The 57,671-nt window shown below is 43.5% G+C and carries 59 protein-coding genes, 2 tRNA genes and 1 other RNA gene (2 of these 62 running past the window's edge); 32 read left to right on the top strand and 30 right to left on the bottom strand.

Annotated elements, in window-relative coordinates; genetic code table 11:
• Together rplM and rpsI are read left to right on the top strand one after the other, a co-directional pair.
• Positions 1-315 carry the 3' portion of a 50S ribosomal protein L13 gene (gene rplM / locus BLQ60_RS09440; protein WP_092619377.1) on the top strand. The gene continues 114 nt to the left of window position 1, outside the view, so 315 of the gene's 429 nt are visible here — the last part of the coding sequence; its start codon lies beyond the left edge, outside the window; it ends in the stop codon at positions 313-315.
• 12 nt (positions 316-327) lie between these two features.
• Positions 328-714: a 30S ribosomal protein S9 gene (gene rpsI / locus BLQ60_RS09435; RefSeq protein ID WP_092619374.1), complete on the top strand. Its 387-nt coding sequence runs from the start codon at positions 328-330 to the stop codon at positions 712-714.
• Between the two features lie 349 nt (positions 715-1,063).
• On the opposite strand, the gene BLQ60_RS09430 is transcribed toward rpsI, so the two are convergent.
• The gene (locus BLQ60_RS09430) at positions 1,064-1,867 is read right to left on the bottom strand and encodes an alpha/beta fold hydrolase (protein WP_092619583.1); all 804 of its coding nucleotides are present in this window, start codon (positions 1,865-1,867) and stop codon (positions 1,064-1,066) included.
• Between the two features lie 160 nt (positions 1,868-2,027).
• Positions 2,028-3,077: a signal peptide peptidase SppA gene (gene sppA / locus BLQ60_RS09425; RefSeq protein ID WP_092619371.1), complete on the bottom strand. Its 1,050-nt coding sequence runs from the start codon at positions 3,075-3,077 to the stop codon at positions 2,028-2,030.
• A 162-nt stretch (positions 3,078-3,239) separates the two neighbouring features.
• Between sppA and BLQ60_RS09420 the strand changes: the two genes are divergently transcribed.
• Positions 3,240-4,259: a lysophospholipid acyltransferase family protein gene (locus BLQ60_RS09420; protein ID WP_092619368.1), complete on the top strand. Its 1,020-nt coding sequence runs from the start codon at positions 3,240-3,242 to the stop codon at positions 4,257-4,259.
• On the opposite strand, the gene BLQ60_RS09415 is transcribed toward BLQ60_RS09420, so the two are convergent.
• The 3 genes from BLQ60_RS09415 to BLQ60_RS09405 form a co-directional block, all read right to left on the bottom strand.
• Positions 4,251-6,839, bottom strand: a complete 2,589-nt coding sequence (locus BLQ60_RS09415; protein ID WP_092619365.1) for a DNA internalization-related competence protein ComEC/Rec2 — start codon at positions 6,837-6,839, stop codon at positions 4,251-4,253. The two genes, BLQ60_RS09420 and BLQ60_RS09415, sit on opposite strands and share 9 nt — an antisense overlap.
• Positions 6,840-7,187: 348 nt before the next feature.
• The gene (gene lolD, locus BLQ60_RS09410) at positions 7,188-7,880 is read right to left on the bottom strand and encodes a lipoprotein-releasing ABC transporter ATP-binding protein LolD (RefSeq protein ID WP_092619580.1); all 693 of its coding nucleotides are present in this window, start codon (positions 7,878-7,880) and stop codon (positions 7,188-7,190) included.
• 31 nt (positions 7,881-7,911) lie between these two features.
• A complete protein-coding gene (locus BLQ60_RS09405; protein ID WP_092619362.1) occupies positions 7,912-9,147 on the bottom strand; it encodes a lipoprotein-releasing ABC transporter permease subunit in 1,236 nt (411 codons plus the stop codon).
• Positions 9,148-9,171: 24 nt separating this feature from the next.
• On the opposite strand from BLQ60_RS09405, the gene BLQ60_RS09400 reads away from it, so the two are divergent.
• Positions 9,172-9,735 carry a PilZ domain-containing protein gene (locus BLQ60_RS09400; protein WP_092619358.1) on the top strand — a complete coding sequence of 188 codons (564 nt, stop codon included), beginning with the start codon at positions 9,172-9,174 and terminating at the stop codon, positions 9,733-9,735.
• 31 nt (positions 9,736-9,766) lie between these two features.
• On the opposite strand, the gene BLQ60_RS09395 is transcribed toward BLQ60_RS09400, so the two are convergent.
• Both BLQ60_RS09395 and BLQ60_RS09390 read right to left on the bottom strand, forming a co-directional pair.
• Complete coding sequence (locus BLQ60_RS09395) at positions 9,767-10,669, bottom strand: DMT family transporter (protein WP_092619355.1); 903 nt, start codon at positions 10,667-10,669, stop codon at positions 9,767-9,769.
• A gap of 56 nt (positions 10,670-10,725) precedes the next feature.
• Complete coding sequence (locus tag BLQ60_RS09390; RefSeq protein ID WP_092619352.1) at positions 10,726-11,205, bottom strand: YaiI/YqxD family protein; 480 nt, start codon at positions 11,203-11,205, stop codon at positions 10,726-10,728.
• 139 nt (positions 11,206-11,344) lie between these two features.
• On the opposite strand from BLQ60_RS09390, the gene BLQ60_RS14150 reads away from it, so the two are divergent.
• Positions 11,345-11,914, top strand: coding sequence for a VOC family protein (locus BLQ60_RS14150; protein ID WP_092619349.1), 570 nt, complete (start codon positions 11,345-11,347; stop codon positions 11,912-11,914).
• A 193-nt stretch (positions 11,915-12,107) separates the two neighbouring features.
• The gene (locus BLQ60_RS09380; protein WP_092619346.1) at positions 12,108-13,049 is read left to right on the top strand and encodes a hypothetical protein; all 942 of its coding nucleotides are present in this window, start codon (positions 12,108-12,110) and stop codon (positions 13,047-13,049) included.
• Between the two features lie 245 nt (positions 13,050-13,294).
• On the opposite strand, the gene serC is transcribed toward BLQ60_RS09380, so the two are convergent.
• The gene (gene serC, locus BLQ60_RS09375) at positions 13,295-14,374 is read right to left on the bottom strand and encodes a 3-phosphoserine/phosphohydroxythreonine transaminase (RefSeq protein WP_092619343.1); all 1,080 of its coding nucleotides are present in this window, start codon (positions 14,372-14,374) and stop codon (positions 13,295-13,297) included.
• A gap of 547 nt (positions 14,375-14,921) precedes the next feature.
• Between serC and BLQ60_RS09370 the strand changes: the two genes are divergently transcribed.
• Entirely contained in the window at positions 14,922-15,227 is a 306-nt protein-coding gene (locus BLQ60_RS09370) for a hypothetical protein (protein WP_092619340.1), read from the top strand.
• Between the two features lie 199 nt (positions 15,228-15,426).
• Here BLQ60_RS09370 and BLQ60_RS09365 read toward each other — a convergent pair.
• From BLQ60_RS09365 to coaD, 4 genes are all read right to left on the bottom strand, one after another.
• Positions 15,427-15,503, bottom strand: a tRNA-Met gene (locus BLQ60_RS09365).
• Between the two features lie 75 nt (positions 15,504-15,578).
• Positions 15,579-15,973, bottom strand: an RNA gene (gene rnpB / locus BLQ60_RS09360) — RNase P RNA component class A.
• 135 nt (positions 15,974-16,108) lie between these two features.
• Positions 16,109-16,366 carry a YfhL family 4Fe-4S dicluster ferredoxin gene (locus BLQ60_RS09355; protein WP_092619337.1) on the bottom strand — a complete coding sequence of 86 codons (258 nt, stop codon included), beginning with the start codon at positions 16,364-16,366 and terminating at the stop codon, positions 16,109-16,111.
• Between the two features lie 66 nt (positions 16,367-16,432).
• The gene (gene coaD / locus BLQ60_RS09350) at positions 16,433-16,924 is read right to left on the bottom strand and encodes a pantetheine-phosphate adenylyltransferase (RefSeq protein WP_092619334.1); all 492 of its coding nucleotides are present in this window, start codon (positions 16,922-16,924) and stop codon (positions 16,433-16,435) included.
• 139 nt (positions 16,925-17,063) lie between these two features.
• Here coaD and smpB point away from each other — a divergent pair, with 139 nt between their 5' ends.
• Positions 17,064-17,540, top strand: a complete 477-nt coding sequence (smpB, locus tag BLQ60_RS09345; protein ID WP_092619331.1) for an SsrA-binding protein SmpB — start codon at positions 17,064-17,066, stop codon at positions 17,538-17,540.
• A gap of 117 nt (positions 17,541-17,657) precedes the next feature.
• Here smpB and BLQ60_RS09340 read toward each other — a convergent pair whose 3' ends face one another.
• From BLQ60_RS09340 to queA, 3 genes are all read right to left on the bottom strand, one after another.
• On the bottom strand, positions 17,658-18,224 hold the full coding sequence (locus tag BLQ60_RS09340; RefSeq protein WP_092619328.1) for a LemA family protein: 567 nt from the start codon (positions 18,222-18,224) through the stop codon (positions 17,658-17,660).
• A gap of 141 nt (positions 18,225-18,365) precedes the next feature.
• On the bottom strand, positions 18,366-19,358 hold the full coding sequence (locus BLQ60_RS09335; RefSeq protein WP_092619325.1) for a hypothetical protein: 993 nt from the start codon (positions 19,356-19,358) through the stop codon (positions 18,366-18,368).
• A 145-nt stretch (positions 19,359-19,503) separates the two neighbouring features.
• Positions 19,504-20,553: a tRNA preQ1(34) S-adenosylmethionine ribosyltransferase-isomerase QueA gene (gene queA, locus BLQ60_RS09330; RefSeq protein WP_092619322.1), complete on the bottom strand. Its 1,050-nt coding sequence runs from the start codon at positions 20,551-20,553 to the stop codon at positions 19,504-19,506.
• Positions 20,554-20,744: 191 nt separating this feature from the next.
• Here queA and BLQ60_RS09325 point away from each other — a divergent pair.
• Positions 20,745-20,831, top strand: a tRNA-Leu gene (locus BLQ60_RS09325).
• Between the two features lie 168 nt (positions 20,832-20,999).
• Here BLQ60_RS09325 and BLQ60_RS09320 read toward each other — a convergent pair.
• The gene (locus BLQ60_RS09320) at positions 21,000-21,830 is read right to left on the bottom strand and encodes a YwqG family protein (RefSeq protein ID WP_092619319.1); all 831 of its coding nucleotides are present in this window, start codon (positions 21,828-21,830) and stop codon (positions 21,000-21,002) included.
• A gap of 155 nt (positions 21,831-21,985) precedes the next feature.
• On the opposite strand from BLQ60_RS09320, the gene thyA reads away from it, so the two are divergent.
• From thyA to BLQ60_RS09295, 5 genes are all read left to right on the top strand, one after another.
• The gene (gene thyA, locus BLQ60_RS09315) at positions 21,986-22,828 is read left to right on the top strand and encodes a thymidylate synthase (RefSeq protein ID WP_092619316.1); all 843 of its coding nucleotides are present in this window, start codon (positions 21,986-21,988) and stop codon (positions 22,826-22,828) included.
• A 109-nt stretch (positions 22,829-22,937) separates the two neighbouring features.
• Positions 22,938-23,462 carry a dihydrofolate reductase gene (locus tag BLQ60_RS09310; RefSeq protein ID WP_092619313.1) on the top strand — a complete coding sequence of 175 codons (525 nt, stop codon included), beginning with the start codon at positions 22,938-22,940 and terminating at the stop codon, positions 23,460-23,462.
• 36 nt (positions 23,463-23,498) lie between these two features.
• The gene (locus BLQ60_RS09305; protein WP_092619310.1) at positions 23,499-24,563 is read left to right on the top strand and encodes an Lnb N-terminal periplasmic domain-containing protein; all 1,065 of its coding nucleotides are present in this window, start codon (positions 23,499-23,501) and stop codon (positions 24,561-24,563) included.
• 98 nt (positions 24,564-24,661) lie between these two features.
• Complete coding sequence (gene msrA, locus BLQ60_RS09300; protein ID WP_092619307.1) at positions 24,662-25,183, top strand: peptide-methionine (S)-S-oxide reductase MsrA; 522 nt, start codon at positions 24,662-24,664, stop codon at positions 25,181-25,183.
• Positions 25,184-25,227: 44 nt separating this feature from the next.
• Positions 25,228-26,019 (top strand): nitroreductase family protein, encoded by a 792-nt coding sequence (locus BLQ60_RS09295; RefSeq protein WP_092619304.1) that lies wholly within the window; start codon positions 25,228-25,230, stop codon positions 26,017-26,019.
• Positions 26,020-26,074: 55 nt separating this feature from the next.
• On the opposite strand, the gene BLQ60_RS09290 is transcribed toward BLQ60_RS09295, so the two are convergent.
• The 5 genes from BLQ60_RS09290 to BLQ60_RS09270 all read right to left on the bottom strand — a co-directional run bounded on the left by BLQ60_RS09290 (position 26,075) and on the right by BLQ60_RS09270 (position 29,829).
• Positions 26,075-26,479 (bottom strand): ExbD/TolR family protein, encoded by a 405-nt coding sequence (locus BLQ60_RS09290; RefSeq protein WP_092619301.1) that lies wholly within the window; start codon positions 26,477-26,479, stop codon positions 26,075-26,077.
• Positions 26,479-27,102, bottom strand: coding sequence for a MotA/TolQ/ExbB proton channel family protein (locus BLQ60_RS09285; protein WP_092619298.1), 624 nt, complete (start codon positions 27,100-27,102; stop codon positions 26,479-26,481). Before BLQ60_RS09285 ends, BLQ60_RS09290 begins: the two co-directional genes overlap by 1 nt.
• Positions 27,103-27,149: 47 nt before the next feature.
• Positions 27,150-27,920 carry an energy transducer TonB gene (locus tag BLQ60_RS09280; RefSeq protein WP_092619294.1) on the bottom strand — a complete coding sequence of 257 codons (771 nt, stop codon included), beginning with the start codon at positions 27,918-27,920 and terminating at the stop codon, positions 27,150-27,152.
• A gap of 227 nt (positions 27,921-28,147) precedes the next feature.
• Positions 28,148-29,014: a formyltetrahydrofolate deformylase gene (gene purU, locus BLQ60_RS09275; protein WP_092619291.1), complete on the bottom strand. Its 867-nt coding sequence runs from the start codon at positions 29,012-29,014 to the stop codon at positions 28,148-28,150.
• Between the two features lie 80 nt (positions 29,015-29,094).
• Complete coding sequence (locus BLQ60_RS09270; RefSeq protein ID WP_092619288.1) at positions 29,095-29,829, bottom strand: TetR/AcrR family transcriptional regulator; 735 nt, start codon at positions 29,827-29,829, stop codon at positions 29,095-29,097.
• A gap of 312 nt (positions 29,830-30,141) precedes the next feature.
• On the opposite strand from BLQ60_RS09270, the gene BLQ60_RS09265 reads away from it, so the two are divergent.
• The 4 genes from BLQ60_RS09265 to BLQ60_RS09250 all read left to right on the top strand — a co-directional run bounded on the left by BLQ60_RS09265 (position 30,142) and on the right by BLQ60_RS09250 (position 34,094).
• The gene (locus BLQ60_RS09265) at positions 30,142-31,590 is read left to right on the top strand and encodes a coniferyl aldehyde dehydrogenase (RefSeq protein WP_092619285.1); all 1,449 of its coding nucleotides are present in this window, start codon (positions 30,142-30,144) and stop codon (positions 31,588-31,590) included.
• 233 nt (positions 31,591-31,823) lie between these two features.
• Positions 31,824-32,060: a 50S ribosomal protein L28 gene (gene rpmB / locus BLQ60_RS09260; RefSeq protein ID WP_092619282.1), complete on the top strand. Its 237-nt coding sequence runs from the start codon at positions 31,824-31,826 to the stop codon at positions 32,058-32,060.
• A 12-nt stretch (positions 32,061-32,072) separates the two neighbouring features.
• Positions 32,073-32,228 (top strand): 50S ribosomal protein L33, encoded by a 156-nt coding sequence (gene rpmG / locus BLQ60_RS09255; protein WP_003654787.1) that lies wholly within the window; start codon positions 32,073-32,075, stop codon positions 32,226-32,228.
• A 156-nt stretch (positions 32,229-32,384) separates the two neighbouring features.
• Positions 32,385-34,094 carry a cation:proton antiporter gene (locus BLQ60_RS09250; RefSeq protein WP_092619279.1) on the top strand — a complete coding sequence of 570 codons (1,710 nt, stop codon included), beginning with the start codon at positions 32,385-32,387 and terminating at the stop codon, positions 34,092-34,094.
• Positions 34,095-34,179: 85 nt separating this feature from the next.
• Here the strand turns inward: BLQ60_RS09250 and bioD are convergent, their stop codons facing one another.
• The 3 genes from bioD to bioA form a co-directional block, all read right to left on the bottom strand.
• Positions 34,180-34,821, bottom strand: coding sequence for a dethiobiotin synthase (bioD, locus tag BLQ60_RS09245; protein ID WP_213030472.1), 642 nt, complete (start codon positions 34,819-34,821; stop codon positions 34,180-34,182).
• Positions 34,822-34,833: 12 nt separating this feature from the next.
• Positions 34,834-36,012 carry an 8-amino-7-oxononanoate synthase gene (locus tag BLQ60_RS09240; RefSeq protein ID WP_092619273.1) on the bottom strand — a complete coding sequence of 393 codons (1,179 nt, stop codon included), beginning with the start codon at positions 36,010-36,012 and terminating at the stop codon, positions 34,834-34,836.
• A 264-nt stretch (positions 36,013-36,276) separates the two neighbouring features.
• Complete coding sequence (bioA, locus tag BLQ60_RS09230) at positions 36,277-37,560, bottom strand: adenosylmethionine--8-amino-7-oxononanoate transaminase (protein ID WP_092619267.1); 1,284 nt, start codon at positions 37,558-37,560, stop codon at positions 36,277-36,279.
• A gap of 293 nt (positions 37,561-37,853) precedes the next feature.
• On the opposite strand from bioA, the gene ybgC reads away from it, so the two are divergent.
• From ybgC to pal, 6 genes are all read left to right on the top strand, one after another.
• Entirely contained in the window at positions 37,854-38,327 is a 474-nt protein-coding gene (gene ybgC / locus BLQ60_RS09225; RefSeq protein ID WP_092619264.1) for a tol-pal system-associated acyl-CoA thioesterase, read from the top strand.
• 32 nt (positions 38,328-38,359) lie between these two features.
• Positions 38,360-39,079, top strand: coding sequence for a protein TolQ (gene tolQ, locus BLQ60_RS09220; protein WP_092619261.1), 720 nt, complete (start codon positions 38,360-38,362; stop codon positions 39,077-39,079).
• 32 nt (positions 39,080-39,111) lie between these two features.
• Entirely contained in the window at positions 39,112-39,555 is a 444-nt protein-coding gene (gene tolR / locus BLQ60_RS09215; RefSeq protein ID WP_092619258.1) for a protein TolR, read from the top strand.
• Positions 39,556-39,614: 59 nt separating this feature from the next.
• Positions 39,615-40,868, top strand: a complete 1,254-nt coding sequence (gene tolA / locus BLQ60_RS09210; RefSeq protein ID WP_092619255.1) for a cell envelope integrity protein TolA — start codon at positions 39,615-39,617, stop codon at positions 40,866-40,868.
• Positions 40,869-41,088: 220 nt separating this feature from the next.
• Positions 41,089-42,402, top strand: coding sequence for a Tol-Pal system beta propeller repeat protein TolB (gene tolB / locus BLQ60_RS09205; protein WP_092619252.1), 1,314 nt, complete (start codon positions 41,089-41,091; stop codon positions 42,400-42,402).
• Between the two features lie 182 nt (positions 42,403-42,584).
• Positions 42,585-43,154 carry a peptidoglycan-associated lipoprotein Pal gene (gene pal, locus BLQ60_RS09200; protein ID WP_092619249.1) on the top strand — a complete coding sequence of 190 codons (570 nt, stop codon included), beginning with the start codon at positions 42,585-42,587 and terminating at the stop codon, positions 43,152-43,154.
• 202 nt (positions 43,155-43,356) lie between these two features.
• On the opposite strand, the gene BLQ60_RS09195 is transcribed toward pal, so the two are convergent.
• Entirely contained in the window at positions 43,357-43,554 is a 198-nt protein-coding gene (locus tag BLQ60_RS09195) for an NF038105 family protein (protein WP_092619246.1), read from the bottom strand.
• Positions 43,555-43,814: 260 nt separating this feature from the next.
• On the opposite strand from BLQ60_RS09195, the gene BLQ60_RS09190 reads away from it, so the two are divergent.
• The 5 genes from BLQ60_RS09190 (at position 43,815) to BLQ60_RS09170 (ending at position 47,302) form a co-directional block, all read left to right on the top strand.
• Positions 43,815-44,792 carry a class 1 fructose-bisphosphatase gene (locus BLQ60_RS09190; RefSeq protein WP_092619243.1) on the top strand — a complete coding sequence of 326 codons (978 nt, stop codon included), beginning with the start codon at positions 43,815-43,817 and terminating at the stop codon, positions 44,790-44,792.
• A gap of 177 nt (positions 44,793-44,969) precedes the next feature.
• Positions 44,970-45,779 carry a TrmH family RNA methyltransferase gene (locus BLQ60_RS09185; RefSeq protein ID WP_092619240.1) on the top strand — a complete coding sequence of 270 codons (810 nt, stop codon included), beginning with the start codon at positions 44,970-44,972 and terminating at the stop codon, positions 45,777-45,779.
• A gap of 171 nt (positions 45,780-45,950) precedes the next feature.
• Positions 45,951-46,571, top strand: a complete 621-nt coding sequence (locus tag BLQ60_RS09180; RefSeq protein ID WP_171259088.1) for an RNA polymerase sigma factor — start codon at positions 45,951-45,953, stop codon at positions 46,569-46,571.
• A gap of 10 nt (positions 46,572-46,581) precedes the next feature.
• A complete protein-coding gene (locus BLQ60_RS09175) occupies positions 46,582-46,917 on the top strand; it encodes a hypothetical protein (RefSeq protein WP_092619234.1) in 336 nt (111 codons plus the stop codon).
• Positions 46,907-47,302, top strand: a complete 396-nt coding sequence (locus tag BLQ60_RS09170) for a hypothetical protein (protein ID WP_092619231.1) — start codon at positions 46,907-46,909, stop codon at positions 47,300-47,302. The genes BLQ60_RS09175 and BLQ60_RS09170 overlap by 11 nt, the downstream gene beginning before the upstream one ends.
• A 58-nt stretch (positions 47,303-47,360) precedes the next feature.
• Here BLQ60_RS09170 and BLQ60_RS09165 read toward each other — a convergent pair whose 3' ends face one another.
• The 5 genes from BLQ60_RS09165 to BLQ60_RS09145 all read right to left on the bottom strand — a co-directional run bounded on the left by BLQ60_RS09165 (position 47,361) and on the right by BLQ60_RS09145 (position 54,816).
• Entirely contained in the window at positions 47,361-49,844 is a 2,484-nt protein-coding gene (locus tag BLQ60_RS09165) for a CSLREA domain-containing protein (protein WP_092619228.1), read from the bottom strand.
• 21 nt (positions 49,845-49,865) lie between these two features.
• On the bottom strand, positions 49,866-51,755 hold the full coding sequence (gene rbtA / locus BLQ60_RS09160) for a rhombotarget A (RefSeq protein ID WP_092619225.1): 1,890 nt from the start codon (positions 51,753-51,755) through the stop codon (positions 49,866-49,868).
• A 118-nt stretch (positions 51,756-51,873) separates the two neighbouring features.
• Positions 51,874-52,581 (bottom strand): DnaA ATPase domain-containing protein, encoded by a 708-nt coding sequence (locus BLQ60_RS09155; RefSeq protein WP_092619222.1) that lies wholly within the window; start codon positions 52,579-52,581, stop codon positions 51,874-51,876.
• A gap of 471 nt (positions 52,582-53,052) precedes the next feature.
• Complete coding sequence (locus tag BLQ60_RS09150; RefSeq protein WP_092619577.1) at positions 53,053-53,511, bottom strand: DIP1984 family protein; 459 nt, start codon at positions 53,509-53,511, stop codon at positions 53,053-53,055.
• 66 nt (positions 53,512-53,577) lie between these two features.
• Positions 53,578-54,816 (bottom strand): AI-2E family transporter, encoded by a 1,239-nt coding sequence (locus tag BLQ60_RS09145; protein ID WP_092619219.1) that lies wholly within the window; start codon positions 54,814-54,816, stop codon positions 53,578-53,580.
• A 141-nt stretch (positions 54,817-54,957) separates the two neighbouring features.
• Here BLQ60_RS09145 and purM point away from each other — a divergent pair, with 141 nt between their 5' ends.
• From purM to BLQ60_RS09130, 3 genes are all read left to right on the top strand, one after another.
• Complete coding sequence (gene purM / locus BLQ60_RS09140) at positions 54,958-56,040, top strand: phosphoribosylformylglycinamidine cyclo-ligase (RefSeq protein ID WP_092619216.1); 1,083 nt, start codon at positions 54,958-54,960, stop codon at positions 56,038-56,040.
• Positions 56,041-56,081: 41 nt separating this feature from the next.
• On the top strand, positions 56,082-56,729 hold the full coding sequence (purN, locus tag BLQ60_RS09135; RefSeq protein ID WP_092619213.1) for a phosphoribosylglycinamide formyltransferase: 648 nt from the start codon (positions 56,082-56,084) through the stop codon (positions 56,727-56,729).
• Positions 56,730-57,038: 309 nt separating this feature from the next.
• Positions 57,039-57,671 carry the start of an OmpP1/FadL family transporter gene (locus tag BLQ60_RS09130; RefSeq protein WP_092619209.1) on the top strand. 684 nt of this gene lie beyond the right edge of the window, so only the first 633 of its 1,317 coding nucleotides appear in the window; its start codon is at positions 57,039-57,041; its stop codon lies off the right edge, out of view.

The following is a 57,671-nucleotide window of genomic DNA, read 5'->3' as shown; positions in this document are numbered from 1 at the left end:
AAGCATAAAACTACGTTTACACCGCACGTTGACACAGGTGACTACATCGTTGTGATCAATGCGGAACAAGTTCAGGTTACTGGTAACAAGTCACTTGACAAAAAATACTATCGCCACACTGAATTCCCAGGCGGTTTGAAAGAAACTAACTTTGAAAAATTAGTTGCACACAAACCTGAAGAAATCTTCCAACGTGCTGTTAAAGGTATGTTGCCAAAAGGTCCTCTTGGTTATGCAATGATCAAGAAAATGAAAGTGTATGCTGGTAGCGAGCACCCTCATACTGCTCAACAGCCACAAGTTTTGGATATCTAAGGGATAAAAGACATGGCACAAAATTATGGTACAGGTCGCCGTAAGACCGCAACTGCACGTGTTTTCTTATCAGCTGGTACTGGTAAACTCGTGATCAACAACCGTTCAATCGAAGAATACTTCGGTCGTGAAACTGCACGTATGGTTGTTCGTCAACCGCTTGAGTTGCTTGAAGCAACTGGCAAATACGATCTTTACATCACTGTGAAAGGTGGTGGTATCGGCGGTCAAGCTGGTGCTATCCGTCACGGTATCACTCGTGCATTGATTGCATCTGACGAAACTTTGAAGCCTGCGCTTCGTCAAGCTGGTTTCGTTACTCGTGACTCACGTGAAGTTGAACGTAAGAAACTTGGTTTACGTAAAGCACGTAAACGTCCTCAATTCTCTAAGCGTTAATTTTTTCAGAGCTACGGCTCTTTACAAATTACGGTTTACAGAATCGAAAAAAACCTCGGAATTTCCGAGGTTTTTTATGCTTAGGCTTTCCTCACTACCTGAGCACTGAGTCGTAGATCGACGCAAGGCATTGCATATACCTAGTGCAATAGCAAAAGTGAGAGGGGTTCGTACGCAATCTTGGTTGGCGTAGCCAAGCAGAATTGCCAAAAAAGTTGATTAAGCGCTCAATGTAGCAGTCACGCTTTTATCAAAGTTGAGATTGACGCATATCAATGGATTACAGTACAAAAAAAAGAACCTCCTTTTAATGGAAACTCAATTTTAAAAAATCAAAAGATAAGATGAGTTACAGCAAATCTTTACGGATCAAAGATTTGACTTTTTCAACCGTATCTAGCGGATGCTCCAGTGGGAACATATGTCCACCGTCAACCACATGGAATGGAATGCCGAGTTTACGCTTTGCCACATGCGGAAATTTACGTTTGTAAAATTGACTGTCTCGCCCAACCACCAAATCCACAGGCACTTTCGGCTTCGGTTGAGGCAACCACCATAGCGATGGATTTTTGCGAAAAATTTCTACTTCGGCTGCCTTCGGAATGGTTAAAGTCACACCGCCACGCACGGTATCTTCAGTCAAACCGTGCTGAATATAAGCATCGAAACATGTGCGATCAAAGTGTTTAAAAAAGCCTTTTTGCGACAGTTGTGCCGCCGCTTGTTCACGACTTTCCCAATGATCACGGCGAAACTTAGATAGACCCGCAGGGGTAATTTTATCTACCATCTTCGGGCTAAACAATTTCGATAGATGAAAAACCAAAGACGCTGTCCCCATAATAAACGGTGGATCAAGCATGATCACTTGATGGATCAAATCTGGACGCTTATTGGAGACCATATAACTCAGCACCGAACCGAGCGAATGCCCTAGTGCAATCACTTCACGCCCATTGGCTTGTGACTCAATGCTGTCGGTAATCTGTTGTACCAAATAATCCCAATGGTTGGTGATCGGATAGCGAGGATTCGCACCCACGGGGGTGGTGTAAATAATGTCATATTCATCAGACAGCGCTTCAAAGAGCTTTTGATAGGTTTCTGATGGAATGCCATTGGCATGGGCAAAATGAATCAGTGGTTTCATAAGTGGAATTCTTAGCTGTTTGTCTTTTTTATCTTCTTCCCCTTGGGGCAAATCCACAAGAGGAAGAACTGAGCAGTTTTACAATTGCAATCCATGATTTTACATGCGCAAGATCGCTGTATTGTGCGCTTGCTTCACAACATTATTGCAATTTCGCTGGTTACTGTAATTTTGCCTGTGATTGCGCTTCGATCTGTTGATTGATCGACTGACCAATACCATTGCCAATCGACGTGCCAACCGTACCAAGCAATGACTCAAGCGGGCTACGCTTCACGGTATAATCGACTTTTTTATCGACTTTCAATTCACGTGCTAAGGTCGTTAAATTGCCCGCTTTATCAGCTAAACCAATTTTGATCGCCTGATCACCCGTCCAGAATAATCCTGAAAATAAATCAGGAGTTTCGGTTTTCAAACGCTTACCCCGCCCTTCTTTCACCGCATTGATAAAGTGTCCATGCACATTATCGAGTAAGGCTTGCACGTGGGCTTTTTCCGCTGGGTCTACAGGCTTGGTCCAGCTCAGCACAGACTTATGATCACCCGAAGTCATGGTGCGATCTTCAACACCTAACTTTTTCGCCAGTTCGGTCACGCCATAATTCGGCATAATCACGCCGATTGAGCCGACAATACTCGATGGATTGACATAGATTTCATCAGCCGCAGAAGCAATGTAGTAAGCGCCCGATGCACCCATATCGCCAATGATGGCATAGACTTTTTTATCTTGATGCTGTGTTTTTTGATAACGAATTTCTTGCCAGATTTCGTCAGACTGTACAGGCGACCCACCGGGTGAGTTGATATTCAGCACGACTGCTTTGGCATTTTCCGCTTCAAAAGCACGCTTTAAGGCTTTGTTGGTGTCTTTACTATTCACACTTTTGGCATCACCCGCAATCATGCCCTGAATATCGACCACCGCAAGATGTTCGTCCGAGACATTGGGTACAGCATCAACCTGAGTCGATGTGCTACAGCCACGTCCCAATACCACCAAAACAAACATCAAATACAAGAAAGTTAATAACTTAAAGAAAATCCCCCAGCGCCGTGCACGACGTTGTTCCTCGACCGAGGCAAGCACCGCCTTTTCGAGTATTTTCCATTCTTGACCTTGAATTTGACCTTGAATTTGACCTCGATTGAGATCGGTTTGGTTCGCTTGTTGTTCTGAAGAGGGTTTAGGTGGCCAATCAGACATCTTATTTTCCTAAATCAATTTTTCCTGCACATCATACAGTTTATCTTAAAGACTGCCTATCTGTGCTTAAAAATCTTCTAAATTCGACACTTTTCAGCGTATAATTTAAATTGGTCGCATTTCCCATTGCGATTTTTATTTTTGTAGATTATTTATAGTGTTATGCAAAATAAATCGACTGCACATCCTTGGCTACTGTTTTTTTTCCAGATTATTCCGTTACGCTGGCAGCAAAGTCTGGCGGGCGCTGTTGCGGGACTACTTGCTCAAATTGGACAAGCCGAAACCAATCGTACCATCAAACGCAATATTGACATTGCTTTTGCCGACCTCAATGCGCAACAACGGCATCAGATCGCCAAACAAGCAACTCAAAATGAATTACGGGCGTATTTTGAATTTTTTCATATTTGGGGCAATTCCAAACAAAAAAATCTGGCATTAATCCATCAAGTACATGGCTTGGAACATTTGAAATCAGCATTGGCGAAGCAAAAAGGTGCGGTGCTGATCGTACCGCACTTTGGCACGTGGGAGGTGATGAATGCATGGCTATGTCAGCATTCCGATCTGACCATCATGTATATGCCGATCAAAAACCCAACCATGGATCGGATCGTGCTGGATGCCAGACAACGTGAGGGTGCAAATCTGGTACAGACCGATGAAACTGGGGTAAAGCAGATTTTTAAGGCGCTCAAAAATGGCGGGACGACGGTGATTTTGCCCGACCATACCCCAAAAAATGGTGGCGAGTTGGTGTCTTGGTTCGACATCCCCGTGGAAAGTAGCCAACTCAGCGCCAAGATGATTCAAAAGACTGGCGCTGGCGCATTGTTGCTATATACCTTACGCAATGATCAGGGCGGTTTTGATTTGTATATTGAGCCGATTTCTGAGCAGATTTATGATCGTCAGCAAAATGGCACTGCAATCATTCATCAGCATATTGAACAACTGATTCGGCGTCATCCAAGCCATTATCATTGGAGTTACAAACGCTTTAAAGCCAGCGCTGAAAGTAAGAAGGTATACAGCTTGCCCCATGCAGAAAGTATTGCTTTGGTGCGTTCAATTCAGGCCAAAACGCAGCAAGACAAAATACTGCACCAAGCGCAAAAAGAGCAGCCACCACAAGACAACACCTTACCAACCCAAGCGGATCACAGCAAATCAATCTAATCCTGCACGTTGCAAAACAAGTCCATTATTAGGTTGCAACCATTTGCGTTCGGCACGGCGATATTGCCATGTCCACGGCGCATCACGTTGTGTCTGCTCGATATGTATTCCGCCCATCTGTGCCGTATCGATTACGGGAATATGTAACGCGGCTAAACGTGCCATGGTTTCAGGTGTCGGGTGTCCATAGCGGTTGTCAATCCCGACAGAAATCACAGCGAGCTTAGGTTGAAGCTGTTTTAAAAAATCATAGGCTGAACTGTGCCGACTGCCGTGATGCCCAAGTACCAACACATCGACCTGTAATTCTGGATAATCACGAAGCAGTTGATATTCAGTCAGCCAACCCGCATCACCCATCATCAATATTTTGAAGGTTTGCGTCGCATTTTTCGTGGTCAACAATACCACGCAGGATGATTCATTTGCGCTTTCGATCGGATCATGCTGCATCGGTGACAATACATCAAACAAGATCCCATCCCATTGCCACGACTGTCCACGCTCACACCTCACAAAAGGTACATTGGGAAAATCAGTAATGTCATCATCTTGTACATTACTGCGTAGTTGCTGCACCGCAATCTCACGCACCACCGCAGCCGTGCCACCACTATGATCCAAATCCAGATGCGAAAGCAAAATTTCATCCAGCTCCCGCACACCCAAATCCCGCAAATACGGCACAATGACACGATCACCCATAGTCGGCTGATCGGCTTGCCACGCGCCCATGCCTGTATCCAGCAAGAGATGGTGATTTTCAGTGTGGATCGCAATGGCTTGCCCCTGCCCCACATCCAAAATATCGACATTTAAATACGAATTCATACTTTGCTGAAAAAACAGCGGAATGAGAAAGAACAGCGCCCAATAGCGTGCAATCAAGCCTTTGGGGAGCATTAAAATCGCCACAGCCACACTAATACACAGCAGACTTAGCCCCGTTAAAAAATTTGGCAAATATAGCGCTGTTGCTACAGGCTCAACCAGTTTGATCACATACTGAAAAATCGACAATAAAACTTCACACATTGCCCAAAGTAGTCCAGCCAATGATTCACCAATCAACGGCACCACTTGCCAAAAAAATGCAGCCAAAATATTCAGTGGCACAATGATCAAACTAAGAAAGGGAATCGCAACTAAATTGACAAATGGTGAAATGAGCGAAACCGCTTGAAACTGCCACAGCACAATCGGCAGCAATGCAACAAATACACGCCACTGCGTCTGCCACAACACTGCACATGCATATTTGAAATGTTCTACCCACGTATCTTCAGGATGTGACTCATGCTGTTGCACTTGGCGATAGATCAAGAGCAGAATCCCCGATGCGACAAAGGATAACCAAAATGCAGCCGACAAAATCGCAAAGCAATCCAAGATTAATACCATCACTGCTGCCAGCAACAACATACTCAAACTAGAAATCTGCCAGCGTTGCCACAGACAAATGCTGGCAATACAGGCAATCAGCCATGTGCGTAACGCAGGTATTTCAAACCCCGTAAATACTACATAAAAGCTGACCAAACTCAGAAAAATCGGGATATAAAAAAGTTGCCGTGGAATCTGTAAATACAGCTGTTCTAAGCGCCCAACTCGCATCAGCAGATGGATTATTTTCATCACAGTCCATGTCAACATCGCCGCTAAAAGCAATACATGAGGTCCTGAGATTGCTAACAAATGGCTGATACCCAACACCTGAAAACGCTGTGTGGTCGCCTGATCAATACCACTACGATCCCCTGTCAATAATCCCAAAAGCAAGCCTTGTTCTTGGCTATGCCGTGCTATGTCGGAATCATCAGTATTACTAGACTGGCTTTGAGTTTGGTTTTGATCTTGGCTTTGGTGTAATAACCGTTGCCGAAATTCAAGTCGTAACTTTTCAATCTGCAAACGCCAGTCATTGAGCCATCCCCGCTGATCAACCACGAAGCGATACCACCCCATCGCCTGCACATCGGAAGCACTGATTGGTTGGCTATAAAGTACCGTGGCTGTGCCTTGAATGCCTTGCTGAAGCAACCATTTTTCTTGATCAAATCCACCATGATTGACATAACCATGTGGTGGCTTGATGTCCAATGTCATTTGATAAAACTGCCCCAGCGCCATCTGATCAGTACTCATGCCGATCACCTCACCTTGGGCATCATAGATGCGTTTTGGATAGAGTAGTATTTTCAGGCTTCGGTTTTGTTCAGGGATAAGGAGCTGTGCAGGCTGTCGCCAATTTTCCAACTTACCATCGCTCAGCTGTGAAATATAAACAATCCCTTCAACGGTTTGGCGCTCGATCACATCATCTGCCAATCGCATGCTCAGCCGTTGATCGGCATAACTCATTGCCAAAAACATAGTACAGCTGAGACAGACGAATTGAGCTAGTCGTTGCAACGAGCGCCACTGTATCGTTCGATCAAACCGCCAAAGTAAAATAAGCAACACACAACAAATAATGCACGGTAGCGACCACCACAGCGAATAATATCGCTCAAGCCAACCCATCGGAATGCCGAGCGTGGCTATCCCTGCGATCCACGCCAAACAAATCAGACGAAACATCGCAATGCCTTAACAATTTGTGTCTGAACAATTTGTATCTTAGCGACTTGTGCTTTCGCTTGTGCCAGACATATCCGAGTCTTAATAATGCATTGAAGTTTAATCGTTGTTTTTCCCATGCCTAGAACCATGTTTAGAGTCATGTTTAGAATTGTGATCATCCCTTGGTCATTCCAATCATTCTGATTTTTAATACTTTGTATTTTGTTTAACAGTACTGAATGCTGAAACTATTGTCGAGCACTATTTCCACAGTTCTAGCCATCTTGAGTCGGAAGTTCACGCAATAAAAAACTGACCTATTTACATAGATCAGTTTTGACAGATTTCATTCAAGATAGAGGGTGATTATGCTGTAAACCACGCCCCATCTCGCATATGCAAAATCCGATCTGCGGACTGTGCCAACGCTTCATCATGAGTAACGATCAACATCGCCATCTGACGCTCTGCTTGCAAATCTTTAAGCAGACTAAAAATGCCTTTGGCGGTATGTCGATCAAGATTTCCCGTCGGCTCATCGGCAAGGATCAGATCAGGATCGGTCACCAAAGCACGTGCCAGTGCCACACGTTGACGCTCGCCACCTGATAATTCGCCCGGCTTATGATCCATACGATGACTCAGACCAACTTGATCCAAGAGTTTTTCTGCTTTCTTCTTCACTTCAGGAAAAGTGGTGCCTTGACGCAGCATTAACGGCATAGCCACATTTTCTAAGGCATTAAACTCAGGCAATAGATGATGGAACTGATAGACAAATCCCAAGTACAGATTACGCTGATGCCCACGCTCTGCTTCTTTTAAGGTATCGAAACGCTGACCTTTGAGAAAGACCTCACCTTGGGTCGGGGTATCCAAGCCACCAAGCACATGCAGTAGCGTACTTTTACCTGAACCACTGGCACCAATTACAGAAACAAACTCACCCGCCTGCACACTTAAATCCAAGCCACGCAACACATCGACTTGGTTACGTCCATCATGAAAACTGCGATGGACATTTCTTGCTTCAAGCACAATATTGCTTTGGCTATTCATCACTTGACGCTTTTCACTAGTCATATTTTCATTATTCATAGCGCAGTGCCTCCGCAGGTTGAATCTTGGCAGCACGTAGCGCAGGATAAATCGTGGCAAGGAAGCTGAGTAATAATGATAAGAAGACAATGAGCGCCACATCACGCCATAACAATTCTGACGGCAAATAATTGATAAAATACGCCGCAAATAGATTTAAGCCAAACGTGGTATTTACCCAGCCTAAGATTGAGCTAATCGATGTCGCAACGATCACGCCGAGGATCGCCCCGCTGATAGTACCGATCACCCCAATCACCGTACCTTGCACCATAAAAATTTTGGTAATGGTTGCAGGTGAAGCGCCGAGTGTACGCAAGATGGCAATATCAGCTTTTTTATCGGTAACCACCATCACCAATGACGAAACAATATTAAACGCCGCCACCAATACGATCAGGAATAAGAGCAAACTCACCATCGCCTTTTCCATCTGAATCGCACTGAACAGATTGCCGTGGGTATAGGTCCAATCCGAACCGTAAAAATACGGTGGCAACTCTTTTAAGGCTTGATCCACCACTTCAGGTGCAGCGAAGATGTCATCGAGCTTCATCCGCACACTTTGCGCCCCTTCAGGTAAGCGAAGCAAGGTTGCCGCATCATTGAGCTCAATATAGCCCATCATGCCATCCACTTCTGCGCCAACACTAAAAATCCCCACCAAAGTAAAGCGCTTAAAACGTGGTACCACACCCGCTGGCGATGGCGTGGCTTCAGGCAAGATCAAGGTAATCTTATCACCGACCTGTAATCCTAGTGCATCAGTCATGGTTTTACCCAAAACAATGCCGTAATCACCGTGCTTTAGATTATTTAAAGTCCCTTGCACCATGTAGTTTTGGATAATCGATACTTTCGGTTCATATTTCGGATCAATACCATTGATCAAAATACCCGACACTTGTCCTTGTGAAGTCAGCATACCCTGCAATTGTGTATATGGCGCAGCACCTTGAACATGATCAATTTTTTCCATCGCAGGCAATATGTTTTGCCAGTCAGTGATGATATGATTAGATGAAATGGTTGCTTGGGGCACCATACCAAGGACACGATTTTTCAGCTCACGATCAAAACCATTCATGACTGATAAAACTGTGATGAGTACAGCAACACCAAGCATTAGACCAATCATGGATACTAATGCGATAAACGATATAAAATGATTACTGCGACGCGCTCGCGTATAGCGTAAGCCTATATAAAAAGCGATCGGTTTATACATACGATCAAATCCGAGGAAGTAAAAATGGTTCAAACTCAGCAGACAGCTACTCACGGCGAACGCCGTCAAAATTCACGAGCTGATGCATTATTGAGATTTAATTATCAGGAAATCAGTAAGGAACAAGCACAACTCGACCCGTACAACCCAGACTTTATGATACCACGATATTTTCTGTTACTTTCAGAACTTGCACAAATCGATAGCGTTCTGGGTTGGGAAATTGACGCAATTAAAACAGAACAGCCTGGATTAGGACACATTTTGGGTTTGCTCAATCAAAAGCTGGACTTGATCAACACTACCGCTTATGACTCACTGCAAAACATGTTGCCGAGTCCGAAGAAAGTCAACATTTCAGAAAGTGGTTTGTCTTTTTTCACCAAAGATGCGCTACGCAATGATAGCTATATTCACCTGACCTTTGCCGATACGGAAAACCATTTCCAAGTCGCTGCAACGGCGCATGTGGTGTATAGCATTGTTGGTGATGATGGTATGAGTCGAATCGGGGCGCACTTCATTAGCATTCATCCGAAAGACCGTGAAAAGCTGGCAGATTCTGTGGAACAGTTAAACGAGCATTAAACGGTTCACAACCACACCCTATCCAGCGCATTCAACGTATGCGCTCACGGAGCATACGTTGAATATCATGATAAAAATACAGCAATAAACCCATAAAAATCACAATGATGCCGAAATAGACCTGCATCGACAAATATTCTTGATTGAGCACTGCACCCAAGATCAATGCAATAATTGGTGTCATCACCGTGGTCAATGACAGCGTGGTCGCCGAGATATTCTGAATCAATTTAAAATAGCAAAACATCGCCACGATAGACGCAACAACTGCCGTATATAACAACGCAGAAATCGACTTGAGCGATGGCATCACTGTTGGCATTTGTTCCCAAATAAAGGGAATAAAACCAATCGCAATGATGGTGGAAAAAATAATCGACCCCGAAGCCTGTGCAAATGGCGTGACTGGCGCATTAATCTGTTTGACGAAATACATGGAAAAACAATAAATCGTCACACTGGTCAGCACCAAGAAAATCCCAATCACATTGAAGTGCATGCTCTCCTGCGCAAGCAAACACATACTACTCAGCCCAGCAAGTGCCACACACATGCCAAGCCACTGCAACGCTCGAAGCCGTACCGAAAACCAAATCGCCCCGATCAAGCCCGTAATCACAGGTGCCATACCAAACACCAAAGCGATAATGCTCGATGAAATATGCGCTGTCGCCAGATAGGTAAAGGTCTGCGATACAATCAGACTCATACTTCCTGCAAGATAGCTCAGACAGGTCTGTCGTGTGAATGGTAATGGAATTTTCATCAACCAGACTAAAACCAGTGCTAAGGGTAAAGCCAGAAAAAAACGCAATACCATCGCCCACATCGGTGCAATAGTATCGACACTCCAGACGATGGCAAGTGGTGTCGATGCCCAAATGAAAATCAAGGTGATGTAGGTAATCACCGCATTTTGTTTGGAAATATTCATGCTTTACTCAAAATTTTAAACACGCTCAAATTTTTCCCTAAATCAGAGATCAGTCGTTATATTTTGGTCACTCGAATCTGTTTCCGAATAGTCTGCTCTAGTGCATTGGCAAACTCACGTTTGTCCCGCTCATTCATCGCCGCAGGCCCACCCGTCTGCACCCCTGCACCACGCAGGCTATCCATATAATCGCGCAAGTGCAATCGTGCCTTAATATTATTGACGGTAAAAATCTCACCACGTGGATGAATCGCCACACCACCTTTTTCGATGACTTGTGCCGCCAGCGGTATATCTTGTGTGACCACAATATCATGCGTTTGCATCCGCTCGACAATGGTTTGATCCGCCACATCTGCACCTGCTAACACTTGGAGAGTCTTGATACGGGTGGATCGTGGGACATTTAAGGCTTGATTCGCCACAAAGGTCACCTCAAGGGCAAAACGATCCGAGGCACGGTAGATAATATCTTTAAGCACATTGGGAATGGCATCGGCATCGATCCAAAGGTGAAAATTCGCTGGCGTTGTCATGTTATCTATTTCAACCACAAAACTAAAAAATGAAACATAAGGAATGAAACATAAAAAATCAAAAATCCAAGTGCAGTTTAACCGAGCTTCACACAGAATGATTGAAGAAATCTACATAAAATCACTAAAGGTGCAGTTTATGAAAAAATCTTTCACCACAATCGACACTGCCAGAGATCAATTCGGCGAATATCCACGTGGTATCAATCATATCGGGATCACCGTACCGAATATTGACCATGCCACAGATTTTTTTAAACGTGCGCTGGGTGCTAAATGGTGCTATGACGGTCTAACTTTAGATGATGAACCAAGACAAGGACAAATCATTGAATTACAACTCGGACTTCCAAAGGGCAGTAAAATCATTCGCCAACGCATGTTAAGACTAGGCAATGGTCCAGGTTTAGAGCTCTTTGAAATTGAAGCACCGACTCAAGCAAGCCCCTTAAAACTTTCTGATTTTGGGATTAATCATATGTCTGTGTATTGCGATGACATTGAAGGTAGCCTAACACGCATTATCAATGCTGGCGGCAAAGCACTCGACCAATTACATGATAATTCACGCCATGAAGACAGCGAAGGCAGTTCAAGCATTTATACCTTATCACCATGGGGTATGCTCATTGAACTACAATCCATTCCGAATGGATATTATTATGATGAACACAGTGAGGCTACAGCATGGATACCGCAAAGATTATAATGCTTTACGAGTGGATAAACAGAAAATACTGTTGATTTATATAATTATTTTACACAAATCCGTGACAAGAAATCTCAGCTAAACACTATCGTATTCGTTAACAGGGTGAATTTACTTTACCGTCAAGCACTTGAAAATGATCATTTATGCCTTATAACTATATAAAAATTCAACCCATAAAAGTCGAGCCCCAATGAGCAACCCGCAAAATAACATCCAACACCCTGAAATCATCTCTGTAAGCTGTGAGAACTTTGGTGGTCATGCCGAACATTGGCGCATCCTCAGTCAACAGCCTGAAAATGAAGTCAGTGGTTGGATGCAACAAGCGCTCGATACTGCAAGCTCACCGATGGGACTCTGCGCTACTGAAGATGATTTGCCCAAAGACGTGTGGCTTCTTCAAGGGCCACAACAGCCGATTCATCTACAACAAATTATCGCTGTAGAAAACAATCATCCAAAACACTTTATCACCGCATTTCCATCGCTTGAAAGCCCATATAAAGTCAATGCCAAAGTTGGACGTATTCTCGCTTGCCCAAATAATCATGAAGCGGTGCTACGTTTAGAGCTTGACGATAGCAGTGTGATCTATGCTTATGATGCATTTTATGTGGTCAATCAAGAGCAATACGATGCCAACACCAGCTATCAAGCCGAACTTTCTGCTTGGGGCTATGGACTCGAAGCCGTACCCAACAAAGAAACCATGCTCATCGAAGACCCTGCAGCGATTCGTCATCATCGTGCATTAAATGATATTTTGGCAGATCACAACGGTGAAACCCCTGATAATCTGCAAGATCTGCTCGCTGCATGGCAACCATCAAGTCCTGAAGATGAAATGCCTGTGACCCTCGATATTTCAAAAATGGTCGCTTATCTTTACGGCGAAACAATGGGTCAAGAAGATGAAGCATGGTTCCAAGGCGATATTGTAGGTAAAAGCCAAGGACAGTTTTTCGACAAGTCCATCACGCTTTATGATGTGGCGATCATGCGTGAAGAAAAAGCCAAACCTGTCATTTTGCGCTTAGCAGTCGCAAAAACTCAGCAAGAATTTGAAATTGGTGAATATATTCGTGGAAATATATGGATTCAAGCCAAGATTTATGTTAAAACTAGCACCTAAGTCTAATTATTATGCAATTTAAGGCATAACAATGAAAAGTGATGTCCAACAGCCTCAGCGAATGGAAGCCATCTCTTTATCTAGTTTAAAAATTGACAAGTTCGCCTGTTTGTTTTTTTTCTTGGGTATCGTGCTTAGTGCTTGGTTCTTACACAGCTTTATTCTCTAAATGAAAAATCGGCTTAATTTACATTAAACCGATTTTTTTGTATCTGAAAGATTTACAGCGCTAAGTTTTACAATGCTTAGCCATATTGCTGTGCAAAGTCCTGCATAAATGCCACCAGTGCCTCAACACCAGCCAATGGCACGGCATTATAAATACTGGCACGCATGCCACCGACCGAACGATGTCCAGCAAGATTCAACAAATGACGTTGCTCTGCTTCCGCCAAGAAAGTCTTTTCTAACTTCTCATCTGGCAAAGTAAATGGTACATTCATGATTGAACGATTGGCTTTGGCAATAGGATTTTGATAAAAACCACTTTGGTCAATATATCCATATAGCAATTCAGCTTTTTGCAAATTGATCTGATGCATCGCATCTACCCCACCCTGCGCAAGCAACCACTCAAACACTAAACCTGATAAATACCAAGAATAGGTCGCTGGCGTGTTAACCATGGAGCCATTTTTCGCTTGATCAGCATATTTCAAGATGCTTGGAATGTCAGACTTGCTTTGATCCAGCAAATCATCACGCACAATGACGATGGTCAAACCCGCAGGACCAATATTCTTTTGCGCACCTGCGTAGATCACACCAAACTTAGATACATCGAGTGGCGCAGACAAAATACTTGACGAAAAATCACAAACCAAAGGCGCATCGACGTCTGGAATTTCCGCAAACTGAATACCGCCAATGGTTTCATTATCCGCATAATGCACATAAGCTGCATCATTGCTTAAATTCCACGTAGCTTGATCCGCAATCGCCATTTTACCATCGACTGTGGTTGCCGCATCAATGACATTAATCTCGCCATAGCGTTTTGCTTCTTTCAACGCTTTTTCAGACCAAATGCCTGTATGGATATAGTCTGCTTTTTGATTCTTACCCAAAAGGTTTAATGGAATCGCAGAAAACTGTAATGATGCGCCGCCCTGCAAAAACAACACGTTATAGTTATCAGGAATCGCCAGCAAGGTGCGCAAGTCCGCTTCAGCTTTCTCCGCAACAGCAACAAAGTCGGCACTACGATGACTCATTTCCATGATCGACAGCCCTTTGCCCTGCCAATTTGCCAGCTCTTGCTGTGCTTTTTCTAAAACAGCAGTCGGCAATGCAGCAGGGCCTGCACAGAAATTATAGGCGCGCATGGGATAGTCCTTCGTTGAAGTGAGCGAAAAATAAGATGCCTATTTAAGCATAAAGACTAGGCATAAAAAAGCAGTGAAAAAGTATAACCCGTCACAGACGTAATCGCTTATTCCCATCAAGGCTTGAAGATAAATCCAATAAAACATTTAAAACTTAATTTCTAAAAAAATAGAGTGAGCATTTCGTGTAATTGCATTGTTATTTTCATGATCATAATTTAATCAATTTATCGTATTTTCTTACAATTTAAATCCGACAAACGGCATTCTGTACTACATGAGAAAGACACCCAATCTCATTGTGTTTCTTTCGAGGTGAATATTGTTAAGCGCATGTAACCACACTTCATCATTTCTCCATTTTTGACTAGCATTGCTTCCGTACCTTGCATTGATGCCAAATGCAGTACGACGACTTTACCAATTTGCATCATCTGATATGTTTTCAAACTGTTGGTGATACGCACTGATTTTGATGCAATTGGAACATTTTGTTGTTTATGCGCATGACATATTGTCGATGCGTCACGTTATAAGGATGCCTACTATGAAACTGGTTAAAACATTATTGATCGCAGGTCTTACCACACTTTCTGTTGCAGCGTTTGCTGGTGAAAAAACAGATCATTCTGCTACTACACATGATGCACAATTGAGCTCACAGTCAACGACGCAAGCTCCTGAAGGCGCAACTGTAGTGTCAACGCAAGATAGCGCTACATTGTCATCTCAACCAAATGCCACATCATCTGACGCTCAACTTAACCAAGCTGCTGCGGATGCTCAAACCACTAGCCCATCAGCTGAAAAAACTGCACTTGAGCAAGATCAAGACAAAAAAGACAAGCAATAAACTTTAAAACAGCTCGCCTAAAACGCTTGTTTTAAATTTTACAAAGATTGGGATCAGCATGCTGGTCTCAATTTTTTTATGGGAAATTCAAAATTAAGGGCTGTTGTTTTAGCGGATAACGCAATGCATGGTTGAAATGTCAACAGCCCCTACAAATTTAGACAAAAAAAACCATGCTTAGTGAAGCATGGTTGAAAAATGGTGGCTATGACGAGACTTGAACTTGTGACCCCCGCATTATGAGTGCGGTGCTCTAACCAACTGAGCTACATAGCCAAAAAGGGTGAGCGCATTATCTTGATTTGCTGACGTAAGGTCAAGTCAAACGCTTGAAATTCGCTAAAAAAATTGGATCGAAGTGAGCCGATAAGCCGGGTTCTGTCGTGAACGATCATTCCTCTAGGCGCACAATCACTCATACGCTCCAGCAACCTACCCAAATCCAGCGCGGGTCACGCCTCAGGATTCCTATTTGGTCTTGCTTCAGGTGGGGTTTACCTTGCCATGTCCTGTTACCAGGCATGCGGTGCGCTCTTACCGCACCCTTTCACCCTTACCAAATCCCACTGAGTTCCCCCTTAGTAAAAGGGGGATTGAGGGGGATTTCGGCGGTCTACTCTCTGCTGCACTTGCCGTCGGCTCACGCCGCCCAGACGTTATCTGGCACCTTACCCTTTGAAGCCCGGACTTTCCTCTCCTGCTTTAGTCACGAAGACCTTCACAGCAGCGATCGCTTGGCTCACTTCGGCGCACATCTTAACAAAAAAATTGGGAAAAAAATATCAACAGTTGAGATTTTTCATCGCATCTAAATTTTCATCTATCATTTTTAAAATGAGCACTTTCAAATTGTACATTTTTTATATTAGCCACTTTTGGCATCAACTGCTTTTGGAATCAATAATGCGCTGGTATTTTTCCAGAAGTTGTTGTTCTGTTTCGATATGATTTTCATCTTTGGGGATACAGCTCACTGGACAAAGCAAAGCGCATTGCGGTGTATCATAATGTCCAACACATTCGGTACAGAGCGCAGGATCGATTTCATAGATCTCCTCGCCCATATAAATCGCTTCATTCGGGCAAGCAGGTTCACAGACATCACAATTGATGCATTCATCTGTAATCACTAATGCCATAACTTACCCTTCTTCCACAACCATTTAACAAGACACATTAAACACACATGTGAATATCTATGATGCTTACCAACCGTGCTGATGCTTATCCGCAAAGGCGTCGATCACAATTTTCGGCACAAATTTACTCACATCACCGTTTAATCGTGCAATCTCACGCACCAAGGTCGATGAAATAAATGAAAATTGCTCAGACGGTGTTAAAAATACTGATTCAAAATTATTATCCAATTGACGGTTCATATTTGCCAACTGAAACTCATATTCAAAATCAGAAATCGCCCGTAAACCACGCAGTACCGCAGTTGCCTTTTGCTCTTGGAAAAAATTCACCAATAGCCCGTCAAAACCGACAAACTCCACATTATCCAAATGACTCAGTGAGGCTTTGGCAAAAGCAACTCGTTCCTCTAAACTAAATACTGGATTCTTATGATGCCCAATGGCGATCGCCACCACCACTTCATCAAACATTTTTGAGGCTCGAGTCACCAAATCAATATGTCCATTGGTGATCGGATCGAATGTCCCTGGATAAATAATGCGTGTTTTAGCCATGTGCATCACTGCGATAATTAAAATGAACCGATATTCTAGCAAAAACTTGATTTTTTAGCTAAAGTCTCCATTGAAAAGTGCGAACTCATTATAAAATACGACTGTCACAGACAGTGTTGATTTGGAAGATATTCGATTTATGGCAAATGCAAAAGTAGTCAAAAAAAATAATTCTGGCACCATCGCACAGAACAAACGTGCACGCCATGATTATTTTATTGAAGAAAAATTTGAAGCAGGTTTGTCATTACAAGGCTGGGAAGTCAAGTCGCTCCGTGCTGGGCGCATGAGCTTGGTAGAAAGCTATATCACTTTTAAAAATAATGAAGCCTTTTTATTTGGTGCACAAATCCAGCCCTTACTATCCGCATCGACGCATGTGGTCGCAGAAGCGACACGCACCCGTAAATTGCTACTCTCCCGCCGAGAACTGGACAAATTACTCGGTGCCGTTAATCAAAAAGGTTATACCTGCGTGCCATTGGCATGCTATTGGAAAGGTCATTTGGCAAAGCTCGAAATCGCTTTGGTGAAAGGTAAACAACTGCACGACAAACGCCAAACTGAAAAAGACCGTGACTGGCAACGAGACAAAGCCCGCATCTTCCATAAATAATTCAGCACATTGTGCTCCTTCCCCTTGTAGGGGAAGGCTAGGAAGAGGTATATCAATTATTCAATTTAAATTTAATTCACGAACTCAAGAAAAATATTTATAACTTTCAAAGTTTTATTAAAAATTCGGCTTATAGTCAAAGCCTGCATCCATCACCCGATCTTGAAATGGTTTCAGCGCTTTCTTATTCAAACTCATACTATTCACCACATTATTTGGGAAAATCTGAATGCTGTTATTAAAATGCTCTACATTACGATTAAAAATGCTGATCGCAGCGCCGACATTTTCATTTTGATCAGTAATTTCGTGCATGAGTTTTTGATAAATTTCATTGGCTTTAAGCTCAGGATAGGCTTCGACCTGCACATGAATCCCTTTGAGTAACTGCGAAGTTTGTTGTTCGATCTGCTCAAGTTGAGAGACGTCTTGTTTATTGTGATTTAAATTCAAAATATTTTGACGTAGTGCACTGATCTGAGTCATGGTGGTCTGCTCAAAATCACCGTAACGATCAATTAAGGGTTGTAAATCATCCAAGATTTTGACTTTTTGACGCTCAAAGCTCGCCACATCCGACCACGCACGCTTTGCCGCATTTTCGTTTTTAACGATACCGTTGCGAATCGCAATAAAATAAACAATCAGTAGCACAATAATTGCTACAAAAATAATCATACCCATTGCACATCGCTCCTGTTGTTGTTCTGTTGCTTCTGTTCGTCGAAAAAATACTGAAACTCGGCTTTATCATAAAGCAAAATGCGATGCTTACCCAGCAATATTTTCAAGCAAAAATGATTTTAAGTTTTTGAAATCTCTTGTTTATCCGACATCAGGCAAGTGATGATTTGACGTATTAAATTGCATAATTTGCTCAGCTGGCAAGAATACGCTTTCATCCATAAAACTGGCAATGACCGCCGCTAAATTGGCTTGCATACGCTCATAATGCGGTGCTTTTAAAGTACGCAAATGACCACGAAGCTGAGAAATATTTTGAATGGTTTTGGCACAAGAACGGGTCTGAAAAATATTTTGTGAACTGATATAGCAAAATGCCTGCATCTCATCATGAAACATCAGCGTACCTCGCATGTTTTCCAATTGATGCGCCAGTGTCAAAATCCGACTTGGTGTAAGATTTTTTGCCAATTCAAACTCTTGCTGTCCATACAGCTGAAAGTCACGATTAAACTGTGCATCACTACTGCGCCATTCGACAGGATAACGTGCATGCTTTTGTTTTTCATTGCTGACATAAAACGCAAGTGCTGGCATATCAAATACACATGCGCCCCAATAATTCTTCTCGATCTGCTTGGTGATTTGCTCGCCCTTGCCATTGGTCATCGCCACTTCTGTGGTTGCCACATATTGAAAAAGCAATACGGGAAAATCATGCCCCTGCACTTGCCATGTGGTCGACGCAAAATCAACGATTTCATTGCCTGCATTGCCTTGATTCAGACAAGCAAAGCCTTGACGCACCCGTGCCAACATATAGTTCGGATTCATCCCTGCTTGGGTATTAAAACTTGGAAAACGGGCAAAATTCACTTGATATTGATATTGAAAGACTTGGGTTTCTAATTTGGCGATTTCCGCATCGACTTCGCTTTGCTTTTCAATGGAAAAATATGCAAAGCATGCAATAAAGATAGCACCAATCCACACCACGGTAACGACCAGTGGATAATGACTAAAATACAGCGTTGTCAGCACTACATTAACAATACATGCAGCCAGTAAAAGAAAGCTCCAAGTGTTGTGATAACGTAAATTTGGCGAAACACGCCACGGATGCAAAGCATCCAAAATAGCCTGCTTATTTTGTGACGTAGTGCTTATTTCTCTTAGCTTTTCGAGATTATAAGCAACCTTATTATTCATGCGCTGATGAAAGTGCCAGCGATCGTACAACTTATTAACTAGCACAATTTCACCAATTAACTTTACAATTCTATAACGGAACTATATCACAGAATTCATCAATTAACATGGCATCACCATAACTAAAAAAGCGATATTTTTCCGAAACGGCATGTTGATAGGCTGTCAAAATTGCCTCACGACGAGATAAAGCAGACACTAACATTAATAGCGTCGACTCAGGCAAATGAAAATTGGTAATCAAGCGATCCACCACCTTGAACTCAAAGCCAGGATAAATAAAAATCTGCGTATCCCCCGACCACGCCTGAAGCTCACCATCATGTGCTACTGCCGCACTTTCTAGCGCACGGGTTGCGGTGGTGCCTACAGCGATCACTTTATTGCCTCGTGCTTTGGCAGCTTGAATTTTCTCTACCGTAGATGCGGGGACTTCACACCACTCGGCATGCATGACATGGGTTTCGACTTTTTCGACACGAACTGGTAAAAACGTGCCTGCACCGACATGCAAAGTGACAAAATGATAGTCAATCCCTTTGGCTTTGAGCTTTGCCAACATATCCTTATCAAAATGCAGACTGGCAGTCGGCGCAGCCACACTAGCGAGTTTTGCTGGATCGTGAAACACAGTCTGATAACGCTCATTATCCACCGCTTCAGCTTCACGATTGAAATATGGCGGAATCGGCAACTGTCCATGTTGCTCTAAAATCGGCAAAATCGGCTGAGAGAACGCCACAATAAACAAATTCTCATGACGCCCTTGCACCGTTGCAGGAATACCCGCTTCACTGATAAAAATTTCTACACCTGCTTTGGGTGTATTGCTGGCTTTGATATGACAATACGCTGTAGTCGGGTCAATCAAGCGCTCCACCAACACTTCAATCGCCCCACCTGAGGCACGTTTGCCTTTGAGCCGAGCTTTCATGACTTTGGTATCGTTAAGAATCAGCACATCACCTGCATCAAGCAAATCTAAAATATCGGTAAATTGGTGATCATGATACTGTCCATGCTGATCCAAATGGAGCAAACGAGAATCGCTACGCTGCGCCAAGGGATAATGGGCGATCAATTCTTCGGGTAAATGATAAGAAAAATCGGACAGTTGCATAATATTTCACCAGACAAAAACTGGCGTCATTATACGTGATCAGAGCAAAAAAGCCTGAACAGACGCATACTTTCGATCATTTTGGTCAAAATACAGTGAAAAAATGCATAGCTGCTTTAAAAATAAACACTCAGCATCGCAAATGTATTGACAGAATTTTTAAACCCCGTAATATGTGCATCACTTCCTCTCCCGAGGTGGTGAAATTGGTAGACGCGGTGGACTCAAAATCCACTGTCAGAGATGACGTGTCGGTTCGAGTCCGACCCTCGGGACCATTCTTCTTAAACGGAGAATTCAACTAAAAAATAATAAATAAAGTTTCTTTCCTCTATTTTCTCAAATCACAGCAGCTCACATTTTTAAATCTCTTTACCCAAATCAATCATTGAAGTGGATTAAATTTGCTAGATTTTCTTAAAATTATTCACTCTTAATTACTGTGCTTAATAGCAATCCCAGTTATACATCACCTTAGAAAAGTCTTTATTTTTCAAATCTACAGGATCAATAAAGAAGTTCCCAACACCACTATCGCCCCACATAATGTCGTTTTCCGCATCATCGGTATCGATCTGAAGCAGTAATTGATAATTCTGCCATTTCGGCGTATCACTGCGTGGATCTTCTTGGGTAAAAAACGGATAACCACCGAGTTGATGTCCATTCGCCGACACAACTTCACTATATGGCTCAATCATATCTTGCCAAAGATCATCTCCGCCGTACTGCGCTTCAAAATCATAAAGCTGATCCACCGCAAAGATTTTGGAGGCAAAAGAAAAGTCACTAATGCTGATAAACTGATGATTCAATTCAAATTGAATGGCATATTGTCCTGAAAATGGCAGACTGGCATCTGCATGTCGCTTGGCATTGATAGCACTAAAATCTTGCTGAAGCTGTGCTGGATCGTTGATCACCTGTTCATAATACAGCACACGAAATCCATCTTGACGCTGTTGATCATCAAAATCCAAGCCATACAAATCATCACTGCCAATAAAAAATTGTAAAATGCCCTGTGTTGGAAAATCTGCATGCGCTGGCATTTCAGCAAAATTAATTTGCGCCAAAAGCGCCAAGGGCTGACCATTTTGATCTTCAGGAAACTTAACATCCAAAGGCATATAAGGATCACCACCGACTTTACTCTGCCAAAGCGCAAGGTCATCGCACTGCGTTAATGCCATCAGTACAATGTCTTTTTTCGTGGGCGCGATCTTGTCTAAAAAGGGTTGCCAAATTTCTGGTAATTGCGTGAGTGTCTGTTCCATCTTCGTTGCTTCCTTATTTATAGTTAAAATCTACATCGCTTTAGTATAAACTGCATAAGCATTTTACCTGTATCGTATTATCGATGTCATTTTTCCAAAACATGACATTACCGACATTCTAACACCCATTCACCTTCTGAACGATTGGATTGATTATGAAAGCCTATCTCAACCTTCTTGACCATATTCTGCAAACAGGCAGCGATAAAGGCGACCGCACTGGCACTGGCACACGCTCGGTATTTGGTCATCAGATGCGTTTTGATTTGTCGGAAGGCTTTCCATTGCTCACCACAAAAAAAGTGCATTTTCGCTCGATCGTCATCGAACTGCTGTGGTTCTTAAAAGGCGATACCCATGTGCAATATCTGCAAGATAATAAAGTGTCGATTTGGGATGAATGGTCGACCGCGGAACAAACAGCTCGCTTTGGGCGACCAGCGGGTGAATTAGGACCTGTCTACGGTCATCAATGGCGTAATTTTGGCGCAACGAAAAAGGCAGATGGCTCTTACAATTCCGACGGTTTTGACCAAATCTCTTGGCTGGTAAATGAAATCAAAACCAATCCAAACTCTCGCCGTCTGATCGTATCAGGTTGGAATCCAAACGAAGCGAGTCAAGTTGCACTGCCACCATGTCATACGTTGTTCCAATTCTTTGTTCAAGATAACAAGTTGTCTTGTCAGCTCTATCAGCGCAGTGCTGATGTATTCTTAGGCGTACCGTTTAATATCGCAAGCTATGCACTACTTACTCATATGATTGCGCAAGTCTGTGGGCTTGGTGTCGGTGATTTTGTTTGGACAGGTGGCGATACGCATCTCTACAGTAATCATTTTGAACAAGCAAAATTACAATTAACCCGTGAACCGCTGCCGCTTTGCCAGTTAAAATTAAATCCTGAAATTGATAATATTTTTGATTTTAAATTTGAAGATATTGAGATTGTCGACTATCAGTCACACCCTGCGATCAAAGCAGCGGTGGCGGTATAAAAAGTTCCCTCTCCTTTTAGGAGAGGGTTAGGGAGAGGTGAAAAAAATCCCATCTAAACTAAGAAGCACTGCTTCGCAAGTGAGGGTTAGGGAGAGGTAAAAGCTACTTATGGCATATCAAAATATCGAAGTGGTCCATGTCGTTGCGTGTGATGAGAAGCAATGTATCGGTAAAGAAAACCAATTGCCGTGGCATATTTCTGAAGATTTACAACACTTCAAACAAGTGACACAAGACGGGATCGTAATCATGGGACGTAAGACCTTTGAGTCAATGGGTCGTCCGCTTCCAAACCGTATCAATTGGGTCATTACCCGTGATACCAATTGGTCACACGATGGTGTGCGTATTGCCAACTCGATTGAAAGCGCACTGGAACAAGCCAGTTATGATCTTGCTCAAGTGGAAAAGAAATCGCTATTTATCATTGGTGGTGGTGAGATTTTCACGCAGACTTTGGATATTGCCGATCGTTTGGAGATCACCCACGTTGCGCTTGATGTACAAGGCGATGCCTTCTACCCTGCGATTCCTGAACAGTTTGTGTTAAGCCATTCCAGTGATCATCGCAGTGCAAAAGATAATATTGCCTTCCAGTTTGCACAGTATTTGCGTCAAGATAATCTGTGCTAATACTTGCTTTGCTGATTTGTTTCGCCTAAATCAAAAATGAACGATATTGATTTCAAAAAATTTTGCAAAAGTATCCTGTTTGCATTATTGCACAGCCTATTTTACCTCTTCATTATTTTGTCGAGTGCTTGGCTGTGTTTGGCATTGTGGATTCATCAACCGTTTGGGCGTTTAGCGACTTATTTTATTATCGGTTTTTGGTTACTTTTATCAGGCAGTATTGCAGGGATTTATTTTAGCCAAGCGGTATTCCAACGTCGTACCGACATTCTGATTTATCTGGTTTGCTTTGCACTCGGATTAACTTGGTTTTTTGGTATGCAACCTCGCAATGATCGGGTTTGGAATCCTGAAGTCGCAAAGATTTTGGACTATCAACGTGATGGCGATCAGATCACGATTGACAATGTCCGTGATTTTGTTTGGCGTGGGGAAGAAGATTACGATGTGCGTTGGCAGACTCGGCAATATGATCTGTCACAACTCAAAAGTGCCAATTTGATTTTATCCTATTGGGCAGGCAATGATATTGCGCATACTTTGATGAGTTTTGATTTTGAAGATGATTTTGGCAAGACACAACATCTGACTTTTTCGATTGAAATTCGCAAAGAGCAACATGAAAGTTTTTCCAGTATTGGCGGATTTTTCCGTAAGTATGAGCTCGCCATTGTCCCTGCGGATGAAAAAGACATTATCTATACTCGCAGCAATATTCGCCATGAACGGGTTTATATTTATCCACTAAACAATCTACCCAAAGCTGAATTACAACAACTGTTCCTGTCTTATCTTGAGCAAGGCAAATCCCTTGCCACTGAGCCACGTTGGTACAATACCTTGTTTAGTAACTGCACCACCATCATCTTTGACATGGTCAATCACATCGACCCTGTACCTGTGGATTATCGGGTGATTTTATCAGGACGATTACCGTCGTATCTCTACGATCAGAATGCGCTGGATCATCGTTATACGCTTGTGGAATGGATGAACATGGCACATATCAATCCCAAAGTGGAAAATTTCGAGCAAGGCAAAGACCAATCGAGTGCAAACTTTTCACGCATGATTCGTTCAGGTTTGCCGACAGACAATTAGTGATTTTGCAACTTTTTTTCATGTTCTTACAAAATCACTTTGCACTCTCGTCCTAGATCATTTACAACTGAAACAAATAGATAATTGGGACAATTCACATGCAACAAGCAATCTTTGGCGGTGGCTGTTTTTGGTGTACCGAGTCGGTATTTTTACATGTCAAAGGCGTGCAAAAAGTCGAAAGTGGCTACGCAGGCGGACAACGTGCCAACCCAAGCTATGAGCAAATTTGCACAGGCGCAACAGGACACGCCGAAGTAATTCGCATTGATTTTGATGAATCTCAGCTCGATTTTGCACAATTACTGGATGTGTTTTTTGCCACGCACGACCCAACCACGCTCAATCGTCAAGGCAATGATGTCGGCACACAATATCGCTCGGTGATTTTTTATTTAGATGAACAACAAAAAGAAATCTCCGCACAAAAAATCTCAGAACTGCAAGCCGAAGGACTTAATATCGTGACCGAGCTGAGCCCTGCCCCAACCTTTTACACCGCTGAGGAATATCACCAGAATTTTTACGCACGCAATCCAACGCAAGGCTATTGCAACTTTTCGATTCCACCGAAATTGTCTAAATTACAAGCAAAGTTTCCAAATCTATTTAAAAGCTAAACACTTACTTCACCCAAAACAAACACTAAGGAAAATCGCATCTCATGCCAAAATCATCAACACAAGACCCATTGTCTAACCACCCAGAAAATAATGAAAAGAAGCGCTACTTCGAGCCTGCACCGCAAGACATTGATGTAGAGAACTTTCGTAAAGTCGTTGAAAGTCGCCGTTCAGTACGCAAATTTACCGATAAAGCAATCCCCGCCGATGTGCTCGATGCTTGTTTAGACTTGGCATTACTCGCACCAAACTCATCAAACTTACAGCCGTGGACGTTTTATGTGGTGCAAAATCCTGCGAAGAAAAAGACCTTGGTTAAAGCCTGCCTAAGTCAGCTTGCCGCAAAAACCGCTTCAGAATTGATCGTTTGTGTGGCACGTACCGATCGACTCGATGATATGGCAAAGCGCAATTTAACTGAATTTCCATTTCCTGAGGCACCGCCTGCGGTACAGAAATATTATCGCTTCATTCCATACAGTTATAAAACAGGCTATTTCAATGCCTTAGGCAACTTTAAGCGGGTTGCGTTTACTGCGGCACGGGCTTTGGATAAGCAATTGCCAGTGACAGCATTTAATACTGCCGATGCAAAACTTTGGGCGAGTAAAACCACCGCACTAGCGTGTGAGAATTTCGTTCTTGCGCTACGTGCGTATGGTTTTGATAGCTGTATGATGGAAGGTTTTGATGAACCGCTGGTACGCAAAACGCTTGGATTAAACAGCCAGCAATACCCTGTGATGGTCATCGCTGCTGGTGAACGTGCTACAGATGGCGTGTTCTTCCCACAGTATCGTTTTGATCGGGATTTGTTTATTCAAAAAATTTGAATCACACAAATACAAACAGGGCGCATTGAGCGCCCTGTTTTTTGATGATTTTACTCTAATTTTTACTAACAAAAGATATATCTGTAAGTCCCGCATCACTCGCATAAGACATGACTTGCGCAACAGAGTCATATTTTGCGTCTTTATCAGCCTCTAAATTAATTGCGGGTCTTTTTGTCGCTTGCCCCTCTGTTTTTAAACGCTGAGCCAATTGTTCCAAAGTAAGCACTTGTTTATCAATGAAAAATTCATTATTCGCAGTAATCTGTACTGTAATCGGATCCTGCGGTGCTTCTTGGACTTTGGCGTTGGTATTCGGCAAGGTCAACGGAATCGACGGATTCGCCACCGTTGCAGTCACTAAGAAAATGATCATCAGTACCAACATAATGTCGATCAACGGGATGAGGTTCATCTCCGTCATACCTTGATCATTTTCCTCTCCTAGAGAAAAAGCCATTATGCTTGACCTCCAATCGCTTGGGTATTTGCAGTATTTGTTGATGCAGTTTGCGCAACCTTCTTATCTTGTAAGATCGTGTCAATCAATAAACCATGTGCATGATCATGTAGGTCATGTGCCAAATTACGATTTTGACGCACACAAATGTTATATGCCAAGACCGCAGGGATCGCTACAGCCAAACCAAGACCCGTCATGATCAAGGCTTCACCCACTGGAGTTGCCACTTGTGCTAGACCTGCTTGACCGCTAGTACCAACAGCAACCAATGCATGGAAAATGCCCCATACTGTACCGAACAAACCAACAAATGGTGCAATCGATGCGATCGTACCCAATACCGATACGCCTTTATCCGCATCCGACTTTTCACGTGACATCTGTTGCAAGATCGCTTGTTCAGCCGCCGCTTTACGTTGATCGTATGGCACACCAGTCAAACGAGATTGCAAATTGCTCATCACACTTTGCATACGCTGTTTCGCCTGCTGTTTAAGCTGACGCGTACCTAAGACACGGATGATAAATAATGTCCATGTAATAATCGACATTGCAAGCAAGATAAAATATAGGGTTTTACTTACCGCATCTGCATGTTGCCAATACACTGAAAAGTTCATGAGGAACTCCTTAAATTCAACTAATTTGCTTTAGCCCTGCGGCTGTTTTACTGTAATTGGAATGGTTGTTCCGCAAAAAACGGGACTGCAACACCATTCTCGGTATAAGGTTGGAAGCGTGCTGCTTGCACTGCACGAATCACTTCTTTATCTACTTTTGGACTACCACTCGACTGTTTAATCCGTGCTTTGATACGCCCTTTTTCATCGACATCAATACGAATAATCACCACCGAGTTGGTCACGTCCTCTAAATCTTTTGCCTTAAGTCGTGGCTTCGGCTTACTTTTCCACGCCACACTGGCTGCATCACCTAAGTTTCGTGGCGTGTTATCCACTTTCTCTTTCGGCTTTTCATCAGGCTTATCGTTTTTCTGCTCAGTTTGAGTTTGTTGTGTCCGTTGAGTCGTCGTGGTAGTGGTCGTTGTCGTCGTCAACTTCTGAGTATTGTTTTGCTCTTGCTCAGTACGATCAGTCTGTTTTTTGGTTTGCTGAACCTTTTCCTTTTTCTTTGGCGCTTCTTGAGTTTTTTCAGCGATTTTTACCTGTTTTGGCTTCGGCTTTTCCTTTTTCGGCTCAGGTTTTGGTTCTGGCTTAGGCTTAGGTTTCGGCTTGATCGGCTCTGGTATTGGTTTTTCTGCTATTTTAACGAACTTGACCTTTACAGGTGGTGTTGGCTCAAGTGGTCGAAGCTGCAAAGGCTCCATATGGGATAACGCCCAAAGTACACCCGTATGCGCAACCACCACCGCCACGATCGCAGCAATGATTTTTGGCTTTTTGGAGTTGGGAGAAGATGTGAGTGAAGATTGACCCATCTAAGATGTCCTAATATGTGTCAGTGAGATTTCAAAGTTCATAGCAACAACACAGAAATTACCTTGAAAACGTCATGAAACGATCAACATGATCGGTTGCTTCTATGAAGTGGCTGCAATAATAAATGAGAAGTGTTTTCATTTTCAACCTTTTTTATTGCCTTTTTGCAATTCATAAAAAAACACAGCCGCTGCTGTGTCTTTTATCTACTTCAAAAGATTGAACTTTAATCAAAAACGATGGTTTTATTGCCATTTACAATGACACGGTCTTCTAAGTGCCAACGTACCGCGCGTGCCAATACATTACGCTCGACATCTTCACCCAATTCACGCAATTGCTCGACATTATAGTCATGGCTGACACGTTCCACGTCTTGCTCAATGATCGGCCCTTGATCAAGATCGGCTGTGACATAGTGTGCTGTTGCACCAATCAGTTTGACGCCCTTTTCATAGGCTTGCTTATACGGATTGGCACCGACAAAGGCAGGCAAGAAAGAGTGATGAATATTAATAATTTGCTGTGGCCACTTCGCCACGAAGTCTTCGCTCAAGATTTGCATATAACGTGCAAGTACTAATAAATCATTGCCTTGCATCATCTCATCAATCTTGGCATAAGCCTCTACTTTATTGTCTTTATTGACAGGCACGACATGAAACGGAATGCCAAAGCGTTCCACTTTGTCTCGTAAATCTTCATGATTGGAAATCACTTGGGTAATTTCACACGGTAATGAACCCCGAGAGTGGCGCCATAACAACTCAAGCAAGGCATGGTCTACTTTGGAGACTAAAATGCCCACTTTTTTCACATCGCTGACACTGCTGAGCGTCCATTGCATGTCATATTTTTCAGCCACATTTTTGGCAAAAGTCGAGCTTAAAGTCTCAAGTCGTGTCGCCAAATGATCCAGCTCAAACTCGACCCGCATGAAATATTGCCCACCTTGCGCTTCGGTCGCATATTGATCCAAAGCGGTAATATTGGCGCCCTGATGATAGAGAAAACTCGATACTGCTTGCACAATACCAGGACGATCTTCACAACTAATCAACAGGCGAGCCGTATTTTCGGTAAACATATTCATGGCTTCACTACATCACAACAGGCTAAAAACCCGCTAGTCTACTCCGATTCCTCGTCAAAATCCGCATCTTTGTGTTGTTTTTAATCGGATTCTGTGCTTTTTGTTGGTGAATTCGACAATACCGCAAACAAATTTGAACCGCCAATATTTCCTAATAACTGCTCATAGGTTTCTCGGCTTTCACCACGCAAATACGGTCCTTCCAAAAATACCATCTGACGCAAGGCTTGCCATACCAGTGCTTCCGAGTTTTTATCATCAGTCAAATGTCCCGACATATAGAGAAAATTTGACCAATTGGTGAGCACAATCCATAAGTTAATTATTAAGGCTTCGATCTCTGCAGGTGTCATCTCCATCAGTCCAACATCAACAAAACCTTGATAAATCTTTTGCCCTTGTTGCATGACTTGACTGGCGAAAATCGGATAGAGTTTTTGAAATTCAGGATTGGCTTCGATCAAATGGTGAATATCTCTGTGTAAAAAACGATACGACCAAAGCTGTTTACTTAACGATTGAAAATATTGAATTTTATCATTGCTATTTAAGGCTCGCCCTTCTGGCATATTGAGCACATCGACGGTCTCTTGACGATATTGATCGAACAACTCCCGAATGATTTCTTGTTTATTGCGATAATGATAATACAGATTGCCTGGACTAATGCCGAGCTCAGAAGCAATATGATTGGTGGTGACCGCCCGTTCGCCCCGTTCATTAAACAGCGCCAAGCTGGTTTGCAAAATTCTTTCCTTGGTTTTTGACACTTTCAACCGTTCATCCTTTATCGATTTAATGCACACGCTGAGCATTTAAAATATTCATCGCATGCGATCCACACACCACAATCACGATGCACAAAACCTATGTTTAAAATCCGCTTTTAAAATCCGTGCTTAAAATTAACTTTTAAAATCCTATTTTAAAATCCATATTGAAATTAGATTTAAAATCATCGTGTTGCAATATAACACAAGCCCATTTGCACCGTATGATCATCGCCACACGATACATAAAAAGCGTTAACACCACATCAATCTAGCATAGCTTTTTGATTATTGCTTGACTATTTAGAGCTTTTACTCTAAAAATAGCACAACGAATAACCACAACGGTTCCATGCAATGAACAGCCTTAATAAAAATCTTAACAGTTCAGGCTCGGATAAAATCCAGCACATGCACGATCTACTGCAAGACCAGCAGCGCGCCTATCGCCGTCATCAGCGTCCGACTGCGGCTGAGCGTATAGATCGTCTCACTCATTTGCGTCAGGTTTTGATTAAATATCAAGATCAGATGGCAGAAGCAATCTCACAGGACTACGGCAATCGTGCCGTTGGCGAGACCAAGCTCGGGGAAGTGCTGACTTGCCTTGAACAGATTAGCTATTATTCCAAACATCTCGAAAAGTGGATGAAGCCGTCTAAACGTCAAGTTGGACATATCCACCACCCTGCCAAAGCATGGGTGGAATATCAACCGCTTGGGGTGATCGGGATTATTGCACCGTGGAATTATCCATTGCTGTTATCCGTTGGGCCATTGATCTGCGCATTGGCAGCAGGCAATCACGCCATGATCAAGATTTCAAGTTCCTCGACAAAGTTTGGTTCTTTGCTTGAAAAAGCACTGGCAGAAGTGTTTCCGCGCGAACTGGTCGCTGTGATCAATGGTGGTGGTGCGATTTCAGATGCATTTAGTCGTTTAGCTTTTGATAAACTGATTTTTACTGGCTCGACCGACGTCGGTAAAACCGTGATGCGTGCAGCGGCGGATAATTTAGTACCAGTGATTCTAGAACTTGGCGGGAAATCGCCTGCAATCGTACATCATGACATGCCACTTAAAGATGTTGCGCAGCGCATCGCTGCCTCCAAACTCTGGAATGCAGGGCAAACCTGTGTTGCGCCTGATTATCTGTTTTTACCACGTGGCAAGACAGCGGAGTTTATTCAAAACTTCCGTAAATTTGTCCACCACATGTACCCGACCATTCGAGATAATCAAGATTACACCTCGATTATCAATGACAAGCAGTATCGTCGTTTACAGGGTTATCTTGAAGATGCACAACAACATGGTGCACAAATCATTGAAATTAACTGTAAACATGAAGCGCTTGCCGATGTACGCAAGATTGCACCGACCTTTTTGACCAATGTCACCCCTGATATGCAAGTGATGCAACATGAAATCTTTGGTCCGATCCTACCGATTTTTGAATATGATAGCATCGATGAAGTGATTGACTTTATTAATGATCGACCACGCCCGTTATCCTTATATTATTTTGACTATAATAAGGATCGTGCAGAATACGTTGCGCAGCACACCCATTCAGGTCATTTTGGCAATAACCAAGCGCTCACCCACGTTGCCCAAGATGATCTACCATTTGGTGGCGTTGGTGCATCGGGCATGGGTAAATATCATGGCCCAGAAGGTTTCTTTAGCTTCTCTCATGAGCGCTCAATGATGTCTAAGCCAAAGTTGTACACCTTTAAGATGATTTTGCCGCCATTTAACAAACCGATCCACAAGATCATGTATAATACTCTGCTTCGTCGTTAAAATAACGTCGAGGCACATTCAAAACGATCGTCAGCTATTTTGATGACATTTTTTTGAAGATTGATCAAGACATAAACGAATCGCATTGTTTATGCCTTATTTTTGGAAGGCGTGCTTGTGTTTTAACCTGAAATTTGGTATAAAACGCCCCTTACAAATGAGTTACCCTGTTTTACTTACTGACAAGCCTGACAAATACCATTTATTGTTCGGCTTAATCAATGGAGTTCACCATGTCTAAGGTTTGCCAAGTTACCGGCAAGCGTCCAATCGTTGGTAACAACGTTTCGCACGCAAACAACAAAACCAAGCGCCGGTTCGAGCCGAACCTGCACCACCACCGTTTTTGGTTAGAAACTGAGAAGCGTTTTGTACGTCTTCGTCTTTCTACCAAAGGTATGCGTATTATCGACAAATTGGGCATCGAGAAGGTTGTTGCTGATCTTCGCGCTCAAGGTCAAAAGATCTAAGGAGCCATTGCCATGCGTGATAAAATTCGCCTAGTTTCAACTGCTGGTACAGGTTATTTCTATACCACTACGAAAAACAAACGTACTATGCCGGAAAAAATGGAAATCAAAAAATTTGATCCAAAAATCCGTCAACACGTGATTTTCAAAGAAGCTAAAATTAAATAATTTTAGCCTCGATAAAAAACGACTCTTCTTGAGTCGTTTTTTTATGCCTGAAATTTGCATTGTTTGCTATACTTCAAAAACATATTTTTTGGCATTATTTATGCTTTATCTTCTTTAAGCATTTATTTCTATTCACAATATTATTTGGAGCGTGCTGTGCCACATGATGTAGACCTGATTATCTTACTTGCCGTGGGTTTTGGCTTGGCTTTGATTTTTGGCTATATCGCTGCACGTCTACGACTTCCACCGCTCATTGGCTATCTCTTTGCGGGTATTATCATCAGCCCAAATACTCCTGGGGTGGTCGGCGATATTCACCTTGCCAATCAGCTCGCAGAACTCGGTGTGATGTTTCTGATGTTTGGCGTCGGGATGCATTTTTCCTTAAAAGATCTGATGCTGGTGCGCCGTATTGCACTCCCTGGTGCGATTTTACAGATCGCTGTGGCGACCCTGCTTGGTATCGGCGTGACCATGCTGTGGGGCTGGTCATTTGGCTCAGCATTGGTGTTTGGGTTAAGTCTTTCCTGTGCCAGTACTGTGGTATTGCTCAAAGCACTCGGGGATCGAGGATTACTGGACTCAGTCAATGGCAAGATCGCCGTCGGTTGGCTGTTGGTCGAAGACTTGGTGATGGTTTTGGCTTTAGTTTTACTTCCTGCTACAGCGGTACTGCTCGGTGGGGTGAGCCTCAACGATGACAGTGGTCAAAATATTTGGCTAACCATCGGCATCACCCTACTCAAAGTCGCAGGCTTTATCGCCTTTATGCTCATCGTCGGCAAGCGCCTTGTGCCGTTGATCATGCAGTTTGTGGCACGGCTGGGTTCACGGGAATTATTCACTTTGACGGTGGTTGCGGCTGCGGTATCGATTGCCTACGGCTCTTATGCGATCTTTGGCGTATCGATGGCACTAGGTGCATTCTTTGCGGGCATGGTGGTGAAAGAGTCCGACTTTAGCCATCGTGCCGAAGAAGAAACCCAACCGCTACGTGAGATTTTTGCGATTTTATTCTTCGTTTCGGTGGGGATGTTATTTGACCCTCGTATCATCATCGAAGAGCCGTTACATATCCTTGCCGTAGTTGCCATTATCATGATTGGTAAAACCCTTGCAGCAATGGCACTGGTGCTGTTCTTCCGCTATCCACTCAACACCGCACTGACAGTTGGGGCAAGTTTGGCGCAAATCGGTGAGTTTTCCTTTATCCTCGCAACGCTTGGCGTGGCATTGAAATTACTTACCCTTGAAGCGCAAAACTTGATCTTGGCTGGCGCACTGATTTCGATTTCGCTAAATTCATTTATCTTTACGGCGGTGGAACCGATCCAACGCTGGATTCGTGAGCGTTCACATTTGGCACGCTTACTTGAGCGTAGTGGCGATCCACTCGCTATGCTTCCTGATGAAGTTGATCAAAGTAACCTGCGGGATCAAGTGGTAATTGTTGGCTATACCCCAACAGGTCGCCATATTGCAGATCAATTGCAAGCGCAAAATATCAAAGTGGTAATCACCGATCAAAACCGTGAAGTGGTGGAAAATCTGCGTGAAAAAGGCATTGCCGCAGTCTCAGGCAAGCCGACCGATCCAAACGTCTTGATCCAAGCACATATCATGCATGCACGCCTACTAGTGCTCCGCACCATGGATATTTTGGACATTCATCAAATTGTAAATATTGCCAAACAACTCAATCCACAGTTGCAAATCATCGTCGGTGCGGAAAGTGTTGAAGAGGCAAAAGTACTCCGTGAAGAAAATATTGGTCAGGTATATTTTGCCCAAGAAGAAATGGCGAAAAATATCACTGGAGATATTTTGACGCATATCGAGCGTGTCCATCAGAGCAGTCATTAAATTCAGCGATCACTCGGATTTCAGCACAAGCATTTCATTTAAACCAAGAAATTTAGCTTGCACCAAAATTCCAGCCAAGTTTGCGTTAAAGTTTTGGCAACTCAATCCACTGCGCTTGAGGAAACATCGCAATCATTTTCTGCTGTAAATAGTGACGTGTATCCTGTGCAATCACCTGATCTTGCGCATCGTGAATAGCATTAAACACAATGCTGTGAAACGACACACCAAACTGCTTGAGCGCATACAGGCTCAGTAAAGTATGGTTAATACTCCCCAAACGTCCAGAAGTAACAAGGATGATTGGATAATTATGCTGAGCAACATAGTCGATGGTGAGCAAATCTGTAGTCAGTGGTACCATCAGACCACCTGCGCCTTCGAGCAAAACCACGTCATAACGCTCCGCCAGCACTTGCGTTGCAGAAGTAATTTTCTCTAAATCTAAATGTGTATTTTCAAGGCGTGTGGCGAGGTGTGGCGACGCAGGATATTTGAATATTTGCGGTGCGGTCAGCCCTTCGCCATCTTCAGGAAAATCATCTTTTTGCATCAATTGGCGATGTTTGGCGATGTCTTCGGAAAATCCATCGTTGCCTGTTTGCACCAGTTTTTGCGTGATGATCGACACGCCTTGATCAAGCAATTGCCTAGCAAGCATTCCCGTTGCCACAGTTTTGCCAATATCGGTGTCAATACCACTGATAAAATAGATGCCTTTTTGCAGATTCAACATGGCTTATAATTTTCCTAAAAGTGCTTCAAGTTGCAACCACTGCAAATCCGCATGTAAACAAATCCGTACCCTTGCCGTACCTTTTGCCACCGTCGGCGGACGGATTGGGAGTACATAGAATCCTGCATCTTGCATCTGCATCGCCTTATCCACGGCGGTTTGGTTTTCACCATAGATCACAGGAATGATATGACTTTGCGTTGGACAGCTTAACCCACGATTGACGACTTCACTTTTCAGTTTTTCACTGATATTTAACAGATTTTTACGTCGTTCAGACATGCGCATCATGCGCTGAAAAATAAAATTCGTCCACGCCATATTGATCGGCGCTTGCGCTGTGGAGAAGATCAGTGAGCGCATTTTATTAATGAGAAATTCACGGATCACTTGATCACAAATCAAATAACCACCAATTGAAGCGAGTGCTTTGCCAAATGTCCCAACCAAAAAATCAATCTCAGCGATACAATCCTGCGCTTCTGCACAGCCCAAACCACGCTCGCCATAGACACCGATGGCATGTGCCTCATCGACATAGAGCATGACTTTAGGATATTTCTTTTTAAAGGCAACCAATTGCTTTAAATCGGTCATATCACCGTCCATGCTAAAAACGCTTTCAGTGACGATGATGATTTTATCAATCGCCTCATCATCCATCGCCGTAATCAGCAATTGCTCAAGTTCAGCAAGGTTTTGATGCGCATAACGCTGTTTTTGCGCTTTGCTGAGTCGAATACCATCAATGATACTGGCGTGAATGAGTTCATCGGAAATGATCAAAGTCTTAGCATCGCACAGCGCAGGCAAGATGCCGATATTCATGTGATAGCCACTATTAAACAGCAAACTCGATCGCCCAAAGGCTTGACTAAGATTTTCTTCAAGCTGCTCATATTCTTCAAAATTTCCAGTAAGTAATCGTGAAGACGAACTAGTAAAATATTGCTTGGCAATCGGATAGCTATCGAGAAATTCCGCTTTTAACTCTGCATTTTCCGCCAAACCCAAATAATCATTTGAGCTAAGATTGAGCATTCTTTTGCCATTCAGATGAATAAATTGTCCATCTCGTTCGATCTGTTTAAAGAAGCGATAATTACCCTGCGCCTTGAGTTGATCAAGCGTATCGGCATAAGACTGATAAAGTGGATTCACAAACTCTACCTTCGGTTTCATAATCTAATTTCAAAAATCTGATGTTTACAATCCATAGGATACGCATCAGGGTCAGTCGCATTGTTCGAGGCAATACTGCAATGAAAAGTTAATGTTTCTGCGAGTAATTTGATACGCATCAGAATTGGTCGAGTTTGCGACTGACAAATGGTTTTGGTTACTTTTCCCGAAAGAAAAGTAACTCCTGCGGAAGGCATACCCTTCCATCGAATATTAAACAGCGAAACCCGCACGGCACGTAGCTTATGACCTAGCCAACACACATCAAGCAGGCTCATGATCACTTTCACGAACAATAGTTTGCACTGCATCAAGCAAAGTCTGTAACTCCGCCTCAGAAATAATGTACGGTGGCATGATATACACCAACTTACCAAAAGGACGTATCCACACGCCAAGCTCAACACAACGCTGTTGAATCTGCGCCATATCGACTGGATTTTTCATTTCTACTACACCGATTGCGCCAAGCACGCGCACATCTGCAACTTGGTGAAGTGCTTTTAACGGCATTAAAGCAGAGGTAATTTGTTGTTCGACCTGTGTAATCTTGTCTTGCCAATCCTGCGCTAACAGCACTTGAATCGATTTCAATGCCACAGCGCACGCCAACGGATTTGCCATAAAGGTCGGACCATGCATAAAAGCACTCGGACTACCTTCACTAATGGTTTTCGCCACATGATCAGTGGTCAGCGTCGCCGAAAGCGTCATATAGCCACCTGTTAAGGCCTTGCCGATACACATAATATCCGCTTGCACATCAGCATGTTCGCTTGCAAATAACCTTCCTGTACGTCCAAAACCTGTGGCGATCTCATCGACGATCAACAGTACATCGTATTGTTTGCACAATTTACTCGCTTGACGTAGATATTCAGGATGATAGATACGCATACCGCCCGCACCTTGCACGATCGGCTCGATAATCATGGCAGCAATGCTGTGGTGATGCTGTGCCAATGTCTGCGCTAAAGGCTCAATATCTTGTGGATTCCACTCCCCTGAAAAACTGGATTGTGGTGCAGGGACAAACATACGCTGTGGCAAACTACTGCCAAAAATATGATGCATCCCTGTCACAGGATCGCAAACCGACATGGCATGCCACGTGTCACCGTGATAGCCTGAGCGAGTGGTAATAAAGTTCGACTTAGCCGATTTGCCCTGTGCGTAGTAAAATTGGATCGCCATTTTTAAGGCAACTTCGACCGCCACTGAGCCTGAATCAGCATAAAAAATCTTTTGAAAATGCTTCGGTGCAATTGCTAAAAGTTGTTTGCCTAAATCAATCGCAGGCTGATGCGTCAATCCACCAAACATCACATGCGACATTTTTTTCAGTTGCGTTTCGACGGCTTGATTTAGCTCGGGATGATTATAACCATGAATCACACACCACCACGACGACATACCATCGATCAAGCGCTCGCCACTTTCTAGCTCGATATACACCCCATCCGCCGAACGCACCTGATAAGTCGGTAGCGGATCAATCATTGAGGTATATGGATGCCACAGATGTTGGCGATCAAATGAATTAGACATGGATGTGAACCAAATGTTAAAAATCAAAATTTCGAATCGTAGTTTGCCATATTTTTCAACTCGCTCAATGGCAAAATCAGCTCATTTCCATGACGCACTCGTTTTCTAAAATCAAGATATCACACAGTTTTCTGATCATTGATCAATCTTGGCTAGCAAAACAATGCATTGCCAATTTTGAACATCAGTGCCATTTTCCATTATTTTGAACTGGGCTACACTGATGCTCAAGCGATACCCCCCTCGTCTTTCTATAAGCCAACACCAATAAACACAGTTTTAGAGTGAATATTATGAGTCAATCTGCCAATTCATCGATCAATTGTTTCCGTTTTCCCATCCGTGTCTACATCGAAGATACCGATGCGGGTGGCATCGTCTACCATGCCAATCACATCCGTTATATGGAGCGCACCCGCACTGAATGGCTTCGTGCATCGAAGTTTGACCACTATTGGCATCAGCAAGATTACAACTTTGTGGTACACGATATTGCGGTGAAATACCATAGACCGATCTTAATGGATGATTTACTCACTGTTACAGCACGTGTAATTTCTTGCAAATCCGCATCATTTTCCTTGCAACAAGAAATTTACCGTGATGAAATACTGCTGGCTTCAGGACTTGTCACCATCGCTTGTCTTTCCAAGGAGATGCGACCACGCAAATTGCCTGATGCTTTGAAAAACATGATTCTTGAACAGCTCGCATTGGAACAGCAAGCGCTCGAAAATGCCAAGCTGGAGCAAGCACAAGACAACTAAACCAAACACCTCGACGATTAGCCAGACCAAATATGCCAACTGAAACTTTGCCAACAGAAGCCGCTACACACTCTTTAAATGTCATTGATTTGATTTTAGGCGCAGGAATCATCGTCCAGTTGGTGATGCTTGGTCTACTGCTTGCGTCGATCTACAGTTGGTATTTGATCGCCAAGCTGAATATCAGCTTTAAACAAGCCAATAAGCAAGATCAACAATTTGAAAAAATCTTTTGGTCAGGTGCAGAGCTTCCAACCTTATTTAAAAATGCGCAAACCAAAGCCAACCGTGCAGGCTTGGAAAATGTCTTTCATGACGGTTATAGCGAATACCACAAACTCAGCAAACGCAAAGCCACACTTGCACAGTCTTTAGAAGGCACTGAGCGTATTTTGCGGGTCAGCCTTTCTCGTGAGCAAGCTGGTTTGGAGCATGGTTTAAGCACCTTAGCCAGTATTGGTTCGGTCGCACCTTATGTCGGCTTATTCGGTACGGTGTGGGGCATTATGACCGCATTTATCGGTTTATCATCTGCCGAGCAAGTCACCTTGGCGACAGTTGCACCAGGGATTGCCGAAGCCTTGATTGCCACAGCCATTGGTCTATTTGCAGCGATTCCTGCGGTACTTGCTTTTAACCATTTCACCGCAAAAAGCGAAGGCTTATATGAAGAACGTGCCTTATTTGCCGAAGAAATGACTGCCCGCCTACAACGTCAGTCGCTTGCGCCTGATCTTGAAGATGAAGTGTAAGCCAATTCGGTCAATGGATGAGAGTTTAAGCTATGGCACGTTCGAATAGTCGTTTTACCCGCATCAAAAAACCACTGAAAAGTGAAATGAATGTCGTTCCCTATATCGACGTGATGTTAGTCCTTTTGGTGATTTTTATGGTCACTGCGCCGATGATCACCAGTAAAGTTGATGTTGATCTTCCTAAAGTCCAAGGACAAGATCAAAGCAGTAACAGCAGTAATGCCACCCTATATACGGTTATCATCGATAAAGCTGGACAACTGCAACTGCAAGTACAAAGCGATGCGCCGAAAGCGATGAGCTTGGCTGAGATTGAAAGTACATTGATGTCGGCATTAGAACAAGATGAAAATATCAATGTCATGGTTGCAGGTGATCAGTCGATTGCTTATGGTGAAGTGATGAAACTGATGTCTGACCTACAACAAGCTGGGCTTGAACAAGTCGGGCTGGTCACTCAACCGATTAAATAATTGAAATCATGATTGCCCAGAATCGCCAATCCACACCACGATCAATGTAAGTAGAAAGTATGCGTCGTCAACCTGAGTTTAAACAAAAGCCTCTCGCTCTCGCCTTTACCATCGGTCTCCATGCCGTGGTTTTGGTCGGCTTGGCTTTTTTTGCTGACGCACCTTTACCAACACCACCCAAGCCCTTAAAAACCGTTCTAGTCACCCCAGAAGAACTCAAAATACTACAACAAGAAAAACCGCAACAAGACCTGACAGAAGCGCCAACAGAAAGAGTGTCTGAAATCACCGAAGCACCTGAAGTCGCACAAACCCCTGAAGAAATCGATCCGACCCCGACCCAAGCCGAACAACAGCGCACACTTCAACAACAGCAATTGGCACAACAACAGCTTGCCCAAAAACAGCTTGAACAGAAACAAATTGAACAGCAGCGACTTGAACAACAACGCTTAGCGGAACAACGTGCTGCACAGCAACGCCAACAAGCTGACGCCGATGCGAAACGTAAAGCTGATGCGGATGCCAAACGTAAAGCTGATGCGGATGCCAAACGTAAAGCCGATGCAGATGCTAAACGTAAAGCTGATGCTGATGCCAAACGCAAAGCCGAGGCAGATGCTAAACGCAAAGCCGATGCGGACGCTAAACGTAAAGCTGATGCTGATGCCAAACGCAAAGCTGATGCTGATGCCAAACGTAAAGCCGATGCTGATGCCAAACGTAAAGCTGAGGCAGATGCCAAACGCAAAGCCGATGCTGATGCCAAACGTAAAGCTGAGGCAGACGCTAAACGTAAAGCTGAGGCAGATGCCAAACGCAAAGCCGATGCGGATGCCAAACGTAAAGCTGAGGCAGATGCCAAGAAAAAAGCTGAGGCAGATGCCAAGAAAAAAGCTGAGGCAGATGCGAAGAAAAAAGCGGATGCAGACGCTAAACGTAAAGCCGATGCCGAAGCGAAAGCCAAGGCTGAGGCTGATGCAAAAGCCAAAGCAGAACGTGAAGCCAAAGAAGCGGCTGCTAACAAAAAAGCCAATGCGAAAAAAATTGCATCCAGCGCTAAGCGTGATTTTGAAGCAAAAATTAAACGTTCATGGGATGTACCAGTCGGTACTTCTGGGACAAAAGCCACAGCACGCGTCACACTCACTGATAGCGGTCAAGTTGCATCGGCAATCGTGTCGAGTAGCGATCCGAATGTCAAAGCCTCTGTTGAAGCGGCGATTCGTGCAGCAGCTCCGTTTCCAATGCCTGATGATGCTGATGCACGCCGTGAAGCACGCTCATTTACTTCAACATTTACAGCGAAATAATTTGTCAAAGTTCGAACTTGTCAGCATGACTATTTCACTATACATTATTTTAATGTGAGTGCGGTATTCGCTTAAATTTACATAGTCAGTATAGAATTCAATGCAGGGCTTTGTTACAACAAGGATGATTTCATTCAGATTTCCGAGTCGAATCGCTTTACGGAAATATCTGAATTACACGAAGATGCATCATTTACCAAAGGTTAGAAATAAAGTCGAGATGATTGCCTTGAAACAAAATCCAAAATCTACAGCGAAATATAAACACCTTGCCCTCGCTCTGCTGGTGGCGTGTTCCCCTGTTGCCATACAGCACAGCTATGCGCAGTTGCACCTTGAGATCGCCAAAGCGCCTGAACAAGCGCCTCAGATTGCGGTGGTGCCTTTTGGCAATGATCAAACCGTTTCACCGATTATTGCCAGCGATCTCAATCGCTCAGGTCGTTTTACCAGTACCTCGAACAATTTACCTGCCAATCCGACCTCGCCAAGCCAGATGAACGTTGGCGTTTGGAAAGGTGCTGGCATTCCCTATGTGGTGATGGGTCAGGTACAGCAAGTCGATGCATCGACCTATAAGATTCAATATCAATTGTTCGATACCGATAAACAACAATGGCTACTCAATGAAGTGCTCACCGTACCAAGTAGTCAGTTGCGTAAAGCCGCACATTTGATCAGTGATACCATTTATAAAGCATTAACAGGTGTGCCTGGTGATTTTAGTGGTCGCATTGCCTATGTACTGCGTAACCCTGCAACACCTGATCAACGCTATACCTTACAAATTGCCGATACCGATGGTGCCGAACCTCGCACGATTTTGTCATCGCCTGAGCCGATTCTGTCGCCATCATGGACACCTGATGCCAAGAAATTGGCGTATGTGTCCTTTGAAACCAAACGTCCAGCGATTTATTTACAAGACTTATCGACAGGTCAGCGTCAATTATTGACCAGTTTTAAGGGCTTAAATGGTGCGCCGAGTTTTTCACCTGATGGACAAAATATGCTGTTTACCGCATCGATGGATGGCAATCCAGAAGTCTATCGAATGAATCTATCAACCAAGCAACTGACTCGCTTGACGCGTGACACGGCGATCGATACCGAAGCACGTTATGCGCCTGATGGGAAATCATTTATTTTTACCTCAGATCGTGGCGGCTCACCGCAGATTTATCGCTATACTTTTGCAGACGGCTCGACCAAACGCATGACTTTTAAAGGTGCATTTAATGCCCGTGCAACGCTCAATGCAGATGGTAGCAAAGTTGCTTTAGTACATCGCCCAAGTGGTAGTAACTATAAAGTTGCCCTGATGGATCTCAATTCAGGTATTTTCAATATTCTCACCCCAACCTCGCTGGATGAGTCGCCAAGTTTCTCACCAAATGGTCAGATGGTGGTTTATGCGACACGTGAAGGCAATCGTGGCTTGCTCTCCATCATGTCTACCGATGGTCGATTCCGTATGAATCTACCAAGTGAACAAGGCGAAGTGCGTGAACCCGCTTGGGCACCGAGCCATTAACACAGTTTAGGTCATCTCGTCTCAGCAACGAAATGACCTATTTAAAGGCGACTTGCTTGAAACTTAAAGTCGTCAATATTGTAGTCAGCAGTTGTTTGAATTCAGTATTTTAACTTGCTTAAATGGAATTGATTAAAACGGTTGTATAAAATCCCCACCATCTCATCCATCAGGAGAGTGTTATGAATTATAAATTATTGGTTTTACCTGTGTTAGCAGGTGCTTTAGTGATGACAGGCTGTGCCAATCGCAAACCAGCAACAACGACCACCAGCAATGGTGCAGGCACAGTCAGCGGTGCAACCACTTCTGGTCTCGGTACAGATTCATCAATTAGCGCACAAGGTGGCTCAACGCTTGGCGTGACTGATGCCAACCGCCCATTCCTTGCCAAGCGTGTGGTACATTTCGATTATGACAGCAGTGATGTGTCTAACGAAGATTATCAAACTCTACAAGCCCATGCGCAATATCTTTCTGCCAATGCCAACTCAAAAGTCGCATTGGTTGGTCATACCGATGAACGTGGTACACGAGAGTACAATATGGCGCTAGGCGAACGCCGTGCCAAAGCAGTTGAAGCGTTCTTGACTTCTTATGGTGTGCGTGCTGATCAACTGGAAGCAGTCAGCTACGGTAAAGAACAACCTGTCAATGCAGGTCATGATGAATCGTCGTGGCGTGAAAACCGTCGTGTAGAAATCAACTATGAAGCCGTTCCACCGATCCTTACTGTGCCAAATAGTCGTTAAGCATTTGAATTGCTCTGGCAATGACACAATGATCCAGTAAACATCGAATCCATCTAAAGTAGCTTTTCGGAGCTACTTTTTTTATTTTATGGTTTTATTTCCTGATGTCATTTCTCAATTTTGTTTCAGGACACATTCTAGCAACCGATCGAAGATAAGGCTTTACTCAAAACATAATTTGGCACTAAAAAAGCAGCATTTGCTATTTCGTAGCAGTCAATTGCTTTTCTTCAGCACCATGCTCGAGCATGGATTCAATCAAATCATGCTTGTTAAAATCTTTATATTCAGGCTTGGCTTCATAGGCTTGCCACGCTTGCTTGACACTTTCATTTTCGATCTCATGCATGTCGATTTCTTCGACAGCGGTTGGCATTTCGTCAAATTTCATCGTTGTCATGGTGATTCTCCTGCTGCACCTTGCCACTTTTTACACTGCATATTTTTAGACTTCAACTCAAATAAAAACTGCGAGTATAAAAGTGCTTTTCTTTATTTGTTATAGCATGTTCTGTGCCAAATGGTGATCATTTTTTGGCATATAAATTGTGTCGAAATGACGCAAAGCCAACACGTCGTCATAGTTTTTATCATGAAGATGCAATATGATAGAGCCCATACACATTTGAACCGTTTAAAAAAATATTGGAGTTTGACGTAATGTCTCAAGTTTTACTCAAAGATTTTCTCGCACAACAACAAAATTCTCAGCTCACAGAAAGTCTTGCGCAAGTGATTCTCAGCATTGCGACCACCTGTCAAGCCATTGATCTTGCACTACAAAAAGGTGCACTAGCTGGCATTCTCGGCAGTGCAGGCAACGAAAATGTACAAGGCGAAACGCAAAAAAAATTAGACGTCATTTCTAATGATATGCTGATCGATGCACTACAACAGCACCCTGCTGTTGCGGCATTGGCTTCCGAGGAATTGGAACAGATGACACCAGCGCAAGCTAGCGGTGAATATTTGGTGTTGTTTGATCCACTCGATGGTTCAAGCAATATTGACATTAATATGTGTGTCGGCACGATTTTTTCGATTTTAAAAAATGACGGCGAGCTGAAAACTGAAAACTTCTTCCAAAAAGGTCGTGATCAAGTCGCTGCGGGCTATGTGCTGTATGGGCCATCAACCATGTTGGTACTCACTACAGGTCAAGGCGTGCAAATGTTTACCCTTGATCCTGAGTCTAAGCAATTTGTCCTCACCAATGATCAAGTGCAAATTCCAGTAGAAACCCAAGAATTTGCCATTAACGCATCAAATCAACGTCACTGGGAAGCCCCTGTACAACGCTATATCGGCGAACTACAAGCTGGTAGCACTGGTGTACGTGGCAAAGATTTCAACATGCGCTGGGTGGCATGCATGGTCGGTGATGTGCATCGCATCCTGACTCGTGGTGGTATTTTCTTGTACCCATATGATCTAAAAGATCCAAGCAAAGCCGGTCGTTTGCGTCTGATGTACGAAGCCAACCCGATGAGCTTTATCGTTGAGCAAGCTGGTGGCGCTTCTTCTACTGGTCGCATGGACATTATGGATGTGGAGCCAACCGATCTACATCAACGTATCCCTGTGATTTTGGGCTCTAAAGCTGAAGTCGAGTTGGTCACGAGCTACCACCAAGCCTGATTTTTTTTCATATTGCTCTGGCTCACATTGATCTGGCTCGCATCTGCATAAACACGGCTGATTAACCTCTGATACAATGAGGGATGATATGGAAATACATGTCATCCTAATTTTTTCCGCTCGACGTGATACTTACTGTATTCATTTAGCGTTTTACTTGCACTATCAACTTTGCCCATGAATATGCTTGAATACATCCAATCCAAAGACAATCCAAAACTCAAACTGGTCCGTGGCTTGTTGGAGCAGGCTTCACTACGCAAAAAAAATGCGCAGACTGTACTCGAAGGCGCACACCTGATTGAAAGTTTTCTACAGCATTACACAGCGCAAAATGACCATGCAAAAATTCAGTTTCTATTGTGTACCGAAGAGGCTTTAAATCATCCTGAAAACCAAAAAGCTCTCGAAGAAAATTCGAAAGCAAATACAGCACCTGTCTATTTGGTTGAGCCGTCGCTCTATCACAAGATCAGCCAATTGGGTGAATCCACACCACTGATGGCGGTAATTGACCTGCCTAAAACCCAAGAGCAATGGCAAGTCAATTGTGACACCTTGATTCTCGATCGTGTTCAAGATCCTGGCAATGTCGGAACCTTACTGCGCTCTGCCGCAGCAGTTGGGATCAAGCAGGTCATTACCACTGTTGGTACGGCGAGCCTGTGGTCGCCTCGTGTGCTTCGGGCGGCGATGGGCGCACATTTTTCCTTGCAATGCTTTGAAGCGGTGCACGTTGAAGGTCTGATAGATCAATTTCAAATACCCGTCTACGCCACCAGCTCACACCAACCACAGAGTATTTATCAGCTCGATCTCACCTCCCCTTGCGTGTGGATATTGGGCAATGAAGGTCAAGGCGTGCACGATGATTTACTCAACAATGCCAGCGCAGTGACGATCCCGCAACCAGGCGGACAAGAGTCGCTGAATGTTGCCATTGCAGGTTCGGTCTGCATGTTCGAAATGATGCGTCAGCGCCTTTAAAACCATATTTTTTATCAAGTAACAAAAGCTAACGATTTGCAGTTTTATGTTGAAACTGTGCCATTTTTTCACAAAATCTCATACACTAAAGAAGAAAATATTTTAAAACCATGTCAACCAAACTGATCTGAGTGACGTTAATAGTCACATAGAAACGGTTTAGGTTGTCGAATGACAGGACTTTCCATCCCAATGGATTCAGCACCCAAGCAAAAACAATTGACGCAGGAAACGACTGCGCCAATGTCGCTTGAAAAGCGCCTCCAGCTCTTTATGCAAGAGATTACTGGACGTGCTTTAGTGATGATGGAAAATGCATGTCAAGGTCAACATGATGTGGCAATGGATCTAGTGCAAGAGGCATTTATCTCATTGCATCAACATTATCCTGACAAAGCCACCGATGAATGGTATCCATTGTTTTACACCATCTTGAACAATAAGCTACTCGACTGGCGCAGGAAAGAAGCACGTCGTACCCAGCGTTTTGGCTGGTTACGTATCAATCCGATTGCTGATGAAGATGAGGAGCAGTTTGACCTTCCCGACCACAGCCTTGTCGATGCCAGTGATTTAATTGATCAAGAGCACACCGCAGAGGAAATTTTTCAAGCCATTCAGACCTTACCTGTCCGTCAACAGCAAGCCTTTATGCTTCGTGCATGGGAAGGCTTTGACACTGCAACAACAGCAAAAATTATGGACTGTAGTGAAGGCAGTGTAAAAACGCATTATCACCGTGCCACGCAAAGTCTAAAAACGATTTTGGCACATTTAAATTTTGATAATTGAGGGTCATCCTATGAAAAAAGATGATTTTAAACAAAAGTTCGAACAGAAAATAGTCAGTGCCTTGCAAAGCAAAGCCGACCAGCAAACGCAATATAAGCATGTCGTGATTGACAATGTCTTTGCTCGCCTTGAGCAACATCGTCACGAGCGCTTTAACCGCTGGGGGTTGGCTGGTTTTGCGCTGGCTGCTGCCATTACAGGTGTAGCTGTGGTGCCGAGCAGTTTTTTTGAAGCAACGCCTGATCAACAACAAGCGACTGTGACCACCACCAAACTGTCGCCACAATTGGCAGATGATTTAGAAATGCTCTTGGTACTTGGCGAGGATGCAACACATGGTAGCTAAACTACCTGTACTGTGTGCGGTATCGATTAGCCTTGCATCCCCGATTGGTTTTGCGGGAATGGAACGCTTTTGGGCGAAGAAAGACGAACAAAAAACCATTGAGCAGTTCGATGAATGTGATGCTCTCACTGCTGAGCAACGCCATCAGCTGATTCAAGCCTATCAAGCCTCTCGAGATGAAGAACAAAAACTTGATCTGAAAAAGCGCATGGAATGGTTTTGTAAACTCAGCGATCAAGAGCAAGATCGTATGCGTGTTGCTTGGCAGAATATGAGCACCAAAGAACGCAATGAACTCAAGCAAAAGCTCCAAGCCGCAACAGATGTGGAACAACGTGCTGAGATTCGTCGGGAGTTTATTGAGCGTTATGAAAGTCAGTTTTAATTGAATCAACTAAAACATAGAGGCGCATTAAGCGCCTCTTTTTGTATCGGGTGAAATTCTAACGTAAGCGTCGACGCAAAAGTGCTAATCCCAACAAACCAAAAATACTCAACAGCCCAGTGCTACCACCACCGCCACTACTGCCTCGGGTATCGTCAGACGTTGTTGCCGTATTGATCAGTTTGACATCTGCAGTATTGGATAATGTGCCGTCCGCATCAAAGACTTGATAGGTCAAAGTATAGTTAAACTTGTTGAAGCTATTCTTTGGCTTAATGTATATATCACCACCATAACACCACTCTCGAGATTCATCATCACACAGCACACGATGCTCGGCTTCGATCAATAGATTACTATCCACTTCATCGAATTTGATCGGTGCCGAAATCCCATCATCATTGACATAAAATACTTTTTTACCTACTGGAAAACCTTCTTGGCTCGATGTACCGTCGCCATCATCGTGATCATTGGCAAGTAAGTCTAATTTAACCCGCTGTTCAGTGCCCCACTTCAAGGTGTATTCATCGTCTTCTGCTACTGGGGCAATATTGACAAAGGTCGCTTGGGTCACACCAATGGATTTGATGTTCGGATCAGATTTTAGACTGATGGTATAACGACAATAACTATAGTCCCCTGCCTGAGAGGCTTTACCATCGGTGCGATACATCAACACCGTTTTGAGCTTATTGTCCCAAGTACAGCGCAAATTATCGTCAATCAAATAGCCATCTTTATCAACATGATAACCTTCTGGAACGGCATTCGCTGCACCAGTATATTTAAAAACATCTTCATCTGTTGAACCAAACACATCACTGCTGGTGCCGAGCGCATAGGTTTCAACATTGTAGAGATCGGCATCAAAATGTTGAATCTCACGTTTACCATTGACGACTAACTCAGCAGGCACACTGTTGGCAAAAATATCAAAATACGCCTGACGATAACGCAAGCTATTCTTATAATTATCAATGCGTTGTTGATAGAAGTCCCGGCGCTGCTGATAATAACCACGGAACTCTTGCTCAGTTTCTTCATCATCCAAGAGGTCTTGGAAGAACTCGACCTGCGCTTCAAAGTCTTCGATTGCTTTAAGCTGGGATGTATTGGTACTGGTCATATCGTTGGCAGCCAGTTTCACCAATTCGGTCGAGCCAATATCACAACGATTTTCGGTTTGTGTGGTGGTGCCTGTTTGATCCCAAATCAAACGGTTGGTCGCCAAACGACTCAAGCCACGCTGATCAGTCGGCTCACAGCCTCGTGAGTTTTCATCAATATTTACCAATGGATTGTTCGATGTATTATTCAGGAAATACATCGGCATAAAGGCAGTATATTGATCCGCCACTTGCAAGCTACTCATCAAGGTCGATTGGCTATAGCTACTGATATTTTTTGTGGTTTCATCTTTGAGCACGGTATATGGCAACTGGCAATAGCTATTCGCCCCCGAGGATGATTCGAGCCCATTATAATTGAGGGTAAAGCCCATGCGGTTATCCGTCGGTAAATCCCCAAGTAGATAACGGCATGAATAGCCTGTGTTGTAGGCGATGATATTGTAGCCAAGCGACTTATTCGCCACGGCATCATAAAGCAACGTGCTGTAGGCGGTATTATTGACGATGGTATTACTTAATAAGGTCAGCTTACTGGAATCACTGAGTTTGGCTGAGCCATTCTGATTCGGCAAACTGTCTGCGGTATATTTAATGATGCTACCATCGTTCGTTGACGCAATATTCTGCGCAATGGTATTGGAGCTCAAGCTCATATCAGGCACACCGCAGATTTCAAAGACACTTTGGCTACTGGCTTGACCATTATTGACGATCGATGAACCTTTAAAGCTAATGGTGCGTGAGGTAAAGGTTAGATTATCAATACAGCTCATCGCAAGCACTGAGCCACGTGTTGCCGTATTCCCTTCAAACACACTGTTGGTCACATCCAAGGCACTGCCCACACCTGACAGATAAATTGCACCACCTTCTGTAGCAGTCGAGTTTTTCACTTCGACTTGCACCAATGATACCGTCGCACCCGCTTTAATCGCACCACCACGACTTGCACCGCCATTTTCCAAACGTAAAGTTTGTAGCGTTAAGGTAGATTTGCCTGCGGTGGTGTCGAACAAGGTAAAGCTATTATTGCCTTTGATCGTGGTTTTTAAAGGCTGACGCTGTGGATAATCACCTGTAATAACATCTTTTACATTCCAGTCTGTTGGTGATTTACCCAAAATATTGATCATGGATGATGGGGTCAATGGCTTAGTGATCACATATTCGCCCGCCTCCAAATCAATACGATCGGTCACCGCAGGCGAGGTTTTTCCGACCTTACAACCGCCATAAGATTCATTTTTTGCAGCCGTGGTAATGGCTTCACGTAATGAGCAGGCATTACTGTTTTCACCATCTTCATCGGCAAAGGTGGTGACATAAATCACTTCATCTTCAGTGGCTGCCATCAACGGCAAAGCGGCAACAATCGACAGCGCCAATACTGCCTTTTTATAGTTTTTCACCTGAACGCTCCTTGTTAGGTTTTAGGCTTTTTTCTTTCTCAAAGCGGTGCGCCCCAAGGCGATCATCAAGAGTGCAAAGATTGAATAACCAATCCCACCACCCGATACTTTGACTTTTTTACTTTCAAAATTATCCTCAGGACTTTGTACGATCCGCACTGGTACGACAATGTCACGATCAGTTTCGGCGTCAGAGAAGCGTGAACCCGTGGTAATGACACGTAAATTAAACTCATCTAAGCCATGATAGTTGGAATTTGGACGATAAATGAGTTTGCCATCTGCATCTAAGGTTAATGTCCCTTTCGATTCTGGAGTTGCAGAACTTTGCTCGACACGTAAACAGCCCACTTGCCAAGGCGTGCCATCAGGTGCAGTGTCAGCACCTAAGATTGCCGCACATTCCTCTGCGGGTAACAGCTCACCATCCGCCAAACTATCGACAATCGACATTTCAGCGACATCACCATAGTTAATATCTTGCCCGACACGATAGATGACCTCTGGACTAATTACCAATTCGATCGCACCAATATCACAATGCACCGATGATGCACGAGTAAAACCACGCTGATCCTGCCCTTCACAGCTGAATACACCGAGATCAGTCCCGTCACTAAACAAGCGACCACGATTCACGATCGGAGAATCGGTGAGTACGCTATAAGCTGACAGCAGACGAGGCTTAAAATAGCCTAAGAAATATTCATTCGGCGTGCTGTATGGACAGAGCAAACCATCTGCTGGCGGACGATCACAACTGCCCTCACTGCTGTCGCCTGCAAATAATTTGTTATGACTTAGACTACTGATAAAAATATTGCGGTTGCCATCTTCACCAGACTTACAGCTCGAACCAACCAAGTTATTCATTGAGAAGGATTTATCGCTCGAGCTATAGCTACAATCTGTACTTTGATTGACTACGATGCTGTTGGCAATATGCGCCTTTTCGTTTGGTGCATCGAGATAAAAGCCTTTGGCATTATCTACTGCAGTGACATTATTGACATAGACGCCATCACGTACATTCAATAAAAAGCCTGTATTTTTGAAAAGTGTGCTGTTACTGAGATAAGAGACGCGAGTAAATGTACCTGAATTGGTGGTTTCATCGTTAAATTTGGTGGCACTATAAATCATGCTCGCACCACTAGCGGTGCTGGTATTATTGCGAAATACGCTATTTTTTAAATAAAATAAAGGTTGTCCGATATACAGCACCGCACCTTGTTGGGCTTTGTTATTTTGAACCAATGAATTGGTGATGTTTACAAAACTGGCTGAGTTGCCATTGGTACCTGTAATGATACCATCACTATAGATTGCCCCGCCCTCGTTGGCAAAACCGTCAAACAGTTTGACATGCTCTAAAGTGAGATTTTCTCGGTTAAAAATAATCCCACCTTGCGCCGCACAAATGGTATCCGAACCACAGCCTTGCAAATTGACTTGGGTAAATTTCACTGTGATCTGACTAATGTCTGCATCACCGTCATTGACATTGAATAAGCGATGCTGACCTGCTGCCTTGATGGTGGCATTTTCTAGCCCAATCGCCGTGGCTTCAGCATTAAATACCGTGCTTTCCGTTTGGATGGTCAGTGCGGAGGTGATTTTCACTTCAGCATTTAATGTGTAGGTTTCTTTGGCAGTGAGCAAAATCGAGGCGGTGGCATTCTCATCACCACAGCCGTTATACCCTGCATTTTTGATCGCTTCTCGTGTGGCTTTTTCTGACTCAGTTTCATCGGCTTTGGCAGTCAGATATTCATTGGCATAGGTGATCGCTTCACGTAATGAACACTGATCATCATCTTTGACCACATCTTCAGTTGTTGTCACTGTAATATTGGCGAATGCTTGCCCACTTAGGCACAATAACCCCGCTACAATGCTTTGCTTAAGCATTATTTACTCCTTTAACCCGCACATTTTTTTTGTTTTTGGCGTTCTATTTTGCCAATCCTTGAACCCACATACTTTGGCACAGCTTGCCCGTCGTGACAAGCCTATTTTTTAACGCATCTCAATCCGCATATTGATCGATTAATGCAAAGATTTGTTTTAAGCGTTGATTTGACAGTTTTAATTGTTCGCCTTGTAGAAGCTGTTCGATACGATCTAATGTCGCAAGCAGATGATTGGTGTGTTTCGGACCGTATTGCAATAAATATTCAATAATTTGCGGATGCAATTGCCAGCCACGGCGCTGTGTTACGGCAAGCAATAAGGCTTGGCGGTCGGCATACAAATCCCCTTCAGGCACATGAATGCTCACTGCCTGATTCAAGCGGGACTGTAAATCTGGGAATTGTAAACGTAGCTCAATCGGCGCAAAGCGAGATGAAAAGACCAATTGAGTTTGCGTGTCGTAGCTTTGATTGATCAGATGAAATAGCGCTTTTTGCCAATTCAACGCCCCATTAATTGCCTCAACATCATCTAGCGCCACCACATCATAATATTCAAGCGCTTCTAAGGCTTCGACTGGCGCATCAAGCAAACTGAGCAATGGCACATGGATGGCACGTTTACCCAATTCTGAAAATGAATCACAAATCGCGCTCAACAAATGGGATTTTCCCGAACCTGCCGACCCGTAGATAAATAACTGCCGAATCAGCCCAGTATGAAACTGCCGAAGATTATCAATCACAGGTGCCCAGCTTGGTCCCGCAAAATCACTGATTTGCGCATCCAAATACGGTTCAATTTCCAATTTTAATTGGCGCATAGTTATGACCTAGACAGGATGTTTATCATCTCACCGTATCAATTACATCAATGTACAGCGTGTCCCATACATCCTCAGCATTCGTATTGAAAATACATTGCCACACATCGCTTACACCAAAATATTAACACAACCATTTGAATTGTTATGATTATTCATGGCAAAAAGTCATGCAATATTGGCAAAATAAATTGGAAATCGACTGTCAGTATCTGGTAGTGCGTACTAAGTGGTACAAAGTGAATTGTGCCTTGTGCGGGGCTTGCGAGGTAAAATAGTGCGCCAGCCCATAGCGCAATTCTGCCGCTGCAATATATTTTCAACCCCTTGCTGCGGAAGTAAAGGGTCTGATACTACGCCCAGCCGATCCCAAACTGGTCAAAACAAACACATCAAGTATTTGTTTTGTTATCTAAAAATCTTTGCTCAATCAAAAACAATGAATGTAGTTAGTCAAAACAGTGAGTGTGGTTAGTCCAGTAACTCAATCTGCCAGTTATTGGCTTGGATCAGTAGATTCAGCTCACGAATTTTCACTGCAATATCATCAACTTGTTTCTGTATCGATGCAATAGAAATGGTGTAGTTCCATTTAATCTCTCGATAACTATAACGATCATCGCTCTGCGCTGTCGCATCAATCGCATCCAAAAGCAAACGATGACGACTATTGAGACTGTCTCGCTCCACTAATAGCTCCAGCAAAGGTTTGCCATTGGCAAGCACGGTACTGGCATTGGTGCGATGGATTTTTGCCACCAACTGGTTCAGTTCAGTAATAATTTGACTCGCTTCAAGCAACAGTTTCTCAGGATCTTCGGCTGGGGTATCACCTTCTTGCACTTTGACATTCTTGCGAATCCGTCCTTTGAGCTGTGCCAGTTTGTTCTGCATATCACTGCGAATTAATAATGCTTCCGCCAGTTTCATCGCTTCACTCCTTTGCTGATTTTCAATCATTCAACCATCAACATTCAGACCATTTATTCCTTTAAATCAGCCCTTTGAATCCGAGCTATCAGTGTTCTGAGCGCTTTCCTGTGGCGTCGTCGCTGAGGCTTCAGACTGCTTCTTCGATAATACGCTATGTTCCACTTGCTCACCAAATTCAGGTGCTTGTGGTGCAAGTAGCTCAATATCACTCAATTGTTCCGAAATACCAACTTGATGTGCGCCATACCAAACGCTTTGTTCATAGCTATCTCGCAAATGCCTGAGCAGTACCACGATCACCGCCGCCACAGGCAACGCAATTAACATGCCTGCAAAACCAAGCAACTGCGCCCCCGCCAAGACTGAAAACACCACCGCCACAGGAGACAAACCAATTTTATCGCCAAGTAAAAACGGCTGAAGGATATAGCCTTCGACCGCCTGACCGATCATAAACACCACCAACACCAGCAACAACTGCATCCAGTCCACGCCAAACTGCAATAAAGTTGCCACTACCGCCGCAATAATGCCCACGGCAAAACCCAAATAAGGAATAATGCTGGCAAGCCCCGCCACAATGCCGATAATCAAGCCGACTTCTATGCCGATCAACTGCAAGCCCACCGCATACACGATACCCAGTAGAATCATCACCAAAAACTGCCCTTTGACAAAAGCACCGAGCACCTGATTACACTCTTTAACAATGGTCACCACACTATTTTCAAATGGACGAGGAATCGAACGACGCATATGTCTTAGCATCTTGTCCCAATCCAGTAAGAAATAAAATGCAATGATCGGAATCAAAATCAGCATCCCGCCTACTTGAATAAAACCGAGCCCCGACTGCGCCAAACGCAGTGCCAAATCTTGTAAATTATTCACACTATAATTGGTCTGGATATAGTCCATCGCCACAGTGGTCATTTCATCGGTATTGATTTCCATCTCAACCAAATTAAAAGTATTCGACAGCCACGGTAAAAAAGTATTATTCAACCATTCAATCATCTCAGGAATGTGGTCTCGGGCATAAATCAACTGCGACCAAATCATCGGCACCAAGAACCAACCGACCAAAACCAAACCAACAACGATGATTAAAAACACCGAGGTAATCGCCAACCAGCGCGGAATCCCGAAGCGCAACATGCGATCAACCAATGGGCTAAATAGATACGCCACCAAAAAGGCGATCAAAAATGGAATGACTACAGGCAGTAGCATATAAAGTAGCCACAAAAAACAGACTACGGCAGCAAGAATAAAAACGCGTTTTAAGACCAAGTCATGCATGAACAATTTTTTCCTTTGATCTCGCTAAATATCAGCGTAGATACATCTCATTTTGAAAAAAAGATAGCATTTTATGCGAGAAAAATCATAAGAATTTCGTATATTCAGGTATAATCAGCCGCCAATGCGGAGACTTCACCTATGAGCAACTCAACTTCAAATTCAAACACCAATTCAAGCACAGGCTTAAGCTATAAAGATGCTGGTGTAGACATCGAAGCTGGCGACCTACTCGTCGAGCGAATCAAATCTGTCGCAAAACGCACAACTCGCCCAGAAGTGATGGGGGGACTTGGTGGTTTTGGCGCATTGTGTAAAATTCCAAAAGGTTATGAAGAGCCGGTCCTTGTTTCAGGGACTGACGGTGTCGGAACCAAACTACGCCTTGCACTACAACTCAACAAACATGACACCATCGGACAAGACTTGGTGGCAATGTGCGTCAACGATCTACTGGTAACTGGTGCGGAGCCTTTATTCTTCCTCGACTACTATGCAACAGGTCATTTAAATGTTGACGTTGCTGCCAATGTCGTGACAGGTATTGGCAAAGGCTGTGAACTTGCAGGCTGTGCTTTGGTTGGCGGTGAAACAGCTGAAATGCCGGGTATGTACGAAGGTGAAGATTACGATCTTGCTGGGTTTTCGGTCGGTGTGGTTGAACATAGCAAGATTATTGATGGTACAAAAGTCAAAGCTGGCGACGTGCTCATCGGTTTGGCTTCAAGCGGTGCACATTCCAACGGTTATTCTCTTGTGCGCAAAATCATTGATGTCAAAAATATCGACCTCAGTACACAAGTCGATGGTAAGTTGCTCAGTGAAGTGGTGATGGAACCTACCCGTATTTATGTCAAGCCAGTGCTTGAGCTATGCAAACAGGTTGATGTACATGCCATGGCGCACATCACAGGTGGTGGTCTTCCAGGTAATGTGCCGCGTGTCCTACCAGATGGCTTACGTGCAACAATTGATGAAAGCTCTTGGCAATGGCCTGCCTTGTTCAAACTGTTGCAAGCTGAAGGAAAAGTTGAACAATTTGAAATGTATCGCACCTTTAACTGTGGCGTAGGTATGGTCATTGCTGTGGATGCAATTGATGCTGACAAAACCATTGAAATTCTGAATGCGCAAGGTGAGTCTGCTTGGAAAATCGGTACGATTGAAGCCGACGCTGCATCTGTGAAAGATGCCGATGAAAAAATCCGTGTGGTCTTTGCCTAATTTTTCATGGTCTTTTGCATAGTTTGGCGTCTGATTAAATAATGAAACGTATTGCAGTATTGGTTTCAGGAAGCGGCAGCAACCTGCAAGCCTTAATTGATGCCGAGCATCAAAATCAACTTGGTCGAGGCAAAATTGTCGGTGTACTCAGCAATAAATCTGATGCCTATGCGCTAACACGTGCCCAGCAAGCTAATATTGATACTGCAATCATTTCACATCGAGACTTTCCAACACGAGAAAGTTTTGATCAACAAATGCACCAGCAACTGCTCGATTGGAATGTTGATCTTGTGGTACTTGCTGGATTTATGCGCATTTTATCCAGCGACTTTGTCAGCCAATGGCAAGGTCGCATGCTCAATATTCACCCTTCTCTCCTGCCACACTATAAAGGCATGCACACCCATCAACGTGTGCTCAACACTGGCGAGCGTTTTCACGGCTGTACTGTGCACTTCGTTACCGCTGAGTTGGATGCGGGGCAAGCCATTGTCCAAGCTGTCTTAGATGTCCGCCAAAATGACACCGCTGAGACCTTAGCAACACGCATTCACCCCCTAGAGCATAAAATCTACCCGCAAGCTGTACAATGGTTTTGTAATGAAGACTTAACTTGGCACGACAATCATGCCTATCTTCAGAACAAACCGTTACAAGAAAGTCTAAAAGTTTGCTACTTTGACTGATATCCACTTGCCATATCGATTATTTTTTAAGCAAAAATATGATTTAATCAGCCACTTTTTGCCCGTTTTATATCTTTTTAACAATCAAGACATTTTTTTGCACTAATCAGTTCTCAATAAATATGCATAAAAAACAAACCACTATAAAAAAACATTGGCTTTTTCAACAATTTCATTAGATTTTTGCAAAAGTTCAGTTATAGTAATTACATGAGTGAAACATCACGATTACATTTCTTATAAACTCCTCATTATTATTGGTTTTTATAAGTTATTAAGTTTTAACTTAGGTCTCATGGATTGAAGATAATGAAAATCAAGACTCTTACCGCCGCACTTGCATGTGCACTTCCTGTTACTGGTGCTTTCGCAGCTGCATTAGATCGTTCTGGTCAATCTATGTCAGCTTTCCTACAACCTGGCAATTATGCTGAAGTTGGTATGTCGATCCTCGACCCTGAAGTATCAGGTAAAGAAGCTGGTGAAGCTGCTGCTACTGGTCGTGATGTCAATGATATTGCAGACGATTATCACTTCTATAATTTTGCGATCAAAATGCAACCAACTGAACATTTTTCATTTGGCTTACTCTATGACCAACCATTTGGTGCAAAAGCATCATTCTCAGGTGATAATGTTTTTGTTGCAAATTCAGCGGATACAGTTCTTGGACTTCTGCCGACATCTGCTATTGGTGGAACTGAGGGAGGGACTGAAGTCGAAGTTGAATCACACAACCTTTCAGCAGTATTTGGCTTTCAACCAAATGAAAACTGGAACATCTATGCAGGTCCTGTTTATCAAACTGTAAAAGGCGATGTCAAACTGCGTGGTAATGCATTTAGTTTATATAATGGCTACGATGCTGATATCGATGAAACAGAAGGCTGGGGCTGGTTAGCTGGTGTTGCATTCCAAATTCCTGAGATTGCACTCAAAATT

Origin of the sequence: Acinetobacter marinus, from assembly GCF_900096915.1 — a bacterium.
Taxonomy (GTDB): domain Bacteria; phylum Pseudomonadota; class Gammaproteobacteria; order Pseudomonadales; family Moraxellaceae; genus Acinetobacter; species Acinetobacter marinus.
This window is presented reverse-complemented; position numbering and strand designations above follow the sequence as displayed.

Coding starts and splice junctions, on each gene's coding strand:
- BLQ60_RS09265 (WP_092619285.1), top strand. CDS start 30,142: ATGAACAGCCTTAATAAAAATCTTAACAGTTCAGGCTCGGATAAAATC.
- thyA (WP_092619316.1), top strand. CDS start 21,986: ATGAAAGCCTATCTCAACCTTCTTGACCATATTCTGCAAACAGGCAGC.
- BLQ60_RS09150 (WP_092619577.1), bottom strand. CDS start 53,511: ATGAAACTGGCGGAAGCATTATTAATTCGCAGTGATATGCAGAACAAA.
- smpB (WP_092619331.1), top strand. CDS start 17,064: ATGGCAAATGCAAAAGTAGTCAAAAAAAATAATTCTGGCACCATCGCA.
- BLQ60_RS09280 (WP_092619294.1), bottom strand. CDS start 27,920: ATGGGTCAATCTTCACTCACATCTTCTCCCAACTCCAAAAAGCCAAAA.
- BLQ60_RS09175 (WP_092619234.1), top strand. CDS start 46,582: ATGAAAAAAGATGATTTTAAACAAAAGTTCGAACAGAAAATAGTCAGT.
- BLQ60_RS09185 (WP_092619240.1), top strand. CDS start 44,970: ATGAATATGCTTGAATACATCCAATCCAAAGACAATCCAAAACTCAAA.
- ybgC (WP_092619264.1), top strand. CDS start 37,854: ATGAGTCAATCTGCCAATTCATCGATCAATTGTTTCCGTTTTCCCATC.
- BLQ60_RS09170 (WP_092619231.1), top strand. CDS start 46,907: ATGGTAGCTAAACTACCTGTACTGTGTGCGGTATCGATTAGCCTTGCA.
- BLQ60_RS09190 (WP_092619243.1), top strand. CDS start 43,815: ATGTCTCAAGTTTTACTCAAAGATTTTCTCGCACAACAACAAAATTCT.
- bioA (WP_092619267.1), bottom strand. CDS start 37,560: ATGTCTAATTCATTTGATCGCCAACATCTGTGGCATCCATATACCTCA.
- serC (WP_092619343.1), bottom strand. CDS start 14,374: ATGCGCGCCTATAATTTCTGTGCAGGCCCTGCTGCATTGCCGACTGCT.
- BLQ60_RS09380 (WP_092619346.1), top strand. CDS start 12,108: ATGAGCAACCCGCAAAATAACATCCAACACCCTGAAATCATCTCTGTA.
- BLQ60_RS09310 (WP_092619313.1), top strand. CDS start 22,938: ATGGCATATCAAAATATCGAAGTGGTCCATGTCGTTGCGTGTGATGAG.
- lolD (WP_092619580.1), bottom strand. CDS start 7,880: ATGAATAGCCAAAGCAATATTGTGCTTGAAGCAAGAAATGTCCATCGC.
- rpmG (WP_003654787.1), top strand. CDS start 32,073: ATGCGTGATAAAATTCGCCTAGTTTCAACTGCTGGTACAGGTTATTTC.
- BLQ60_RS09240 (WP_092619273.1), bottom strand. CDS start 36,012: ATGAAACCGAAGGTAGAGTTTGTGAATCCACTTTATCAGTCTTATGCC.
- BLQ60_RS09400 (WP_092619358.1), top strand. CDS start 9,172: ATGGTTCAAACTCAGCAGACAGCTACTCACGGCGAACGCCGTCAAAAT.
- tolB (WP_092619252.1), top strand. CDS start 41,089: ATGATTGCCTTGAAACAAAATCCAAAATCTACAGCGAAATATAAACAC.
- BLQ60_RS09295 (WP_092619304.1), top strand. CDS start 25,228: ATGCCAAAATCATCAACACAAGACCCATTGTCTAACCACCCAGAAAAT.
- BLQ60_RS09320 (WP_092619319.1), bottom strand. CDS start 21,830: ATGGAACAGACACTCACGCAATTACCAGAAATTTGGCAACCCTTTTTA.
- BLQ60_RS09270 (WP_092619288.1), bottom strand. CDS start 29,829: ATGCTCAGCGTGTGCATTAAATCGATAAAGGATGAACGGTTGAAAGTG.
- BLQ60_RS09420 (WP_092619368.1), top strand. CDS start 3,240: ATGCAAAATAAATCGACTGCACATCCTTGGCTACTGTTTTTTTTCCAG.
- sppA (WP_092619371.1), bottom strand. CDS start 3,077: ATGTCTGATTGGCCACCTAAACCCTCTTCAGAACAACAAGCGAACCAA.
- tolQ (WP_092619261.1), top strand. CDS start 38,360: ATGCCAACTGAAACTTTGCCAACAGAAGCCGCTACACACTCTTTAAAT.
- BLQ60_RS09180 (WP_171259088.1), top strand. CDS start 45,951: ATGACAGGACTTTCCATCCCAATGGATTCAGCACCCAAGCAAAAACAA.
- queA (WP_092619322.1), bottom strand. CDS start 20,553: ATGCAACTGTCCGATTTTTCTTATCATTTACCCGAAGAATTGATCGCC.
- BLQ60_RS14150 (WP_092619349.1), top strand. CDS start 11,345: ATGAAAAAATCTTTCACCACAATCGACACTGCCAGAGATCAATTCGGC.
- BLQ60_RS09340 (WP_092619328.1), bottom strand. CDS start 18,224: ATGGGTATGATTATTTTTGTAGCAATTATTGTGCTACTGATTGTTTAT.
- purN (WP_092619213.1), top strand. CDS start 56,082: ATGAAACGTATTGCAGTATTGGTTTCAGGAAGCGGCAGCAACCTGCAA.
- BLQ60_RS09405 (WP_092619362.1), bottom strand. CDS start 9,147: ATGTATAAACCGATCGCTTTTTATATAGGCTTACGCTATACGCGAGCG.
- tolR (WP_092619258.1), top strand. CDS start 39,112: ATGGCACGTTCGAATAGTCGTTTTACCCGCATCAAAAAACCACTGAAA.
- rbtA (WP_092619225.1), bottom strand. CDS start 51,755: ATGCTTAAGCAAAGCATTGTAGCGGGGTTATTGTGCCTAAGTGGGCAA.
- BLQ60_RS09145 (WP_092619219.1), bottom strand. CDS start 54,816: ATGCATGACTTGGTCTTAAAACGCGTTTTTATTCTTGCTGCCGTAGTC.
- BLQ60_RS09430 (WP_092619583.1), bottom strand. CDS start 1,867: ATGAAACCACTGATTCATTTTGCCCATGCCAATGGCATTCCATCAGAA.
- pal (WP_092619249.1), top strand. CDS start 42,585: ATGAATTATAAATTATTGGTTTTACCTGTGTTAGCAGGTGCTTTAGTG.
- coaD (WP_092619334.1), bottom strand. CDS start 16,924: ATGGCTAAAACACGCATTATTTATCCAGGGACATTCGATCCGATCACC.
- BLQ60_RS09355 (WP_092619337.1), bottom strand. CDS start 16,366: ATGGCATTAGTGATTACAGATGAATGCATCAATTGTGATGTCTGTGAA.
- msrA (WP_092619307.1), top strand. CDS start 24,662: ATGCAACAAGCAATCTTTGGCGGTGGCTGTTTTTGGTGTACCGAGTCG.
- BLQ60_RS09155 (WP_092619222.1), bottom strand. CDS start 52,581: ATGCGCCAATTAAAATTGGAAATTGAACCGTATTTGGATGCGCAAATC.
- BLQ60_RS09195 (WP_092619246.1), bottom strand. CDS start 43,554: ATGACAACGATGAAATTTGACGAAATGCCAACCGCTGTCGAAGAAATC.
- BLQ60_RS09305 (WP_092619310.1), top strand. CDS start 23,499: ATGAACGATATTGATTTCAAAAAATTTTGCAAAAGTATCCTGTTTGCA.
- BLQ60_RS09290 (WP_092619301.1), bottom strand. CDS start 26,479: ATGGCTTTTTCTCTAGGAGAGGAAAATGATCAAGGTATGACGGAGATG.
- BLQ60_RS09370 (WP_092619340.1), top strand. CDS start 14,922: ATGAAACTGGTTAAAACATTATTGATCGCAGGTCTTACCACACTTTCT.
- rpmB (WP_092619282.1), top strand. CDS start 31,824: ATGTCTAAGGTTTGCCAAGTTACCGGCAAGCGTCCAATCGTTGGTAAC.
- rpsI (WP_092619374.1), top strand. CDS start 328: ATGGCACAAAATTATGGTACAGGTCGCCGTAAGACCGCAACTGCACGT.
- BLQ60_RS09395 (WP_092619355.1), bottom strand. CDS start 10,669: ATGAATATTTCCAAACAAAATGCGGTGATTACCTACATCACCTTGATT.
- purM (WP_092619216.1), top strand. CDS start 54,958: ATGAGCAACTCAACTTCAAATTCAAACACCAATTCAAGCACAGGCTTA.
- purU (WP_092619291.1), bottom strand. CDS start 29,014: ATGAATATGTTTACCGAAAATACGGCTCGCCTGTTGATTAGTTGTGAA.
- BLQ60_RS09390 (WP_092619352.1), bottom strand. CDS start 11,205: ATGACAACGCCAGCGAATTTTCACCTTTGGATCGATGCCGATGCCATT.
- BLQ60_RS09285 (WP_092619298.1), bottom strand. CDS start 27,102: ATGAACTTTTCAGTGTATTGGCAACATGCAGATGCGGTAAGTAAAACC.
- tolA (WP_092619255.1), top strand. CDS start 39,615: ATGCGTCGTCAACCTGAGTTTAAACAAAAGCCTCTCGCTCTCGCCTTT.
- BLQ60_RS09415 (WP_092619365.1), bottom strand. CDS start 6,839: ATGTTTCGTCTGATTTGTTTGGCGTGGATCGCAGGGATAGCCACGCTC.